Raw genomic sequence first — 57671 nt, 5'->3', positions numbered from 1 at the left:
TTTTTCACCACCCAGTGGGAAATCATCGCAAAGACAGGCACTGAGATCATACCCACGCCAGAGATGGCCGAAGGTAGGGTTTGCGCCATCACGAAGATCAAGCCAAAGAAGGTCGCGATATTGATAAGGCCTAGGGTGAAAATGATCTGCCACTCCCCTTTTTTAGGTAGGGTCGGCTTGATCAATAGCAATAACAAACCGGCAGGCAGTGCACGCAAAGCACCTAATAATAATGGTGGCCACTCCGGTAGCGTAAATTGCGTCACTGCATAGGTCGTTCCCCAAAAAAACGCGGGGATCATTGCTAATAATATGTTCATTTTGAAAAATATCTTTACGTTAAGATAAGTATGGCGTGAACTCTATACTGAGAACTAGTGGTTGTAAAGTATCTTTATGTTAAACTAGTTTGAAATGACTAAGACGAATAACGGAGCGTGATTGCAAATGGATGCTATCGACCGCGTAGTGGAGCAATGGGCAAAGGAAAAGCCTGAGTTAGAAACCGAGCCTATGGCAATGATGGGGCGGATCATGCGTATTGCCAAGTATATGGAGACGCAAGTTGCCGAGCTGCATAAAAAATACGACATGAAGCTTGGTGAGTTTGATGTGCTGGCGACGTTACGACGTTCTGGAAAGCCTTACCGACTGACGCCCTCGGAGCTGATTGGTTCGATGATGTTGACATCGGGTGCGATGACCAATCGTCTTGATAAGCTAGAAGCCAAAGGGCTGATCAAGCGTGAACATAGCAAAGAAGATAGGCGCAGTGTCAGTGTTCAGCTAACCAAAGAGGGTCTGGTTTTGATTGACCAAATGATGACAGAGCATGTTGAAATGCAGAAAAAATTGGTCAAATCGCTGTCCGTAAGTCAAAAGAAGAATACTAACCAGCTGCTAAAAACCTGGTTGAGTGCCTACGAGTAGCGTAGCGCTGAGCGGCTGTTTTAGACGATAGAATGAAAAACCGAAGCTCACAGGCTTCGGTTTTATCGTTTTAGAGTGACCAGTTATTGACGACGATTGGTATTACGCTTCTTGCAATAGCTCATAGCAGGGTAGCGTTAAGAAGGCGGCAAACTCTTGCGCGGTCGAAAGCTCATAGAAGAGATCGGCTGTCTCCTCAAATCGCCCAGCGGCATAGCGCACGTCACCGACTTCATTTTTTATCGTCTCTAGCTCTTGGTAGAGCCAAGACTGGAACAGTGATTTGGTAAAGGTTTGGCCGCTATCGAGCGTGACGCCATGGTGAATCCATTGCCAAATATTGGCTCTTGAGATCTCAGCGGTTGCGGCATCTTCCATAAGGCCGTAGATAGGTACGCAGCCGTGACCTTGAATCCATGCTTCAATGTAGTAAAGCGCAATGCGTATATTCTTACGAACCCCTGCCTCATCGCGGCTGCCTGTACAAGGTTTGAGCAGCGCGTCTGCGTTGATCACATGCTCTGGACTTTGGAAATCGATTTGGTTGACCTTGCCATCAAGGTGCTTATCGAATATCGACATCGCTAAATCAACCAGTGCAGGGTGCGCCACCCAAGTTCCGTCGTGGCCGTTTTGCGACTCTCTCTGTTTGTCTTCGATGACCTTGGCAGTCACACGCGCCATCTCTTGTGGATCTTTGGCCGGAATAAAGGCTGACATGCCGCCCATTGCCAGTGCGCCACGAGCGTGACAAGTACGCACCAGCAGCTGGCTATAGGCGTTGAGAAATTCTTGATCCATGCCGATGCCATGACGGTCGGGTAGGATGCGGTCTTTATGCATCTTCAACGTTTTGATGTAGCTGAAGATGTAATCCCAACGGCCACAGTTCATCGCAACGATATGATCGCGCATCGCATACAAGATCTCTTCCATCTCGAATACTGCGGGTAGCGTTTCAATCAATACGGTCGCGCGAATCGTGCCCTTTGCTACGTTGAAATAGTGTTCGGTGAAGCTGAAAATATCGTCCCACCATTGTGCTTCTTCCATGCTTTCAAGTTTTGGAATGTAGTAATAAACCCCTAAACCTTGTTGCGCTCGCGATTGATAGTTATGGAAAAAGTACAAAGCGAAATCCATCAAGCAACCGCCAATAGGCTGATTGTTGAATTGAATAGACTGCTCTGGCAAATGAATGCCACGTGGGCGTGCGATCAGTAGCGCGGGATCGTTATTTAACTGGTAGCGCTTCTGCTTCTTCTCGTCGAAGTAACTAATGGTGCCAAGGTTAGCGTCTCGTAGGTTGATTTGTCCTTCGACCATACTGGCCCAAGTCGGAGAAGAGGCATCCTCAAAGCAGCACATGAAGACTTTTGCGCCTGAGTTTAGCGCGTTGATCACCATCTTGCGTTCGATGGGGCCGGTGATCTCTACACGGCGATCGAGCAGCTCTGGTGGCGGCGTGGCCACTTTCCATTCTTTATTCTGACGAATGGAAAGGGTGTCCTTTCTGAAATTGGGTAACTCGCCCTCGTCGTATTGAACTTGTTTGATGTCGCGATCATTGAGCAGGGCATCACGGCGATCGCCAAACTTATTCACCAGCGCTGCTAAGAATGTTAATGCCTCTTTAGATAAGATCTCTTTGTACTTGGCGTTGTCTATATTGCCGACCACTTGCATACACTGTGCTGCTTCTCTCTCTTTCACGTCATTCATTATTATCATCTCCTTTGAACAATAAGATATAATTTTGTATACAGAATTGTATTTCTAATTTTATTTATATGGCAAAAATTGCAAACAATCAAAGACTATTTAACATTTGCACATCATTTGTTTTTACTTATTTAATTTTACATTAAGATATTTTGTGTAAAGAAATGATTTGTAAGTTTTTAAGGGTGTTGATTGATGTTGATAGTGGTGAGTGATATGGGTAACAGTGAACGGTATCATGGGAATGTGCGCTTTTGGCTTGATAAATACCGCGGATGCGGCATCGTTCTTAAAGGTCTACTAATTGTATACAATTCTAACTAAAGGTTAGAGTGGTAATGAGGACAACGATCAATGCGTTGACCTTAAGTTATGGCATTATATTCTGGACTAATGAATCTCGTTTATTACTATGACGTAAGTCGTAAGTCGTAAGTCGTAAAGGATAGAATATGTCTAGGATCAGACAAAAGAATCAAGATTTAATCATTGAGGTCGCGTGTCAGCAATTCGCCACTCATGGCTATGCCGCAACCAAAATGGCGGACATCGCAAAAGCGGCCCACATCCCCAACGTATTCTATTATTTTAGCTCTAAAGACAAGCTTTATAATGCGGTGCTTGAGACTGTCACTCAGCCTTTATTGGAAGCCTCTCGCCCTATCGAAAAGCTCTGTGATCCGGTTGAAGCTTTGTCTCAATATATTCAAACCAAGCTGATCATTTCTCGCGACCACCCCCATGCTTCGAAAGTTTTTGCCAATGAAGTGATGTCCGGTGCGAAAGTGTTGCCACAAGACATTGGTGACGAGCTGTATAAGCAATCCCAGATGATCCTTGATAAGTTCTCTACTTGGTCGGCGCAAGGCTTAATGGATGATGTACCCGCGCATCATTTGATGTTTACTATCTGGGCGGCAACCCAAACCTACGCCGATTTTGGCTGGCAGATTTGCAGCGTGATGCAGAAAGAGCAGCTTGATGATAAGGATTATGCTGATGCTGCTGAATTTATCACGCAATTGGTGATTAAAGGCTGTGGCGTGAAAAGCAAACTTTGAAGACGGATGAGCAGCGCAGGTAGCCAGCTCAGTTCGGTTATTTAGACAGGTGGATGGTATTCATCAATCTACAAACCACAAATTAAGATGCCTTATCTAGTGCTCTTTCGAGTAAAAGCAGATAAGGCATTATTTTTTGTGGTCAAAGTTTTCTCATCCCCATCGCAGTTAATAACTCTGTCTACGACTCTACGACGGGTATGGGACTGGTTATCCGATGACCAAGAAGAACAGAGTGGTTGCAATAATACCAATCACAGCATAAGGGAATTGTGTGGTGGCGTGCTGCATTGAAGTACAACCCGAGCCTTGAGCGGACAATACCGTTGAATCACTGAAGAAGCATGAGTGGCTGCCGGCTGCAGATGCAGAAAGTAGCGCGGCGATAGTGAGGTGAAGAGGTACCCCTAGTTGTTCAGCGAGTGGCAATACGATTGGCATAGCCACCGCGAAAGTACCCCAAGACGATGCCGTGGCGAACACCAATGCACCAGTGATGATAAAGATAATAGCAGGGAAGTAAGAGGCCGATAGATAAGGGCTGACTGTCTCGATAACATACAGTGTTACCCCTAGCGAGTCGTTCACTGACTTAAGCATGAAACCGCCAATAACGGTCGCCAATGGCAGTAGCATTACCTTGATCCCGTCGTATACCGCGTCGAACATATCGTTCATTGAGATCAGGCGCTGCGCACCATAAAAGCAGATAGTGAAGATAACCGCGACAAACACACCCGCTAACAGGTCAATGCCGAAATACCAGCTTGCACCAACTAATACTACCATCGGCAATAAGAAGTTGATCAGTCCCATTGTTGGGCTGGTGTTTGATGCCATATCTTCGCCGAAGTCGATGTCTGTTGCGCCTTCAGGGCGTACTTGACCGTTCTTCGCGCGCTCTTCCGCTTTTTTCATCGCTCCCAGATCTGGAATTTTCTCTAACGCAACCAGCAACACGATAATCAATGTCACCCAACCATAAGCCATGTATGGGATCGCTTCGATATAGGCTTTGATGCCTTCGCCTGCTTCAGCAACACCATTCGCTTCAAGCAGTGAGCTAAAGAAGATTGCCCATGTTGAGATTGGCACCAAAATACAGATGGGTGCAGCGGTGGAGTCAACCAGATAAGAGAGTTTTTCGCGCGAGATGTTGTACCCATCCGTGATCTTTTTCATCGATGAAGAGATAGCAATAGCGTTCAGGTAGTCATCAATAAAGATCATGATGCCGAGCAAAAAGGTCATCAGCATCGATTGCTTACGGCTCTTAACCTTGGTCACCAACATATTCGAGAAGCTTAAGATGCTGCCGCCCTTTTCGAGAATCGCAATTAATCCCCCCATTAGGCCACACACGAGGATGATCCAAGCAATGGTTTCATCCATCATCACATCCATCGAGATGCCAACAATCTGCTCAACGGCTTCGGTTGGGTTGAGCATCAGCACGCCGGCAATCGCGCCACTAAAGAGTGCTTCGACGGTGCGGTGAGTCGCTAAAGCGAACACTAAAACAAGCGCCGTCGGCAGCAGGCTCATCCACCCGTAGGACTCACCTTGTTGATGGTTTAATCCCAGTACAGTGAAAAAAACGAAGGTCGCCACCACTAACAGATAGACTATTAGGTGTTGACTGTTGATTTTCAGCGGCGCGTCCAGCGCCTTAGTTTGCGTCGTCATACTTATATTTCCTTTATTTAAGCTGAATGCAACATCCAGTCGATTTCTAGTGGGGTGATCTCACGTTCGAATTCCGCGAGTTCACTCCGTTTGCAAGCTAAATATATATCGACAAACTCCTTCGAAATGTACGGGGCTAGTTCACTACGTTCTAGCTGGTCGAGCGCTTCTGACATACGCAATGGTAGGTCAATTGCATCATCACTGAGAGAGTTTGGACATTGGTCTTTGGTATAGTTTTCACTCGCCAATACTGCGGAAAGTACTACGGCAGCGAGAATATAAGGGTTAACGTCGGCTCCGGCTATACGATGTTCAATTCGACGGTTTTTGCTGTCACTGATAGGAACGCGTAAAGCGACACCACGGTGGTTTTCGCCCCAGTCTGCTTTCGTTGGTACGTAAGCACCCGGAACAAAGCGGCGATAGGAGTTAACGTTAGGACAAATCAAGGCCATGGAGTCAGATGTTTGAGCAAGCATCGCTGCTATGGTTTGATAAAAGAGGTGACTTGGTTGGCCGTCAGGTTGGCTAAAGTGATTATTGTCGTTGGAATCCACCAAGCTAAGGTGGATGTGCATACCGTTACCAGCTTGTTCACTAAATGGCTTAGCCATGAAGGTAGCATCGAAATCATGTTGATTAGCAACTTGACGAATTAGGCGTTTGACGATGATGATTTCATCACACACTCGTAGTACATCTTTAGAGTGGTTGAAGTTAATTTCAAATTGTCCTGGGGCGGATTCTGATAGTGCCCCCGAAGTATTTAACCCTTGCTCTTGAGCGACTTTGTTAAGATCGGTCAAAAAGTCTGCGTAATCATCCAAACCGTCCAAGTCATAGACTTCGGTATCTTTTTCTCGTGATTTTTTGTTTGGATTGATGGCAGTTTGTAGCGCTCCCATCTTACCCCGCTTCCTGTCGATTAAGTAAAACTCTAGCTCTAAGGCAACACATGGATGTTGATCTTTAGCGTGTAACTTTTCGAGAATTTCACTGACGATATTACGAATAAAGAGCGGGTTTGGTGTGTAGGCTGACTCATCCATCATACTCAACATTATTTGGCCCACTTGCTCTTTAGCGGTAGGCATTAATGTGTCCGCAATTGGGAAACACATGTTGTCTGGTTCTCCCAATTCTTCACCTAGCCCTGCTGTTTCAACCACATTACCTTTGGTATCTAAAGTAATTGTCGAGAGGGGAAGAGCTATTCCTTTATGCAGCTTGTGTAGTGCACTTACTGGGATGCGCTTGCCTCTTGGTGTGGCATTGATGTCGGTAAAAATCAGATCAACAAACTCGATGTTGGGCCATTTTTGTCGAAAATTTTTAACTTCCTGTAGATACGATTCCATTGTGTTCTCCAACTAGCCTCTATTTGGTAAATTGAAAGTAACAAAAAAGAAACAAGTCAATTGTACTAATTAGACTAAAGTCTATATTTAAAGGTCATTTCCTTTTAATACATGGGCTTGTGTTGATTGTTTTGAAATTTACCATTTTATTGAAAGATGTTTTTGTTAACTATTTTGTAACAGTTGATTGTGTTTTGCTCAATATAATGTCCAAGATTAGTCTTTTTTTTGACCGAAAAAGTGGGTTTGGTCACGCTTTGGTCATAATATCGAACATCGGCGTTGATAATTTTGTACGTGATTTGTAGTGTGGGTGTTAAATAAATCGAACGCGGAAGTAACATGTCTAGAACAAGCAAACCCATTATTGGAATTGTTAGTTGCGCTAAAGAATTGGGTGGCTATCAAATACAGGCAGTGAATAATTTTTACCTCACGGCTGTGAAAGACTTTGGTGGATTGCCACTGATATTGGCTCCGGATATGGCAAGTGAAGATGTTGAGCGTCTTCTTAACATCTGCGACGGTTTTTTATTTCCTGGGAGCCACTCAAATGTGGCACCACATCATTACAACGGCACTCATGAAGAGTCTAAGAAAGATGAAGCTCGAGATGAGCTTTCCTTTACTTTGATCCGTCAAGCGATAGACAAAGACATTCCGTGTTTTGGTGTTTGCCGTGGATTTCAAGAGATGAATGTTGCTCTAGGTGGTTCACTGAACCCAGCAGTTCATGATTCAGGTTTCAACGACCATCGAGAGAGTGAGGCCGAAGATTTTGAAGAAAAGTACGCACCATCACACGCGGTATTGGTGCAAAAACAAAGTTTGTTTGAGAAATGGCTGACTGAAAATCATTGGGAAAACACTATCTTTTTTGAGGTTAATACGCTTCATAACCAAGGGGTTGACCAATTAGCTCCCCAACTGACCGTAGAAGCTAAAGCACCGGATGGTTTAGTGGAAGCGTTTAGTCTTCCAGGGCAAAAATTCTTTGTTGGCGTGCAGTGGCACCCAGAATGGAAAGCAAAAACGAATCATTTCTCTCAAATTTTGTTTAAAGAATTTATGATGGCGGCCTCTCTATAAATTAGGAGCCACCTACATGGACAACCAAGAGATTGGTAAAAATATTGTTCGATTAAGAAAAGAACATGGATTGTCACAACGAGAATTAGCTGAACGAGCAGGTATTACACATAGCGCGATCTCTTCGATTGAGAATGCGAAGGTAAGCCCTTCGGTGAGTTCGTTGCAAAAAATAGTGAATGTTTTTTCTTTATCTCTTTCGGAGTTTTTCACACTTGAACAACCCAAAAGCGACGAAGTGAAGGTTGTCGTTGCGCCTGAAGAGTTGGTTGAAATGGGCAGTGAGTCGGTTTCAATGAAACTGGTAACCAACGGCAGCAAAGAACAGGTAATTGGATTTTTGATTGAAGAGTATGCCCCCCACGGCACAACGGGTGCGGCGGAAATTAAACATGAAGGCGAAGAGATCGGCACTATTTTAGAGGGCGAAATCACTCTGGAATACAAAGAGCAATCTTTTGTCCTTAAACAAGGTGAATCGTACATTATTGATACGACGCAGCCGCACAAGTTTACAAATCACACAGACAAGGCTTGTCGAATGATAAGCGCGCATACGCCAACCACATTCTAAGTGGGCCTTGCCTTGTTGTGATAACAAGGAGAGCGTATGAAAACCCAAGAACAATGGATTGAACTGAAAAACAATCTAAACATCGAAAATCGTGCCTTTATTAATGGCGAATATAGCGCAGCTATCAGTGGAAAAACTCTAGATGTTGTTAATCCGGCTACCGACGAGACACTGACCCAGATAGCTCGTTGCCAAGAAGAAGATGTTGAGCTTGCGGTAACATGTGCTCGTCAAGCTTTCCTTTCTGGTGAATGGAGCAACAGTGCTCCGTCATATCGCAAAGCGGTACTCAGCCAATTTGCAACGCTGATTGACCAACATCGTGAAGAACTTGCGTTGCTGGAAACCCTAGATACGGGTAAACCAATCAGCCACAGCGTTTCAACCGATATTCCTGGTGCTGCAAGCGCACTGCGTTGGTATGCAGAAGCCATCGATAAAGTGTATGGGGAAGTCGCGCCAACTGAACAAGATGTACATGCCTTTGTTTCTCATCAAGCTATCGGTGTTGTTGCAGCGGTAGTTCCATGGAACTTTCCATTGTGGTTAGCTTGCTGGAAACTTGGCCCTGCATTAGCTGCAGGTAATAGCGTTATTCTGAAACCCTCTGAAAAATCTTCTCTCACTGCTATTTATATTGGTCAACTTGCCAATCAAGCCGGCTTACCACGTGGCGTTTTTCAAGTCGTTACAGGTTTTGGCCATGAAGCCGGTGATGCTTTAGCGAAACACCATGACGTAGACTGTATTGCATTTACGGGGTCTACTCGTATTGCTGGTCAATTAATGGTTCGTTCTGGTGAAACCAATCTTAAGCGTGTGTTTGCCGAGGCTGGTGGTAAGAATGCCAATATCGTATTTGAAGACTGCGAAGACCTAGATCGTGCAGCCGCAGAAACCGCTGGTGGTTGCTTCTATAACCAAGGCGAAGTCTGTGTCGCTGCAACTCGTTTATTGGTGCACGAAAGCATCAAAGATCGCTTTGTTGATAAAGTCATTTCTGCGGCTCAATCCTTTAGGCCGAAAGACCCAATGGACACCTCATCTTCGATGGGAGCGCTCATCGATCAAGGTCACAAATCAAAAGTGCTTGAATATATAGAGCTTGGCCAAGCGGAAGGTGCAGTTCTTCGTTGTGGTGGTGATGTTGAAGGCAAAGGCGCATTTGTTGAGCCGACCATTCTTGATAACGTTGACAATAAAATACGTGTCGCTCAGGAAGAGATATTTGGTCCTGTACTTTGTGTTATTTCATTTAAAGATGAAGCGGAAGCAGTCGCAATCGCCAATGACTCAAAATACGGTTTAGGTGCGGCGCTTTGGAGCGATAACATTAACCGCGTACACCGCGTAGCTAAACAGCTTCAAGCAGGTTCTGTTTGGGTGAACAACTACAACGAAGGTGATATGACCGTCCCTTTTGGTGGGTTCAAAATGAGTGGTAATGGCCGTGATAAGTCACTGCACGCCATCGAAAAATTCACCGAAACCAAAACGACTTGGATTCGCCTTCACCCTTAGCCTGCTGATGATTAATAAAGGAATATCACTATGAATAAGCATACGGATTCGTTTTACGCTCACTCTATCCCGAACATGCCAGAGTTCCCACAACTGCAAGACAACATTGAGTGTGATGTGTGTGTGGTCGGGGCTGGGTTTTCAGGTTTATCTTCAGCTCTTCATTTAGCAGAGAAAGGTTTTAATGTAGTGGTACTAGAGAGTGCCAAAGTCGGTTTTGGAGCAACTGGTCGTAATGGTGGACAGATCGTCAATAGTTACAGTCGAGATGTTGATGTGATAGAAAGCCGTTACGACCAATCCCAAGCTAAAGCCTTGTGTGACATGATTTTCGAAGGCGGAGATGTCATTCGTGGCCTAATCGAAAAATACGATATTGAGTGTGACCACAAACGCGGTGGCCTATTTACCGCGCTAAACAAAAAGCAGTTAAAAGGCTTAGAGCATCATAAGAAAAACTGGGAGCGATATGGCAATGACCAGCTCACCATGTTGGATGCTAGCCAAGTAGAAGAGGCGGTTGGTACTCAAGCTTACACCGGTGGCTTGCTTGATATGCGTGGTGGGCACATTCATCCGCTTAAACTCGCATTGGGGGAAGCCGCAGCATTTGTTTCTCTTGGTGGTCAAATTTTTGAACAATCAGCGGTAACGTCCATTGAAAAAGGCGCGAATCCTGTTGCAAGAACAGCGAGCGGTAGTGTGAAGAGTAAATATTTGGTGTTAGCTGGCAACGCCTACTTAGGTGGGTTGGCTCCAAATATCAGTAACAAAGCGATCCCATGTGGAACTCAAGTCGTGGCGACAGAGCCGCTTACCGATGAGCAACTAAAACAGGTTTTACCAAGTGACTACTGCGTTGAAGACTGTAATTACTTACTGGACTATTTCCGATTGAGTGCCGACAAACGCTTGTTGTTTGGGGGTGGGGTGGTTTATGGCGCTCGTGACCCTCAAGACATTGAATCTCTGATTCGTCCTAAGCTAGAAGGTATTTTCCCACAGCTTAAAGGTATCAAGATTGATTACACATGGACTGGTAACTTCTTACTTACCTATTCACGTATGCCGCAGTTCGGCGCATTCGACGACAATATTTATTATTTGCAAGGCTACAGTGGCCATGGAGTTACCTGTACTCACTTGGCTGGCAAGCTATTGGCAGAAGCCTTAACAGGGCATGCCGAACGATTTGATGCCTTCGCACAACTCAAGCACTACGCCTTCCCTGGTGGACGTCACTTCCAAATACCATTCACAGCAGTTGGCGCAGCGTATTACAACCTAAGAGATAAGCTGGCTATCTAACCGGACGATAAGGAACACCCAATGAGTAGAGTAGTAAAATTCGCGGCCCTGCAACTGACCAAAAGCTGGGATCTGGAAGATAACCTAAATAAAGCTAAGCAAGCGATTCGTGAAGCTGCGAGTAACGGTGCCAATGTGGTTTTGCCGCAGGAATTGTTCGCTGCCCCTTACTTTTGTAAGAAGCAAGAAGCTAAGTATTTTGAGTTGGCCGAGGAAGTAGACAACTGTCTGTTGATAACAGAGATGAGTGCATTGGCAAAAGAACTCGGGGTCGTGATTCCAGTTAGTTATTTTGAAAAAGCGGGCAATACCTTCTTTAACTCATTAGTGATGATTGATGCCGATGGCACTGTGCTAGATAACTACCGCAAATCACACATCCCGGATGGTCCGGGTTATAGCGAAAAATACTATTTTAGTCCTGGAGATACTGGTTTCAAAGTCTGGCAAACCCAGTTTGGTAAGTTCGGCGCTGGTATTTGCTGGGATCAATGGTTTCCTGAGCTTGCTCGTAGCTTAGCGTTACACGGTGCAGAAGCCATTTTTTACCCAACCGCTATTGGCAGCGAACCACAAGATCCAACTTTAGATTCTCGTGATCACTGGCAACGCACTATGCAAGGCCATTCCGCCGCAAACTTGGTTCCTGTGATTGCGTCTAATCGCGTAGGCACAGAGTGTGATGATGGCATTGAAACCACATTCTACGGTTCCTCTTTTATTACCGATCATACTGGTGGCAAGTTGGCAGAAGCGCCACGTGATGAGGAAGCTATCATTTACGCGGAGATTGATTTAGCCGCAACGGCTCAAGCGCGTCACTCGTGGGGGTTGTTCCGTGACCGCCGCCCAGATCTATATGGCTCTGTGGGCAAACTAGCAGTTTAAAGGGGCAGACTATGCAGTTATCGACAACACCACTGCAAGATGGGTTCTACTTTCCAGCTGAGTTTCATCCTATTGAAGAAGTTTGGTTGGCTTGGCCAGAAAGACGAGACAATTGGCGTGATAACGCCCTTCCTGCCCAGCAAACATTCGCTAGCATTGCGAATGCGATAGCAGAGGTGACTAAGGTTTGTGTCGCCGTGAGTGCGAAGCAATTTGATAAGGCGAGAGCATTGCTTCATTCAGACATTCGGCTTGTTGAAATCCCATTCAATGATGCGTGGATGCGTGATATTGGGCCCACAGTGTTGGTGAATCAAGACGGCGAGCGTCGTGGAATCAACTGGCAGTTTAACGCTTGGGGTGGTGACTATAATGGCCTCTATGAAAACTGGCAGCAGGACGACCTAGTGGCTAGCTCAGTATGTGACATTATCGGGATTGATCACTACAACGCCCCATTCGTTTTAGAGGGGGGCTCAATACATACCGATGGCGAAGGTACGCTCTATACAACAGAAGAGTGTTTGCTTAGTCCGGGACGCAACCCTGAGTTGAATCAACAACAGATAGAAACACATCTCAAAGAATATCTGGGTATTGAAAAGGTCATTTGGCTGCCTAAAGGACTATTCGATGATGAAACTGACGGACATGTTGATAATTTGATGCATGTGATTGCCCCGGGGAAAGTGGTATTGAGTTGGACTGATGATCCTTCAGACCCACAATTCGCATTATCTCGTCAGGCGGAACAAGTGTTAAAAGATCAATCTGATGCTAAAGGTCGAGAGATTGAAATCATCCGTTTACCGTTGCCAGGGCCTTTGCACTATAGCGAAGCAGAAGCCAGCGGAATTGATAAAAGTGACGGAATGACACGTGATGCAGGGGAAAGGTTAAGTGCTTCTTATGCCAACTTTCTTATCGCGAATGGCTATGTGTTTTTGCCATTGCTCGATGATAGAACTGACGAGCAGGCAATAAAAATATTGCAGCAAGCGATGCCTGAACATCAAGTCGTTGGTATACCAACGCGTGAGGTTTTGCTTGGTGGAGGTAACATCCACTGCATTACTCAGCAGATCCCTGCTTAAGAAAATCATTATAAAAACAATGAGATATTGGTTTCTGCTTGGTAGGGTAACTATCAGTAGACGCCAAGGTAAAGCTGTCAAAAGGAATCACCATGCAACAAATTACAAATCAATCATTGCTGTCGTTTATGGTGCTAAATCAAGACCAAGGTATTGCTGTAAGTAACCCCGCGACGGGTGAAATACTTGGTTATGCACCAGTGTCATCTGAACATGACATTTTAGATGGTGTCTCGCGTGCAAGCGTAGCGCAAAAAGAGTGGGCTTTGCTGCCAGCCAAAACCCGTTCTGGTTTGCTACAAAAATGGTATCAGTTGTTACTTGAAAACAAGGAAGATCTAGGTCGCCTGATGACGTTAGAGCAAGGCAAACCATGGGCAGAAGCACAAGGTGAAGTGTTGTACGGCGCAAGCTTTATCGAGTGGTTTGCTGAAGAAGCGAAGCGTACCTATGGTGAGACAATCCCAGCGCCAAGTAGCGACAAACGCCTTGTTACGATTAAACAACCTATTGGAGTAGCTTGTGCGATTACTCCGTGGAATTTTCCAATTGCAATGATAACTCGTAAGGCAGGTCCAGCACTTGCAGCCGGCTGTAGTTTTATTGTGAAGCCGTCTGAATCCACACCGTTATCTGCTTTTGCTGTAGCTGAGCTAGCATATCAAGCGGGCATTCCTCGTGATGTACTGCAAGTGGTATTGGGAGCGAATTCTCGTCAAGTTGGCGGTATTTTTACCTCACATCCTCTGATTCGTAAGCTCTCTTTCACGGGCTCTACGCAAGTTGGAAGAGTGCTGATGCAGCAAAGTGCAAACGACATCAAGCGAACGTCAATGGAGCTTGGTGGAAATGCACCATTTATCGTATTTGATGATGCAGATATTGATGCGGCTGTGCTTGGTGCAATGGCATCTAAGTTTCGTAATGCCGGTCAAACCTGCGTCTGCGCTAACCGTTTTTATGTACATAACAAGGTGTACGATAAGTTTGTTGAAAAATTCGATGCAGCAGTGCAGCAGCTTAAAGTAGGCAATGGTCTAGAAGAGGGTGTAAATGTTGGTCCGGTAATAAGCGAATCAGCAAAACAAGGTATTCAGTCCCTCATTGACGGTGCAATCGAACAGGGCGCGAAACCAGTTACTGAGCCGAAAACTCTTGATGGTCTATTCATGCAACCTGTCGTTCTCAAAAACGTTACGCATGATATGGATATTGTCTCGCAAGAGATCTTTGGCCCAGTCGCTCCGGTGATCAGATTTGATGATGACCAACAGCTTATCGAAATGGCTAATGACACTATCTATGGCTTAGCGTCTTACTTCTATAGCCAAAATATTCACCGTGTATGGAAGATAGCAGAAGCGTTGGAATACGGCATGGTAGGAATTAACGAAGGTATGATCTCTACCGAGGTAGCTCCTTTCGGTGGAGTTAAGCAGTCCGGTATCGGACGTGAAGGGGCAAAACAAGGTATCGATGAATACATGGATATTAAATATCTCTGCTTTGGCGGCAATTAATCAAAGGACATGACAATGACAAATCAACAACTACACCAAAGAAGAAGCCAAGTCATCGCTCAAGGTATGGGCGCACTGTATCCACTGTATGTTGAGAAAGCAGAGAACGCCCATGTATGGGATGTCGATGGCAACAAGTACATTGATTTTGCAGCAGGCATTGCGGTAACCAATACGGGACATGCCAATCAGCGTATCAATGAGGCGGTTAAGGCTCAGATCGATAACTTCTCCCATACCTGTGCCATGGTGACGCCGTACGCCTCTTTTGTTGAACTGGCAGAAAAGCTCACGCAGCTGGCTCCCGGTGACAGCGATAAAAAAGCGATTTTCCTGACAACAGGAGCTGAAGCGGTTGAGAATGCTGTGAAAGTAGCGAGAGTTCATACTGGCCGCAGTGGTGTGATTGCTTTTAAAGGTGGCTTCCACGGCCGCACTAATATGACCATGGGGCTAACGGGTAAAGTGGCTCCTTATAAGGCAGGCTTTGGCCCGTTCCCCAATGAAATATTCCACGCACCATACCCAAATGCGTTTCACGGTGTTAGCACAGAGCAAAGCCTACAAGCGTTAGATGACTTGTTCGCCTGCGACATAGAACCATCTCGCGTGGCCGCAATTATCTTCGAACCAGTGCAGGGAGAAGGCGGCTTCTATCAAGCGCCAGCTGATTTTGCGCAAGGCTTGCGTGCGTTGTGTGATAAGCACGGCATTATGTTGATAGCGGATGAGATCCAAACGGGCTTTGCGCGCACGGGTAAAATGTTTGCAACTGAATATCTGGGTATTGAACCCGACATGATCACAATGGCAAAAGGTATTGCGGGTGGTTTCCCTATCTCTGCGGTAGTGGGAAAAGCCGGTGTTATGGATTCGGCATTGCCAGGTGGCTTAGGTGGTACTTACGCTGGCTCTCCGTTGGGTTGTGTGGCTGGTTTAGAAGTCCTAAAAATTATCGAAGAAGAGCAATTGTGTGCTAAAGCAATGGGCATTGGTGAGGTTGTGAATGCTCGTATGAGCAAGCTACAGGAATCGGTTCCAGCTATTGGTGAAATACGTACCACTGGAGCGATGATGGCAATTGAATTTACGGATCCAGAATCAGGCAAACCATTGCAGGACTTAACCAAAGCGGTGATAGCGAAAGCACAAGAGAATGGTCTTATTCTGCTTTCGTGTGGTGTAAAAGCCAACGTGATCCGCTTGTTGCCACCGTTGACCATTGAGTCTGAAGTATTAAGTGAAGGTCTGGATAAGCTAGAGGCCATCATCCTCGATATCATTTAAAACTCATCAAGGACTGTAAATTGGTAAAGAAAAAGTTTAAAGGTCTAGCGTTTACGCTAGGCCTTTAAACTAATTGGGAGTGGGGGGCGAAACATGATGCCCCTATTTAGTAATAGAGGAGCTTCACTTTGATGAATGTCAGAAGCTAATGCTTGAAACGTGTAATCTGCTCAGAAAGCTGTCGGCCGACATCATGTCGGCCTTCTTTGTTTTTCCAGTTAAGATAGAGTGTATCTAGGGCGTGTTGATCTTTCGTGGTTAAATTTCGTTCGAGATAAAAGCGTTTTAATCGCGGCGAGGGGGAAGTAGCCTAGTCACTCTAAGCAAATCTCCCTCAACAAAGAGTAAAACGCTTTTAGCCGAACCCTTCGGGCAGCGTTTGCTGGTCATTTCTACTACGTTATCGGCTTCTCATGTAGGCTAGCTACACATCGACGCCACTGCCTTGTATAAATACCCAGCAACTCGCTGCAAAAATCAGCTCGAAAGATCAACACGCCCTAATTATTCATCGCTAATTTACCAAGTTTCATTGCAGCAGCGTGGTGGCGGTGCATCAGTTGTTCCATGTCTACGCCAATCACGGCACCATCGTTAACTCGCCATTTTCCGGCTACCATCACTTTATCCGCTTGTTGAGCACCACAAAGTAGTAATGCTGCCAGTGGATCGTGGCTACCAGAGAAACGAATGTCGTCGAGTTTGAACATCGCGATGTCGGCTTGTTTGCCGACCTCTAGCGTACCAATGTCGGTTCTGCCCATTGCGCGTGCAGAGCCTGATGTCGCCCAGCGCAGTGCATCGAAGTGTGAAACATTGGCAGAGCCATATTGCAGACGTTGTAGATACATCGCCATACGCACTTCGGCAATCATGTTCGAACCGTCGTTTGAGGCCGAACCATCGACACCCAGCCCGACTTTTACGCCAGCGGCTTCAAGATCGTTGTTCTTACAAATACCGGAAGCCAACATCATGTTGGAGGTTGGGCAGTGGCTGATGCCTATCCTGGCTTTACCCAAACGCTTGATCTCTTCTGGATTAAAGTGAATACCATGAGCAAGCCAAGTGCGTTCGTTGAGCCAGCCTACATCTTCTAGGTAGTCGACAGGGCGTAGGCCAAACTTCTCGATACAGAAGTCCTCTTCATCGAGCGTTTCGCATAGGTGAGTGTGCATCATTACGTTTTCACGCTCACTGATCTTGGCGGTCTCTTTCATCAGGTCTGTAGTGACCGAGAACGGCGAACAAGGCGCGAGTGCAATTTGAATCATCGCCCCTTCATCACGCTGGTGGTAATCACGAATCAAGCGTTCACTGTCATCAATGATGGTTTGTTCGGTTTGAATGGTGTGTCTTGGAGGTAGCCCCCCTTCATCTTCCCCTAAGCTCATTGAGCCACGCGTAAATATCGCTCTCACGCCTAGCTTCTCTGCCGCTTCGACTTGTAAATCAATAGCGTGCTCAAGCCCGTTTGGCAACAAATAATGATGGTCTGACGCTGTGGTACAGCCGGACATCATCAGCTCAACCAGCGCCAACTCTGTAGCGAGGCTCATCATCTCAGAATCGAGGTTAGCCCAAACCGGGTAGAGGCTTTGTAGCCAATGGAAGAGCTCTTTATTGAGTGCGCCGGGGTAGGCACGCGTTAGGGTTTGATAGAAGTGGTGGTGCGCATTGATAAGCCCAGGAGTCACAACATGACGGGAGGCGTCGACGCTGTAATCTACGGGTAAGGTCGGCTCTTTGTGTTTGCCAACCAGCTCAATGATTGTATTACCTTTAATGACAATGCCGCCTCCTGCATCAGCGAGTGATCCAGTGTAGATTGCGAGAGGATTCTTAATCCAGATGGTTTCCATTCATAGTAGTCCTTAGCCATCTCAGCCTTTTCAGGGAAGAGGGTCTTTATTTGGTATTTGTTGTTGAAAGATACATTCGAATCAAGGGTGTTAAAACGTTCAATGTTCTCACCATTCCCTAATTCAGTGGAAATTGGTTTACGTTAGCGAGGGGGCCCGTTTTCTTTCTTTGTTCTCAAAGCTTGCTCTCGGGACTAACTGCCCCGATAGGTCGAGAAGCTGTAAGGCGAGACGAGTAGGGGAACGTGATAGTGTGCGTCTGAGTCGTCTAAACCAAAACGAATCACCACATCATCGAGGAAGGGTATCCCATCAAGCTCTACGCCTTTGCTTTGGTAGTAATCCGCGACGTAGAACACCAATTGATATTTTCCCGGTTGGAAATCACTGCCAGCCAAAATCGGTGCATCGGTTCGACCGTCTGAGTTGGTGGTCACGGTTGTCAGCTTTTCAACCGAGTCATCGGTGACCTTAAAGAGCTCGACTTTGATCTCTGCGCCGGGTAAGCCGTGTGTGGTGTCTAATACGTGTGTTGTTAATCTTCCCATAGTCCTTTAATCGCGCTGTTGGCGCTCCTTTGTTGCGTGGTTTATCTGTGCCATTCAACCCTATATAGCTGCAACGGGTCAGTTTGTTAATACTAACTATGTACGAACTGTATACAATTAGTAAAGTCAATTGTTGGGTAAATGTTGAATTTATAGTGGCTTTATCTTGCCTTTAATGAGCTGATTATTGTTATTTATCGTCTGGTTAAATAATTAAGGTATTGTTTTTATGGGGTAAATTTGTATTAAATCAACTTAATCAACAAAATCTTTACATTAAGATAAATAATTGTATACAATAAAAGCACAAGGGCGAGGTTGCTATATTTTGGGTAAACCCATTGGCTGACTCATTTGATGAACCAGTGAAAAGCAGCTAAGCCAACCACTTATGTTAGGAGTACTTGGATGGATAAGGATTATTCAAGAAATTTGATCGGTTATGGCGCTAACCCGCCCAACCCTCAATGGCCAGGTAATGCGCGCGTCGCGGTGTCTTTTGTCTTGAACTATGAAGAGGGTGGTGAGCGTTGTGTGCTGCATGGCGACGAAGAGTCAGAAGCTTTTTTGTCAGAGATCCCCTCCGCGCAGCCGATCAAAGGCGAGCGTCACATCAGCATGGAATCCATCTATGAGTATGGTAGCCGAGCGGGTGTATGGCGTGTACTTCGCTTGTTCGATGAATATGACATTCCACTGACCGTCTTTGCTGTCGCAATGGCTATTGAGCGTCACCCAGACGTGGCTAAAGCCATGGTCGAGGCAGGGCATGAGATCTGTAGCCACGGCTATCGCTGGATTGACTATCAATACATGGATGAGTTACAAGAGCGCGATCATATGACCAAAGCGATCGAGATCATCCAACAGGTGACGGGTCAACGTCCGCAAGGTTGGTACACAGGTCGCACAGGGCCGAACACGCGCCGTTTAGTAGCAGAAGAGGGCGGCTTTCTTTACGATTCAGATGCCTATGACGATGACCTGCCTTATTGGCACACTGAAACCGGTCATCCACAGCTAGTGATCCCTTACACACTTGATGTGAACGATATGCGTTTTTCAACGGCGCAAGGCTTCAACTCTGGTGAGCAATTCTTCCAGTATTTAAAAGACACTTTTGACACCCTTTATATGGAAGGTGAAACTGCACCGAAAATGATGTCGGTTGGACTGCATTGTCGTCTTATTGGTCGTCCCGGTCGGATTGCTGCATTGAGACGCTTCTTAGATTACGTCAAACAGCACGACAGTGTGTGGTTATGTCGTCGAATCGATATCGCCAACCATTGGCATCAGCACCATCCTTATCAAGCAAATAACGCTCATCATCACCATTATGAACAGCAACAGTGAAGCAAGGAGGCTTAACGTGACTGAATTTCGATCTTGCCAACCAACCACCATGGACCGTGACACTTTTGTCGCGCACTTTGCTGATGTTTACGAACACAGCCCATGGGTTGCTGAAGCGGTGTATGACCAAGGTTTGAATGCTGAAGATGATCATATCGAGAATCTTCATCTAAAAATGGCATCAACCTTGTTAAATGCCGACCAAGGCAAACAGTTGGCTTTGATCAACGCTCACCCGGATTTAGCTGGTCGAGCAGCAGTAAACGGCGAGCTCACAGAGTCGTCGACCAAAGAACAAGCGGGGGCGGGTATTGACCAATGCAGCGCCGAAGAATTTGAAAAATTCACTTCTTACAACAACAGCTACAAAAGTCGCTTCAATTTCCCTTTTATCATGGCGGTGAAGGGAGCCAATCGTTACCAAATTCTTGAGTCGTTCGAGATGCGATTAGGAAATGATAGTGAAACTGAGTTTGCTACGGCGATTCAAGAGATCAACAAGATCGCGATGTTTCGTCTCTGGGATATGTAAGTTAACGGAGTTAACAGCTATCTCAGCCCAGTCTTAGTGCGCTAAGAGCACGCTTTATAAGCGAATAAGCCACTAAGTTCTCATTTTATTATTACTTGATTAATTGGATAGGATTACACGGACATGACCCATAAATTTGAACAGTACATAAACCTTGCAGACGAAAAACTTGGCGCAGAAGCTATCTTCGCAACCGACGATTTTTTCGCCGATAAAAGCCGTCTACTCAGCCACGCCGCACCAGAGTGGAAAGACGACGTATACGACGATAACGGCAAGTGGATGGACGGTTGGGAAAGTCGACGCAAACGCAGCGAAGGTTATGACTACTGTGTCGTTCGCCTTGGCCTAGCTGGCACCATTGCTGGCGTTGATATTGATACCTCATTCTTCACCGGTAACTTCCCACCTTCGGCATCCATTGACGCGTGTTATTCACCACAAGGTGAGCCAACTGATTCAACAGAGTGGCAAGAAATTCTGCCTTCAATGGCTCTGCAAGGTGACTATCATCATCTTGAAGATATTGAAAGCGACCAAGTCTTTACGCACCTACGTTTGAACATCTACCCAGATGGTGGTGTCGCACGCTTGCGTGTTTATGGCCGACCAAGCGTGGATTGGGACGCAATAGATTCTCAGCAACAAGTCGACCTAGCGGCCGTTGAACACGGTGGCCGAGCACTCGCATGTAGCGATGAGCACTACGGTAACAAAGCCAACATCTTAGGCCCAGGTCGCGGTGAAAACATGGGTGATGGTTGGGAAACAGCACGTCGTCGTACACCGGGTAATGACTGGGTTATTGTGGCACTAGGCCATCCAGGTAACATTGAACGCATCGTCGTTGATACGGCTCACTTCAAAGGTAACTACCCAGACAGCTGCTCAATTCAAGCGGCTTACGTGAAGGGTGGTACCGACGACCAAGTGGAAACACAAAGCCTATTTTGGCGTGAACTGTTACCTGCACAAAAGCTGCAAGCCAACGAAATTCACGAATTCATTTCTGAGGTTAACGACCTTGGTGCGATTACCCACGTACGTGCAAACATCTTCCCAGATGGTGGTATCAGCCGTTTGCGTCTGTTTGGTACCAAAGCGAAATAGCTGAGGAAATGAGTATGAGTAATGGAATGCGCCGTTTAGCCATCGAACCGTTAACCAAGCAGGCTTTTGCTGAGTTTGGCGATGTTATCGAGTCCGATAATAGTGATTTTTTCATGATCAACAGTGGATCAACACGTCGCTACCACAAGCTAGCGACAACGGATGTGCAAGACCAAGACGGAGAAGCGATCATCAGCATCTTCCAGGCCACACCGCTGTGCTACCCACTGACCATCAAAATGTTAGAGCGTCATCTACTTGGCTCTCAGGCATTCATTCCATTACTTGGTCAACCCTATTTAATTGTTGTTGCACCAAAAGGTGATAACCCAACGTTAGCCAATAGCCGAGCTTTCTTGAGCAACGGCCGTCAAGGAGTGAACTATCACAAAGGGGTGTGGCATCACCCAGTTCTCGCGCTTACTGATCAAGACCAGTTCTTGATCGTCGATAGAGGCGGTGAAGGGCACAACTGTGATGAAGTGTATTTCGATAGCGATCTCGTGGCATTGCATTTGGACGATCTACCGACTGACAACAATAAGGAACAACAACGCTTAGCGGATGGTTAACTACAGATACAGCTAAAGCATTGTGATACAGGAGTTTATTATGGATCCGCATATTACAGAGTGGTTGAATTTAGCAATTCGCTGGATTCACATGATTGTAGGTGTTTCGTGGATAGGCGCATCATTTTACTTTGTTTGGTTAGAGAATAACCTCAATCGAGTCAATCCTAAAACCGGCCTTTCAGGCGACTTATGGGCAATTCACGGCGGTGGTATTTATCACCTAGAGAAGTACAAACTCGCGCCACCAGAAATGCCAGAGCATCTGCACTGGTTCAAATGGGAAGCTTACTTCACGTGGATCACCGGTGTGTGTCTGCTGGGCGTGGTTTACTACCTTAACGCTGAGATTTACCTGATTGCACCGGGCTCTGGCCTTGATTCAAGCACAGCCATCGCGATTGGTATTGGTTCATTCATCGCTGGTTGGTTTATCTATGATTTGCTGTGTGATTCGCCACTGGGTAAAACCCCCGTGCTGCTTGGTGTGGTGCTGTTTGTGCTGCTCGTTGCTGCGACCTATGGCCTAACCCAAGTGTTCAGTGGTCGCGGTGCTTACATCCACGTCGGTGCGATCATTGGTACCATCATGGTCGGTAACGTGTTTCGTGTGATCATGCCAGCGCAGCGTAACTTGGTGAAAGCGATTGAAGAGAAGCGCGAACCGGATCCGGCATTGCCAGCGAAGGGCTTACTGCGTTCTCGTCACAACAACTACATGACACTGCCGGTGCTGTTCATCATGATCAGTAATCATTTCCCAAGCACTTATGGCTCGGAGTACAACTGGTTGATCCTTGCTGGGCTTTCGATTTTCAGCATTTTGGTGCGTCACTACTTCAACACCCGTCACGGCAGTCAGAAGTTTGCATGGGCAGTTCCTGTGGCGGCATTGGGGATGATCACGCTCGCGTTTGTCACGTCACCGTACGCGAAAAAGCAGATGCCCCCCGTTGTACAAGCGCCAGTGGTTCAAGAAGTGCAAATCAGCGTGACTGAATTGGTGACAGAAGAGCGTGCTGCAAACGATGCCGCTTCAATGACGACTACCACCCCAGCACACGCAATGCAATCGGCAGGCGTTAGCTTTGAAGCAATTAACCAAGTCATTCAAGAGCGTTGTTCAGTGTGTCACTCTGCGACGCCTAGCCACGCTGCTTTTGCTGTCGCGCCAGGCGGAGTGATACTGGATACTCCAGAAGAGATCAAAGCCAACGTACCAAGGATTGTGGCGCAAACCGTCACAACCAAGGTGATGCCGCTCGGTAACTTAACTCAAATGACCGACGAAGAGCGTGCCCTCATCGGCACTTGGGTAGAGCAAGGCGCTACGCTTCAATAGTGTAACGATGCAATAGTATAAAGCTTTCACTTAAACTCATCTCACCTTATTTCCCCGGCTCATATCGCCGGGGTTTTTGATCTTGAAATAGGGGGGGGGGCATATTGTTATCTTCAAAATCAACGAAAATTTGCAGTCTCTGAATGAAACAAACTGAAGTTTAATTGTGTGTTGGAGCGACAGCTAACACTTTGGCGTTAGCTGTTGACTCGGTGACCAGCGGCAAAGGCTATAAATCGATAGCGGAATAGCTTGCGTGTGGCGCTTCAACCAAGCTAGCCCAGTATTTGTCGCCGTATGACCAATGCCACCATTCAAATGGGTAATTGATGAACCCGGCTTGCTCCATGCACTTGAATAGAATTTTTCTGTTTTCAACGACGTCGTCTGCAAGTGAATCACAAAATGAATAGCACCTTCCTGCTGAGCTAGCCGCATCTTCATCGTATTGACAGCCCAGATCAATTTCATTTCCTAGGCGATCAACCAAAGAGACGTCGACGGCTCCTCCTGTCGGGTGCCCAGCAACACTCGGTGGAGCGATATACTCGGCGGTGGTCTCATGAATCTGGTGAGAGTTCAGGCTCACATTTTTTTCAGAGCAGAACAGTTTAATCAATCGGCGGTTATAGATAAAGCGTTGAAAAGACTTTGGTCTGTATGTCTCTTTTACAGAGAGGTAGACCCCTTCCGGTAAGCTAAGTGACGCCTCACGGAGTCGTTTAACGACGCTTTCTCTTGCGATAAATTGGTTTGCATAACCGAGTTCAACATCATAATCGAGAATGATTTTTGTGCCGTTAGGGTCAATAGGCACCATGAGTTCTTGGCTCTCAATTACAGGCATGTTTTGTACTTGTTTATCTAATAAACTTATTTTTTTCAATGGTTAAGGCCTATCAAAAGTAATGCTTTAGCAACACATTCATATCGGTGGAAAACCATTATTGTTTTGAATATTCAAGATTGTGTCTTATCAATGTCAAATTTTAGATTTGGCTGAGTTCTCAGAGGCGATCTGCCACCACTCGCTAGATAAAGAGCGAGTGATATCGATAACCAACTAGCTAGACAAAGACAGTGCGAACGACAATAAGATAGGCAGCGTGATAATGCTTAAGAAGTTGCCGAACAACACCATAGACGCGACTTTCGGTGGCTCGACATTGAACCTTTCTGCAAACAGATAGTTCATCACGGCAGAGGGCAGCATGGTGAACAGCACCATCATTTGTAAATGCAGCATTGGCAGAGGAATAAAGAAGTCGATGATAGAAAAGGCGATAGCCCCAGTCAGCAGCGATTGCGCCGTACACCACAAGCCGACTTTTAACCCGCTCAACTTCAAGTTGACCATTTGTGATCCCAGTGACAAAAGCATGATCGGGACAGCAGCTTGCCCAAGCAGTAATGTGGCTTCGTAGATTGGATTCCACACCGCAATACCGGACAAATTCAGTGTCATTGCTAATAAAGCTGCCAAGAATATTGGCATCTTGAAGATCTGTTTGATTGGGTTACCGTCGCTTAATAACGCCAATCCCACACTGATATGAGCACACGCCGATACCACAAACAGCAGTACTGCTGGGGCCAAGACACTTTCGCCAAAGGTATACGTGAACAGGGGAATCGCAAGGTTGCCGCTATTGCGAAACATGTGTGGCGGAGCCCAAGCTTTGAAGTTGAGCTTAAAGATCTTACAGATGCAAAAACGGGAAACAGAATGCTGACGACCTGTTCGAACATAGAATTCCTTTCTAAGTATGTGTTGTTTTAAACGGACAATACAAGCGCAATGAGTTGCAAGCAAGCTCGTGGGTTTGCAAACCGCTTTCATCTCGAACAAAATTTAACCACGAAAGGTCAACACACTCTAGTCATGAGCTGAAACTAAATTAAATGTATTAGTGTGAAAATAGGTGAAAGAACATCGCCTAGAACTCAGGCGATGTTTAACTTTACAAAAAATAAGTTGTTAAGACGTATGCTTTCCAAGCGACTATGAAAAACGCTTAGTTAGAATAAATCCTGAAGCCGAGTATAAAGTGATTGAAATACTTTACGTTTAGCTCGGTAATAGGTGGCTTTTTCAATATTAGGTTCATGTCTTTGTACTAACCTAGGTACAGGACATACATCGTCTAAACTTGTATTTGGTTCAACACCTAAGATAGCTAGACGAGCCGCTCCCAATGCAGGGCCAACATCTCCACCTTCACGATAAACAAGTGGCATCTCTACAATATCAGCAAGCATTTGGCGCCAAAACTGGCTTCTAGCACCGCCGCCAATTAATGAGACTTCATCTGGTATGTTTTTGGTAACATGAAGGGCATCAAAACCATCGGCAAAGGCAAAGCCTACACCCTCGAGAACGGCTTGAGCTAATTCAAGTCTGGTGGTGGTATGACTCATGCCAAAAAAGACACCTTTGGCGTTTGGGTTGTTATGTGGTGTACGCTCTCCTGACAAATAAGGTAGAAATACAACACTTGAAGAGGTGTCTGCGTTGTTCTCTACCTCAGCCAACATAGTGCCAACATCATCAAAATCGGTAAGATCTGCAACCCATTGTAAGCAAGATGCGGCGCTTAAGATTACTGACATCGTATGACAAGTGCTTGGCAGAGCATGACAAAAACTGTGTAGAGCGGATTCAGGGTTTGATACAAAGTTTTCGCTTACTGCAAAGTAAACCCCTGATGTACCAAGGGATAACATTGCTTGGCCAGGGTTTATGATACCTACCCCAATAGCTCCTGCTGCATTGTCACCACCACCTGCAATCACTGGTACTTGTGCCATTCCCCACTGTTCAGCGATTTCTTTTGATAAGGTGCCTGTTATTTCGTTACCTTCAAATAATGTTGGCATGTGGCGACGAGCCAAACCAGTTGCGGCAAGTAGATCATCATTCCAATCACGTTTCTCGACATCCAGCCAAAGTGTACCTGCCGAGTCAGACATATCAGAGGCAAAATCTCCTGTCATTTTGAATCGCAAATAATCTTTGGGTAATAGCACTTTGTCTATTGCTGCAAATAGTTCAGGTTCATGGTTAGCGACCCATTTCAACTTCGGTGCTGTAAAGCCTGGCATCATAATATTGCCAGTTATCGAGCGGCTATTTGGTACCTCAGCTTCTAGTTGACGGCATTCTTCTTCACAGCGGCCATCATTCCATAAAATTGCGGGGCGAATGATGTCACCATCCGCATCAAGCAATGTAGCGCCATGCATTTGACCAGATAGACCGATAGCTTTGACTTGAGCTAGGTCGATTTGGCTCGAAAGACCAGAAATTGATTCGCATGTCGCTTTCCACCAATCCATAGGGTTTTGCTCTGACCAAAGCATATGAGGTCGTGACACCGTTAATTTTACCGTTTGAGAGGCAATAATGTCTCCAGCACGAGACATTGCGATAGACTTAACACCTGATGTACCTAAGTCGATACCAATATACATAATTTGTCCTCTTAAAAGCTCAGGCTTGTCCGCCTTGCTGAAAAATTGCTAACTGACAGGGAGTATTGATGTGTTGGTAGCTTCATACAATTATGTTATTTGGTAGTCAATTTCAGGGATTTCACGAACGTGTGCGAGATCACACCGAAAAGTTAGATCGACTGATAAACTCCGGCCCAAGTTCTGATAAGAGTCCCTGTTTATATGAACAAAAAATTTCGTATCAATTTATTATTTAACGCGAACAAAACTTATGATCGTCAAGTGATTGAAGGGATCGGGGAGTATTTGCAAGCCTCTCAATGTGATTGGGACATTTTCCTTGAAGATGACTTTACAACACACCTTGAAAATATCCACGCTTGGCAAGGTGATGGTATTATAGCCGACTTCGATAATCCTGAAATTTTAGAGTTGCTCGCCGATAGTACTATTCCAGTCGTTGGCGTTGGCGGTTCTTACCAAGATATGAATGATTATCCTGATGTGCCTTATGTAGCAACAGACAACGAAGCTTTGGTTGAACTAGCCTTCAAACATCTAAAAGATAAAGGGCTACAGAATTTTGCATTTTATGGGTTTGCTGATGTTGACAATAAAAGGTGGGCGACTGAGAGAGAACGAGCCTTTAGTAAAATAATAAAAAAAGAAGGATACTTTTGCTCTATATATCGAGGTAGCGATACTAGTCCCCATAATTGGCAATATGATATGAATCGACTAGCAGATTGGATCCAAATGCTTCCAACTCCAACTGGTATTATTGCAGCAACAGATTCTCGAGCGCGTCATCTTCTACAAGTTTGTGATCATCTTAATCTTATGGTGCCTGATAAAGTATCGATAATTGGTATTGATAACGAAGAACTGGCTAGATACTTAACTCGAGTTTCTCTTAGCTCTGTTGCCCAGGGTTGCAAAGAAATGGGATATCGAGCAGCTAAAATGTTACATAAACATATTAAAGTTAACTCAAATGAAAATGCGGCACCAAATAAAAAAAGGGTTTATGAACGGGTATTAGTCCCACCATCAAAAGTGTATCAGCGTCAGAGCTCAGATTATCAGGCATTGAAAGATACTTATGTCATTCAAGCTATGCATTTTATTCGTCAAAATGCATGCAAAGGAATTAAAGTTGAGCAAGTTTTAAGTTACGTTGGAATATCTAGGTCAAATATGGAGTCACGATTTAAAGAAGAACGTGGGCACTCAATCCATCAGGAAATTCATAACTCTAAATTAGAAAGGGCATGTGCTTTGCTTAAAACAACATCACTAACTATTTCTGATATAGCAGAGATTTGTGGTTATCCTTCTTTACAATATATGTATACAGTGTTTAAAAAGAATTTAAACAAAACACCAAAAGAGTTTCGGTGTGAACAAAAAGAATAAAAAATAACTAAATTAATTTTGGTTTCAGTTTGTTATTAATTCTATGTTTTTAAAAAATGGTTAAAATTAAGATGAATAATGTTATTAGAGAGAGTGATGTAGTTGTTGAAGGTAATGATTTAGCAATGAATAGTGGTATTGATTCAATTAAATCGATATCGTTACCACTCGTTACACATATGTATACCGCTGATCCATCAGCTCATGTATTTAATGATACGTTATATGTTTATCCATCTCACGATATTGAAACATCAAATGGGCAAACAGATGATGGTGAGCACTTTGCTATGAGTGATTATCATGTATTTTCTTTGGATCGCCCATTTGGAGAGGTTACCGATCACGGTAATGCTTTGGATGTTAAAGATGTTAAGTGGGCAGAAAAGCAGATGTGGGCTCCTGATGCAGCAGCTAAAGATGGCAAGTATTATTTGTACTTCCCAGCAAAAGCATATGATGGCATCTTCCGTATAGGTGTCGCGGTGAGTGATAAACCAGAGGGTCCATTCAAGCCAGAAGATAATTATATTCAAGGATCTTACAGCATTGACCCTGCGGTTTTCCAAGATGAAGACGATTATTACCTTTATGTTGGAGGTATTATGGGGGGGCAGCTTCAATGTTGGCGTGATGGTCAATTTGGTGAAGAAGTTTACCCTGATACTGATCAGCCTGCTTTGAAGCCTCTGATGGCAAAACTCGATAAATCCATGACAGGCCTTGAGCATGAGTTGATTGAAATTGATATTATTGATGAAAATGGTGAGTTATTAAAAGCTGGGGATGAAGAACGTCGTTACTTTGAAGGACCGTGGCTACATAAACATAATGGCTTATACTATTTTTCATATTCGACAGGGACAACACATAAAATTGCCTACGCAACCAGTGAATCTCCGTACGGTCCATTTACTTATCGAGGTGTCATTCTCAACCCTGTTATTGGTTGGACAACACACCATTCAGTAGTTCAATATCAAGGTAAGTGGTTCTTATTCTATCATGATAGTTCATTGTCTGGTGGTCAAACCCATCTGCGCTGCATCAAGATGATTGAGCTGGTGCATAATGCAGATGGCACTATTGAGACGATTCATCCTTATGGAGCGTTGTGATCTAAACCGATGTTGGATTGCATCATCACACTGTTTTTGACCACTTTTATTTCTAAGTTGTTATTGACATGGCAATTCCTCTGCTTACCAAAACAGCCAGTCAGAAAACTGACTGGCTGATCTGAATTATCGGCTCTCTCACTACCAAGGTTATGGGGTACTTAGAGCTTTTTGGCTCTTTGCTTGTTACATTCTTTCTGTGAACGTACGGCTGATCACATCTTGTTGCTGCTCACGAGTCAGTGAGTTAAAGCGTACTGCGTAACCCGATACTCGGATTGTCAACTGTGGGTATAGCTCTGGATTTTCAACTGCATCCAATAGCATCTCACGGTTAAGCACATTGACGTTGAGGTGTTGACCACCTTCAATGGTGCCTTTGCCCTCTTGCTCTTCATGATGGAAGTAACCATCCATCAGTGCAGCAAGGTTGGCTTTTTGGCTCAACTCTTCTTTGCCGAGTGCAGTTGGTACAATCGAGAAGGTGTATGAGATGCCATCTTTGGCATAAGCAAACGGCAGTTTCGCAACCGATGCCAGTGACGCCACTGCACCTTTCTCATCACGACCGTGCATTGGGTTAGCTCCTGGGCCAAATGGCATGCCAGCGCGACGACCATCAGGTGTATTACCCGTTTTTTTGCCGTACACGACGTTTGAAGTGATGGTTAAGATTGACTGGGTTGGCTCCGCCTCACGGTAGGTGTGTTTCTGCTGAATTTTCTTCATGAAACGCTCTACCAAGTCACAAGCGATCTCATCAACACGAGCATCGTTATTACCAAATTTTGGATAGTCACCGTCGATTTCAAAGTCGATGGCAATGCCTTCTTCGTTGCGCACTGGTTTCACTGTCGCGTATTTGATTGCCGCGAGTGAGTCTGCCACTACAGAAAGTCCTGCGATACCACATGCCATAGTGCGGTGAACGTCTCTGTCCATCAATGCCATGAGTGACGCTTCGTAGCTGTAGCGATCATGTGAGTAGTGGATCACGTTCAGCGCTGTCACGTATTGGGTTGCAAGCCACTCAAGCATCTCATCAAAGCGCGGCATTAAGCTATTAAAGTCAAGCACTTCACCATCTAAGCGACCAAAGTTAGGTGCCACTTGTGCCTGCGATTTCTCATCTACACCGCCGTTGATGGTGTAAAGCAACGCTTTGGCTAGGTTGGCACGTGCACCGAAGAACTGCATGTGTTTACCGACCACTTGTGGGCTCACACAACAAGCAATCGCGTAGTCATCGTTCTCAAAGTCAGGGCGCATCAGATCGTCGTTTTCGTATTGTACAGAAGATGTATCGATAGACACTTTTGCCGCATACTCTTTAAACGCTTGTGGCAGTTGCTCAGACCAAAGAATGGTCATGTTTGGCTCTGGCGCAGGCCCCATGGTGTGTAGGGTATGCAAGTAACGGAACGTGGTTTTCGATACTAAGGTACGACCATCCACACCCATACCCGCCATGGCCTCAGTTGCCCAGATTGGGTCACCAGAGAACAGTGAATCGTATTCTGGGGTACGTAGGAAGCGTACCATACGTAGCTTCATGATGAAGTGGTCAATCAGCTCTTGCGCTTGTTTCTCATCAATTAAGCCAAGCTCAAGGTCACGCTCAATGTACACATCAAGGAAAGTCGAAGTACGACCTAGTGACATCGCTGCGCCATTTTGTGATTTCACTGCGGCAAGGTAACCAAAGTAAGTAAATTGGATAGCCTCTTGCGCAGTGCGCGCTGGCAATGACATATCAATGCCGTATTTCAGACCCATTTTACGGATGTCTTCTAGAGCACGGATCTGGTCAGTCAACTCTTCACGCAAGCGGAAGGTTTTATCAAGATCTACGCCTTGCTCAAGCATCGGCTGAGTCGATTTAAGCTGCTCTTGCTTGTCGGCTTTTAGGAAGTCAATGCCGTAAAGGGCAATGCGGCGGTAGTCACCGATAATACGACCACGACCGTATGCATCTGGCAAGCCAGTGATGATGCCAGAGCGGCGACACGCTTTGATTTCGTCAGTGTAAAGATCGAACGTTGCTTGGTTGTGAGTTTTACGGTACTCAGAGAAAGTTTTTTCAATTTCTGGGTTAAGCTCGCGGCCGTAAACCTCGCATGAGGTTTTCACCATACGAATACCACCGTTAGCGATGATGCCACGTTTAAGTGGTTTTTCAGTTTGTAGGCCAACGATTTTTTCTAGGCCTTGGTCGATGTAACCCGCATCGTGAGAAGTAATGGTTGAAACCACATCGGTATCAAAATCAACCGGTGCATGCGTGCGGCTCTCTTGTTTAATGCCCTCAAGCACTTGCTGCCAAAGCTGAGAAGTTGACTCGCTCACGTCTGCAAGGAATGATTCATCGCCTTCATAGGGGGTATAGTTCTTCTGGATGAAATCACGCGTATTAACCGCAGTCTGCCACTCACCTGCTTGGAAGCCTTGCCATGCTTGTTGCATTTCAGATGTTAGATTGGCCATGTACCCACCTCATTATTATTGATAGTTTGCTGTTTTGTAAGCCAGTTTGTTCAACTGCTCTTTGATGCTGGCTATCATAACCATCACAAATAATGAGTAAAGTGCATTGTTTTTATATAATACATGCAATTTATGCATAAATAAATTATATACAATAAATACAACAAGTTAATGTAATTAATCGATATTGGATTATTGAAAAAATTTTCTTGGCGGTGTTGAAGACAAGGATATTGAATAAACCAGTGTCGCATCAACATACGACACTGGTTGTAAGGATGGGTTAAGTTGGTTACTTATCAATCACTAAACGAGTCAACTCTTCTCCAAGGTAGGCAATATTCGCACCGGGAGCTGGGTAGAGCTGATACTTACGTTGTGTACCATCATTACTCGCTAGGGCAATGTTCCAGCGGATAGGCTCAGAGATGGCCACTTGTGGATCTAATTCGATCGCAAAGAAAAGTCTTTCACCATCTTCACTCCAACTGGCACGATAACCATGTGAGTAAGCCGTCTTTTCAAAATCACTGCCAACGACCGTTCGTAACTGGGTCATGGTCTCGCCTTGCTGGAAGAAGATCTCGACATTGTCGTTCAAGTAGCTTTGCTCATTGTTTGTCACCGTCAATGGATCTTGACGTGATACCACACCATATAGCCAGCCTTGGTGATAGCCCGCCGTCCAGCTACCTGAGATATCATCTTCATTTGCAACAGTCATATCACGCTGATTGAGCTGATTGTATGCCAGAGAGTAGTGGTAGCTCTGCTGCCAAATCGGATCGTCAGCACCTTGCGGTTGTTGCTTGAGCTTTTCTGCGCTGAACATCGGTGGTGTCGCGACAGGCACTTCCGCCACCACGGCATTTTGCCCATTCATGAACAGCTCAGCAAATTGCTCACCTTGCCAGCCAATATTGCTGCCTGTGACCGGATACAACTGCGCATGCCTTCCCTCAGTGTCGCCATCATTGTCAGACAAGGCGATGTTGAAACCGAGTGTTTCACCGACTAAATCGGCTACGCCGTCAAACTCAATCACAAAATCCAGTTGCGTGTTGTCTGCATTCCACTTGGCGTGCAACTTGCCTGGGAAATCACTCGTTTCAAAATCTTGCCCGACAACCGTTCTGAGTTGCCAAAACTGCTCCCCTTGACGAACAAAGATCTCAACATTGTCATTTTCATAGGTGAGCTCGTGATCCGTAACGGAAATATTATCACTGCGGAGCACGCGTCCAATAAGCGCATTTTGATGATATCCGACTGCCCACTTAGCGTTAATCACCGCTTTCTCGGGTAGGCGCTGATCTCGATTTTGCAGTTGATTGTAGGCGAATGGATAAAAGACCACCTCGCCGGAATCAAAATGTTTTTCAGATAGCGGTTTGGCGTTAAAAGGTTGAATGTATCGACTCGACTGACTGAGATCAGTTACAGGCTGATACTTAAGCTCGCCTTGTGATGCTAACTCTAATACCTCGTGAACGGCATGATATGCGGGCTTAGGTTGATAACGCTCATCGAACATCAACGCTTGTCCATAGCCATTAAACCAGCTTGGGATCCAGGAATATTGATCGCTGATCCCCCACGTGGTGTACATATCTACCTCAGGGTAAGATGCCGCCAACTTCATCAATATCTCATAACGCTGAGCTTGGTCGATGAGCGCGCTTTCTCCTTCTCCATCGCGAACGCGGACATCAATTTCGGTAAAGTGCACTTCTAGACCCAGTTCAGATAGTCGTTCGATGTTACGTGCAATTGCACCATCTATTACCGGTTGTTCAGACACTAAATGAAGCTGTGTCCCAACACCATGAACTGGCACTCCCTTCTCTAGCAGCTTTTGCATGTGTCGATATACGGCGTTTGACTTGGCAGTCATCCCTTCGGTTGAGTAATCGTTGTAATGCAAGCGAGCATCGGGATCGGCCTCATGCGCAAAGCGGAATGCCATCTCGATGTAATCCTCACCCATCACTCGATACCACAAGGTATCGCGGAAACCACCATTGTCATCGAACGCTTCATTAACCACATCCCAATAGGCGACCCTACCTTTGTAATGACCCACTACGGTTTTAATGTGCTATTCCATCACTTGAGTAAGTTCTTCTTGAGTCCACTCTTTTTCCTCTAGCCATTGCGGGTTTTGGATATGCCAAATTAATGCATGTCCTTTTACCGTTATATCGTGCTGCTCGGCAAACTCCACTAGGCGATCGGGTTTGGAAAAATCAAACACTCCTTGCTCGGGCTGCACATATTGAAACTTCATCTCATTTTCTGGGGTAATTTGCGAAAATTCACGCGCTAGTGTGGTTCGAAATTGAGGGTTATCGAGGTGACGAGTCTCAAGCGCCGCGCCAACTTTCAAGTTCAGCGGTGCGGCGAGTTGTCTCAGTGGGACATGCGAGAGGTGCTGCCCTTCAGACTGCTGGGTAAATTGGCTATTCACATCGCTAGTGCCGCACCCTGCAAGGGCACTGGCGACAAGCACGGTGATCATTGATTTTTTCATAGTTATAGTTTCTCTGTTGTAGGGATATCCCCAAATAGCTCTCACTGAAATAAATTTCTCATGGATGTTTGGGGAGATTATTGGAATTAGAAATAAGACTTAGTCCAGCGCATTGACTTCTCGATAGCTGAAATAGTCAAAATCGGCATGGCTATTTAAACCACGGATATCACAGGTGAACAGCGCGGCAAAACTGCCGGTAAAACGGAAGATATCGGGTCCGCCTTCATCCGATAGCGGTGTACTGTTAAGCGCAGGACCTATCGTGTGCCACGCTTGTCCGCCTAAGGAGTAGCTAAATTGATACCACTGGCATCGCAGCTCTAAACGCAGATAAACCTCATTTTGACTGCCGAGCCTCACTGGCTGACCATACTCACGATATTCATCGTTAATATTGCCGACAACTTGGAGTAGGCGCTCACCCATATCATCAGTGGTCATTTTCAAAAAATAATGTCCTGTGCGAGAGTAATAGGCACACAGCCCAGCCATCTCAAACGGAGTTGACGGCTCAAACTCCATCCGCGTTTCGACATCGGCATAATGACTTTGGAAGCGGCGCGCAACTAGGCTGTTTTGATAACGTGAGCTCAGGTAATGACGCCCTTTAAGGCGCAAATACCCCGGTCTTTCGGACAAAGAGAGCCAAGACTCACTGACTGGCTCACGCAGGGTTTGAAAATTGACATTGAGATGCAGCGTTTCAAAATCGTCTTTGATTGGCTCTTGTGGCCATGGGCAGGCAGGTAGGTTGGGAGCTTCAACCTCAACCACTGGGGTTTTGCCACTACTCACATACGGCCAGTCTTGCTGCCAATGCACTTTTTGGATCGCGGTTTCACGCCCAAGAATAGAAAAACCATTGTCGTATTTAGGCATGAACTGGTAGCCCTCAGGGTTAGGAATGCGTCGCCCACAAAGGTGAGTTAAATACCACTCCTCCCCCTGGGTTTTGACTAAAAATCCGTGCCCAGCCCTTGACAGCTCAGCCTGCTCTTGGAATCGGCTGGTCAAGATCGGGTTATCTGGGTGCACCTCATACGGCCCCAAAATATTTTTTGAGCGACACACCGTCACCGCATGGTCGCGAGCGGTGCCCCCTTCCGCGGTGATCAAATAGTAATAGCCGTCCTTTTTCATCATCTGCGGCCCTTCGGTGCAGCCAAGCTCAGTTCCTTTGAAGATGGTTTGTGGCTCACTCACCAACTTACCTTGCTTGGGATCAAACTCTTGCATCACAATACCGGCAAAGAAGTTGGTATTGGCTCTGCCATCCCAGATCATGTTGAGCATGTATTTTTTGCCATCATCATCGTGAAACATCGATGGATCAAAACCGTAGTTACCAATCGCGACGGGCTCACTCCATGGGCCTAAGATATCTTCCGCTGTCACAACAAAACTTGGCGTTGCCATCCAGTTACCACCGCGGCAAGCGTGGACATTGGAAAAGCAAATCCAAAACTTGCCATCGTGGTAGCTCATTGCAGGGGCATAGACCCCTTCGGAGTTGTCCATGCCAGTCATATCTAATTGCGATTGACGAGTCAGGACATGGCCAATCAAACGCCAATGAATTAAGTCTTTCGAGTGATGGATTTGAATGCCCGGAAACCACTCAAAAGTCGAGGTGGCAATGTAATAATCGTCTCCAACGCGAACAATGGAAGGATCAGGATTGAAGCCCGGGATGATGGGATTAGTAATAGAAATTGTCATAGTTATAAATTCATTATTCTAATGTGGGATAAATGGCTTACTGGCAGCGATGTGAAACCCTGATTAATAGCGAGATTAAAATATGAAACAAAAAAGCCACAATCTGCTGCGGCTTTTGAACTTGATGTAGGCAATTAGCCTTTCACTGCGCCAGAAGTCAAACCGTCAATTAAGCGTCTTGAAGCGAGGATAAACAGGATCAATAGTGGCAAAACTGCAATCGCCGCACCAATCGACACCGCGCCCCACGGCACTTGTCCAGTACCTTGTAGCGCACGCAGTGCCAAAGGTACGGTGAACATCTTCATGTCATTCATCACCACCAATGGGCCCATAAAGTTGTTCCAAGAGCTGATAAAGGTGATCAGACCTAAGGTACCAAAGGCAGGTTTGATCAAAGGAACAATCACGCGGTAATAGATCTTAAACTCACCACAGCCGTCCATACGTGCCGCTTCCACCAGCTCTTTAGGAATAGAGCTTGAGATAAACTGACGCATCATGAAGATCCCCATAGCGCCACACGCCGCAGGCACAATCAATGCCTTAGTGTCGTTCATCCAGCCAATCGTCGACATGATCATCGCGGTTGGGATCATGCCAAGGAATGGTGGGATCAACATGGTGCCCATGATGAATACGAACAGCAGGTTCTTAAAGCGGAACTCAAACATCGCGAATGCATAGCCCGCCAATGAACAAAACAGCAGGTTCAATACGGTGACTACCACGGCAACGTATAAGCTCAGCCCCAAGTTGTGCCAGAAATACGGTAAGAAATCTAACAGGGCGTTAAAGTTATCTACTAGATAATCGCCAAGCAGCACCGGTGGTGGCACAGACAAGATGCCAGTATTCGAGTGCGACGAGAAGATAAACATAAAGTAGAACGGGGCCAGCATGATCACCGCGCCAAGCGCAATGATGATGTAAGCGATCAATTTGTCTTTTTTAATGTTACTCATCATTGGTTATCCCCACCCAAGATCTTATTGTTTAACCACGTTAGACCTGCAATACACATGAACAATATCCATGAAATTGCCGATGCAGTACCAAAGTCACTCTCAACGAAGGCGGTAATGTACATGTGCATCGCAGCTGTTTTACCCGCTTGCTCAAGGCCACCTGTACCACCGGTAATAATGAACGGCTCTTCAAACAGTTGCAGGTTACCGATGATGGTCAACGTGACAGCAAAGAACGCCATTGGTTTGAGCATCGGCAGGGTAATGTGCCAGAACTGCTGGTATCGGTTGGCACCATCAATGGTCGCCGCTTCATAAATGTCTTTTGGAATGGTTTGCAGCGCTGATAGGTACAGCACGGTGTTCCAACCAACAAAGCGCCAGAAGACCACAAACGAGATCATATCTTTGGTGTACTCAGGGCGGTTCCAGTCGACGTTTTCCGTTGGGAAAAGCCAAGCGAGAATTTTGATGTCACCAATGCTGATGTTACCGAGGTAAGTGAGCATTTGGTTTACCATGCCAAAGTCGCGAGAAAATAGCGTGGTAAATACCAGTGAGATCGCCACGGTTGAGGTGATATAAGGCACAAAGTAGACCCCAATCACGGTGTTTCTCATCTTGTTAAAGCTGGTATGGATGAAAAACGCCAGTGGTAGCGCAACAGCATGTTGAGGAATGCCCGATTTCAGCGCGATCTCAACCGTGTTCCACAATGAGGTCTGGAACCATTCATCTTCTAGCGCAAAGAGGTAGTTTTCTAGCCCCACCCACTCCATTGATGCCAAGCCAGCCGCTGGCTCCCAGTAATGGAAAGAGAGGTAAAGTGAAAAGATCAGCGGAAACAGACCAAACACGCCAAAAATAATAAAGAATGGACTGACAAATAAATACGGGGCGATCTTATTCCCGTTGCGTAGCCAGAGCTTATTGGCTGGCTTTTCCTGTGCAGGCACAGCGATGGATGAACTCATAATCAACTTCCAATATCGAATGACATCGGAGGGTTGCCCCTCCAACGGGCTAGATTAACGACGACGGGCGCGACGCTTGATCTGCTTCTCGGCTGCAGCGAGAACCTGATCAATATCAGCATCTCGCTCTAGTACCTTCTCTAGTGCATCATCAATCACCTGACGCGCCACTTCATCGTAACGGTCAACACTGATCGCAGGGATCTTGGTCGCCACATCACGCCAGATTAGACGCGCTTGTTGACCACCTAAGTAAGGGATCGGCTCTTCGAAGAAGCTGTCGGTGTAAGTTGATGTAAGGGCAGGGAAGGCATTGATCTCTTTAAAGCCCAACAGTTGGATTTCAGGGTTGGTGGCCATAAACTCAATGAATTTCCATGCGGCTTCTTTGTTTTCAGCACGTTTTGGGATCGCGTAGAAAGAGCCGCCATAACTCACTTGAGCCTCATTTGGCAGTTCAGCAGTGCGCCATACGCCCACCGAATCCGGTGCGATCCAATCACTTAGGTGACCACCAAGCCAAGCGCCCATCATGTGTGATGCAATTGTGCCGCGGCGCAGACCTTCACTCCATTCGTTCGACCAAGGGCCAACTTCTGCATCAATACCTGCATCACGGGCTTTCTTCGCTAAGCGGAACGCTTCTTTAAAGCGTGGGCTGTTGACGATGACATTGTGTTCGCTGTCAAAGTAGATCCCTTCACCATCTTTAAGGTTTGAGCGGATCACAATGTTGCTGATATCAACGGCATTGGAAATCAGGTAGTTACCCGTCGCCTCTTTAACTTTTACCCCAGATTCGATGAATGAATCCCAGCTAGTGAGCAAATCTGCTTGTGTTACACCTGCCTCTTCGAGAATGTCATGACGGTAGAAGATCGCGCCTGGGCCAATATCGGCAGGAATGCCCGACTGTACCCCTTTTGAGTTTTTGCCTTGCGCGACAGAAAATGGCGTGAGTTGCTCGGTGAAAGCACCCGCGTTATACGGCGCAGCATCTAAGTCTTCTAGACCGCCTGATTCAACAAAGCGACCAATGTAGTTTGACTCAACCACCATGGTGTCAGGCACATTTGCACCAGTGGCAAGCGCGGTGGTCATCGCATTGTGGTGATCGCCGTAAGCAAGGGTGACGAGTTTGACTTTGATATGTGGGTATTTTTGTTCAAATAACGGAATACCCACTTCAACTACTTGGTTAATATTGGGGAAAGCGGCAACCGTAATTTCCGTGGTTGCAGCGAAGCTAGCATGTGAAAAAGCCGCTGCACACATCAGTGGCAAGGTTTTAAGCATCATTTTCGGCATGGTTTAATCCTTTATAGTAGGGTTGCTTTATTATTTTTATCGAAGCAATGAATTTTTCTTTTATCGAAGTAACAATCAATTTTTCCTGATGGGATCTGATCTTGATAAGGTATTTCAAGCGTGACTTTTTTATCACCTAAATACGCGGTTAAATGCACCACAGAGCCCAGTACTTCATGGGAGTAAATATCGAGTGGTAAACTCATGCGGTATTCATTCGGAATATCGTCACCTTCAACGGCAATATCTTGCGGACGCAGGCCCATCGAAGTCACATCGGCATGAATTTCACCCGGTTTAAATGACTGTGATATTTGGGTGTTATCGAGATCAAAAATGTTCATTTCTGGCGCGCCGATAAAACGGGCGACAAATTCAGAGCTAGGCTGCTCGAAGATCTCTTTTGGAGTGCCGACTTGTTCAATCACCCCTTGATTGAGGATCACCACGCGATCGGCTAGTGTCATCGCTTCGACCTGGTCATGGGTGACATAAATAATCGTGGTTTTGACCTTGTCATGAAGCGCCTTTATCTCGCGGCGCATCTGACCGCGCAGTTTGGCATCAAGGTTTGATAGTGGCTCATCAAATAAGAACACTTCTGGGGTTCTGACCATCGCTCGCCCCATCGCGACGCGCTGGCGCTGACCACCGGACAGATCTTTTGGCTTGCGCTCTAACAGTGGGGTTAGCTCCAGTGCTTCAGCCACTTCAGCGACCATTTCGCGGCGCTGCTCTTTGGCCACTTTCATGTTTTCAAGGCTAAAGCCTATGTTTTCTTCCACCGTCATGTGGGGATAAAGCGCATAGCTTTGAAATACCATCGCGATATTTCTTTCAATTGGGTGAAGATTATTCACGAGGGCATCACCGATATAGATTTCTCCACCCGTGATATCTTCTAATCCTGCTAACATTCTTAATGTGGTCGATTTTCCACATCCAGAAGGACCAAGTAGAACGATAAATTCACCATGCTTCACTTCCAGATCTATTTTTTTAACGACCTCGGTTTCACCATAATTCTTTTTGAGATTTTTAAACGTTACTGAAGCCATATATTACATCCAGTTGTATTTTAATAACGATATGCGCAGAGTTATTTGATATACCCTTCTAACTTAACGTTATTTAGGTATATAAAGCCTGCTTGATATAGCCGTACTAATTTGGGTATAGAGTTATCTTTCATCCCGACATCCCCCCCAGGTTGAAGGGATGAAAGATAATATTAAATAATTACCACCATGCCTCGAACATGGCACCAAAACTCAAAGTATCGAACTTCGTGGTATCAGCACTTTGGTTATCGACCTCACCTGCAGTGGCGTAGAAGCGCAGCATAGGACGGCTACCTGACATGCCACCCATAGAAATATTTTGTGATAGTGTCACCTTCCAGCCCGATTTCTCATCGCCATTATCGAAGTCTTCGATCGCATAACCCGCTTCTAGCCAAGTTGAGTGGACATCGTTCCAGCTGTACATTGGGCGAACAATTGCTGAATACTCGCTCTTATCATCCAGCTCATCACCTGTGATTCGCTTATAAGAGGCTAGGTATTCCAGCTCAACTGGATCGCTAATACGGTAGCTTCCATCATAACTGGCGTACAAAGCTTGCTTATCGCCGGCTAAATCGAATACCGAATCGTCACCGCCCTCGGTGTAACGCACGATGAGCTTGCTTGACCAATCAAAGTTCATTACCGCACCCACTTGCCATGCGCTTTCATCTTGCACATCAAGATCGGCTTCATCTGAGGCAAAACCATAGTTGGCATAGAAATCGAGGCTGCCGATCCCAGCATTGATGCTGTGCAGTTTCGAGGTAAAGGCGTATCGTCCATTGTCGTTACCAAGTAAGCCACCTTCACCACTATCCACTTGACCAACAAAGCTCAGGTCGAACATCGCTGGACCAAGGTTTAAGTTACGGAAACCACCGCCTTGACCATCGTGCAGCATCCAAAAGTAGTCATTCAAATTTTGTTGTGGACGCTGGTGGAAGTCGCGACCACCCCAGAAATACATTTGTGGCTGGCTTGGGATCACGTTAGTCACACCCGCATAGGCTTTGACTAGGTTCAGACCACCCGGAGATTCCCATTGATCCATTGACCAGTGATCAATCATCACCACCAGATCCCAAATCGCACCTTGCTCAGTTTGGAAAGCGCGAGCTAGCTGGAATTCACCGCCATTGGCTTCGTTACCCAAGCGACCGACAGCAGCACCGGTTGAGCCCACTTGAACAAAACGCTCATCACCCGCCGCATAGTGCGCGCCGTAGCGCGCATAACCTGAGAAAACGATCCCCTCTGGGACTTGCATCTCTGGAGTCAGCGTTTGTGGCTGTTCGCCATCAACAAACACGCTCTGCTGCGTTTCTGCTTGGGTGGTTTCATCTGTGTCTTGGGCAATCGCATAAGAGCAGGCAAGAGTTGACCCTATCACCACTGAAAGAGGTAACATCTTTATATTTTTCATTATGTATTCCTAGTTGTAGGGATTTATTATTGGTTTAATTATTTATTGGGAATTAAAATATAAACATTGAATTTACAGGCTTATTTTCTCTCCACTTTGGTCAAATAAATGAATTCGATTTAGATCAATAAATAGTGTGTCAATTGTATTGGTATCAATACTATCTAATGGGGTGACTTCTGCTGTGATTGCTTGTTCAGCCACTTGCGCATGAATGAGTGTATTACTGCCTAATAATTCGCTGTTGTTAATTGAAACAGGAATGCTTACACCACTTTGCAGTGGTTGTAGGTAAATATCTGAAGGACGCACACCCAGTGTGACTATTTCACCATTTAATTCTTGCGGATATTGCTCGGTTAATGTGATGACACTATCACCAATCACAATTTGCCATTGCTCATCACTTAACTCTAAACGTCCTTTGAGCATATTCATGGTTGGGCTACCGATAAAACTCGCCACAAACTGATTCGCCGGATGGTGATAGACCTCTTTTGGCGTGCCGACTTGCTCTATGTTTCCATCGCGTAGTACCACGACTTTGTCCGCCAGAGTCATTGCTTCGACCTGATCGTGGGTTACGTAAACTGTGGTTTTTTTGTGTTTGCGATGCAGGTCTTTGATCTCAGTACGCATCACATTGCGCAATTTGGCATCCAAGTTGGATAGTGGCTCATCAAATAAGAACACTTCTGGGGTGCGAACCATGGCACGTCCCATCGCGACACGTTGACGCTGGCCACCAGAGAGCGCTTTAGGCTTTCTATCGAGCAGTGGAGTCAGTTGTAGCATGTCTGCGATACGGCGAACTTCCTGCTCAATTTGTGCTTTTTTCTTGCCTTCCATCTTCAGAGAAAAGCCGATGTTATCTCTGACTGTCATGTGCGGATACAGAGCATAACTTTGAAATACCATCGCGATATTTCGCTCTTTGGGAGAGAGCTCGTTGACGCATTGATCATCAATAAACAACTCGCCATCGGTAATGCTTTCTAAACCACTGAGCATACGCAAGGTGGTCGATTTACCGCAGCCTGATGGGCCAAGAAAGACAACGAATTCGCCATCGGCAATATCGAGATTGAAGTCTTTTACGATATGCACATCACCAGAGTAGATTTTATTGACACCTTTAAATTGAACCGTTGCCATCCTTTTCCCACTTATCAATGAATTTCTAAGTTCATTGTTTATGTTTTTTCGTTTTAACGAAATTACGTTTTTTTCCAGTAAGATTAACAGATCTCACAAACGCGCATTTGATCACGATATCCATAAGTTATGTAGGGGTAACCATATTTAATAAAATTATTTTTGTGAGCAAGGTCATCCAAATTACTTAATATTAATTAAGTGTTATTTTTGATGTTCTACCAAGTCAATAATGAAACGTTACATTTTATCGTTATAAATTTGGATAAAAGTCACAAACAAACAACTAAATTTATTGTTAGCAACCTAATAACGCTTTGAATATGAGATAGATAGATACGCTCTTAATGTAAGAGTGTGATTTATCTAACATTAAAAAAGGAAATTTAATGAAAAAGGTTAATTCAAACTTAATTATATTCAAAGCTACAGCTGTCGCTTTGTTGGTCGGTTCGTCATTCGCTAGTGCAAGTGTTTATTTAGAAGAACAGGTAAAGATATCCGATATAGGGCTATTTTTTGATGGAGAGAAAGTAGCGAATGATGCTGAAAACACAGGTCCTGGACAGTATGATTATTTTTTTGGGCAGCAGATCTCAGCTCATGGCGATGCTATTAAGGTTTATAAAGACTATGTATTTGTCACTTGGTACCGAGGAGGCAAGTACAATCGTCACGTGATGCTCAGTAGATATAATCGTGCAACAGGCAAAGTCAAAAGTATTGAGTTTCCTCATACACATACTGGGTTTCAAAATCAGTGGTGGATAGGTGAGTCTCACAACACAATAGCCGTAGCTATTAGCCCGGTTGATGAGTCTATCCATTTGTTATATGACATGCATGCATACTCGAATTCCAAGCCATCCGATGGCAGTTTAAGCCAAGACTATTTTCGATACAGCTTTTCAATGAATAATGCTGCAAGTGTGCCAGATAGTGAATTTAACTTAAGTTTATTTGAACAAAATGATGATGGTGGGTATAAACACCTAACGTTAACTGGCGAAGTTGATCATGATACGTTTTCAGGTTTGACTTACCCTAAATTCTTTCAGAACACATTGGGCGAACTATTAGTTTACATGCGTAAAGGCGGTAACAATAATGGAGGCTATCAATTTGCTAAGTATAAAGCGGATGAGAATCGATGGTCAGGTTTTCAGCCGTTCAATGTTATTAATGCTAAACGCTATGGTGAAGCATATAACTGGGGTGTATATGGCAGCATGAAATTCGTTGATGGTAAGCTCAGGGTTGGCTTTCAGCGACGTTCTGGTAATAACAATGATAAATATGTTTATCAAAATGGTTTTTACTACGCCTACTCGGATGATCCAAGCGGAGCAACGCAATGGAAAGATCACAGAGGAAACGCTTTTTCTATCCCTTTAACAGAATCGGATAAAATTAAAATTTCTGAACCAGGTGATCTGGTCAGTCAAACAGCGCCTAATTCAGTTTACATCGTTCATGGTTTTGATTGGACCGTGTCTGACGCTGGCGACGTTCATTTTATAGGTGCAGTAAAAACTACAGACAATAGTGAAAGGGTAAAGGTACATACTTATAAAAAATCGGGCGATGAAGACTTTATGACTACTACCGACTTTGCCGGTGCTGACAAAATCTATACTTCTGGGAATAGAATTTACATCATAGGTTTAAATTCACAAGGCCGACCATTTGTAGAAATGGCGAAAAGTGGCACCAATGACTTTACTCGTGTTTATGAGGCAAAAGATGGTCCGAACTTTAGGCATGGCGTCGTGCATGTAGAAAATGACAAAGTATACTACTACCTTCAGGAACGAGGTGAGTCTGATAAATTACCCTTGTATGTACAAATTATTGACTTAGAGTTAGACCCTACGGCACCTGAAGGTTTTGAGTTTGCAAGTGTCGAAAACCAACCCATCAGAATTGATAGCCCTGTTGATATTGCTTTTGGCTCCAATGGACAGTTTGTGTACCTATATGGACAAGAATCAGAGATCAATTGCAACGTTGAGCAACTCGGTGACCCTAACCCAGGACAAACTAACTATTGCTATACCCGTCCCGCACAATCACTTGATCCTGTCGTGACTTTTGACCAAACATCAGTTGAAGTAAACGAGGGTTACGATGCTCTGTACGTATTAGTCAATGCCAGTACGAACAAACCGGATAGTACGATATCTACTGTTAAACTATACTTAAATGGAAAGTTTTTAAGGCAAGAAAAGTACGCACCCTATGAATGGGGTGACAACGGACGGACTGAACTACTCGGGCTTGAAGCGGGTACACATATGATTACTGCAATAGCGGTTGATAGTGATGGTATTGAAACGGAAACCGTGATAAACGTGACAGTTTCCGCAATAGAACCTCAAGTGATCTATGTCGACGATGAGCAGGAACCTAATGTCGCGTCCAATATGTTGGATGGTGATAATTCTGATGCTTCTCGATGGAGTGCTCAGGACTTTAGCAAAGCGGTCATCTTTGATCTTGGGCGTACCGAAACCATCACTGGCACAAGTATGTGGACTTATCAAAACCGCGCATATCAGTATCAAGTCTCTGTTTCTGATCAACCATCAGGGCCATTTACTCTGCTTTCCGATATGGGTGATAATACCAGTAGTGCACAACCTCTAACGACTCATGATCAAGCACAGGGTCGTTACGTTAAGCTAAATGTTATCGGTGCATCTAATTACAATCATAATTGGGTGAGTATCAACGAGTTCAAAATTAACACTCAGTAAGAGTATTTTCGTTAAATATATGAAATAACATAGCGAAAGGGCTTTAAGATCACTCTTAAAGCCCTTTCTATTATTAGAAATACTGTCAAAGTATTTTAGGACGAGACACAGTTATTTTGTTTTGGATTAACCAAGAAAAACACTTGGGATTTCGTTTGGGTAACGCTCATATGCAGGTTGGTTGTAATCAATATCAGAAACACCAATCAAATCTAATACTTGGTACAATGTTTTACCCACATGACCAAAGGCAATACCTGCATGGTGTGGATAACGCTTTTGAATCAACACATGGCGGTAAAAACGCTGCATTTCAGGAATGGCAAACACCGCGATAGAACCAAATGATTCAGGGTCTATATCTAGAATATCCCCTTGTGCAACGTATGAACGTAATTTAGTGTCTGCCGTTGATTGAAGGCGGAACAGTGTGACTTCACCCGCTTTAATTTGGCCTTCAAGAGTACCACGAGTAATATTTGGCTCAAGTCCCGGTTCCATCAAGCTGTGCATGATTTTTTGGAAGCGAAGTTGAGAGTTTTTCATGCAACTTGGTGCGGTGTTACCACAGTGGAAGCCCATAAAGAGATCCTTCTCTGTGTAGCTGCCCATTTGGTCTGCAGCATTTTCAACCATGTCTTTTGGCACGGTATTGTTAATATCTAACAAAGTGGCTGGATGGTTGGTCGCACAAGTGATCATGTACTCAGATAGTGCACCGTAAATATCAACTTCACAAGCCACTGGAATGCCGCGCTCTGCTAGGCGAGCATTGACGTAACAAGGTACAAAACCAAAGAATTTCTCAAATGATGGCCAACATTTGTTAGCGAAAATACCGAAGTGTGATGCACCTAGGTTTTGCTCATGGAATGTCAGTAGTGCGACTTCATATTGCGCCAGTTTTGGTAATAGATCTGGGTACGGGTTGTTATCACCCAGCTCACGTTCCATCTCCGCAACGATACCAGGAATATCTGGGTGTCCTTCAGCTTGTTGGAATAAGTCCAGCAAATCTAATTCACTGTTCTCCATAACTTCAACGCCTAAATCAAATAGAGCTTTGATTGGTGCATTACAGGCAACAAAATCGTGAGGGCGAGGGCCAAAACTAAAGATTTTCAGACCTTTGAGGCCTAGAATTGTGCGCGCCACCGGAACAAAGTCACCGATCATTGTCGCGACTTCCTCAGGTGTACCTACAGGGTATTCAGGGATATGTGGGCGGATATTACGAAGATTTGCACTGTAAGACGCGTTAAGCATACCGCAGTAGGCATCGCCACGATCATTGCTCAAGCATGCGGTTGATTCTTCTGCAGCAGAGACAAACATCACAGGGCCGTCAAAACGTTGTGCCATTTGAGTTAATGGGCCTTCAGGTCCGAAATTACCTAGATAGATCACAAGAGAGTTGATCGATTTATCTTCTGCTTCTTTGAGTGCTTTGATCATGTCATTTTCATTTTCGATGATCGTTTCTAGCTCTACAATATTAATCTCTTTGTTTTGACATTGTGCGACAACGTTGTTTCGGCGTTGCTTTGATAGTGAAATCGGAAAGCAGTCACGGCTAACAGCAACAATGCCCATATTTACTTGAGGAATGTTAATCATAATAATCTCTATCTATTTGGTTGTTAGTACTTGATATACAACGTTGTGACGGTACGGCTTGTTTGGCCCATAAATACAATCTTCTTTGTTATCCATATTGATTTGGTTTGGATAACATTGAGTCTCTAGACATAAGCCTGCATGCTTATGATAAATTCGGGAATTTCGGCCATGCTCTTCGTTTAAAAAATTACCGGTGTAAAATTGCATGCCAATTTGGTCACTTGCTACATGCAAGTGAAGGCCAGATGTGTTTTCTGAAACAATTGCGTTAGTTTGAAATTCGGTTGGCTCGAAACACCAACAGTGGTCATAGCCACCAGCCGCTTTTAGTTGCTGATTGTTTAAGTCCATATTCTGTTTAATTTGAACAGATTGACGAAGGTCGAATGGAGTATCTTCAACCGGCGCTTCAAATAATGGAATTGCGCAACTATCTACAGTTAGGTAACGGTCAGAGTTGATTTGAATACTGTGGTTCAACACATTTTCACTTTCATCTAAGTTAAAGTAAGTATGTTGAGTCATATTAATTGGGGTTTTTCCGTGTGGCATTGCTTCATAGCAGATACGGAGTTCATTTTCTTCAGATAAGTGGTACGTGACCTCGAAATCGATCGTATGTGGATAGCTTGCTTCATCAGCATTTATCGTTGTCGCGAGTTTTAATGTGGTGTCGTTAATGATTTCGACAGTCCAGCGTTTTGCGCCTAAATTGGCAGAAGCACCATGTAAATGATTGGTGTTTTCATTTTGTTCTAGTGCAAAATCAATATCGTCAATTGAATAATGGCCATTAGCAATACGGTTTGCCCAAGGCCCGACAACGCAACCTAAATAGCATGCCCCATCAATGTAATCATTCGGAGTGTCGTACCCCAAAACAATATTTCTAGTTTTTTCATGCTTGTCTTGTACATAGAAATTGACAATTAAACCGCCGAGATCAGAAATATCAACTTGGGTGCCTTGTTGATTAACTAAAGAGAACAATTGGTATTCACCCCAACTCATCACTTTGAAATTTGCCATAATTTAATTATCCGAATTATTTGAATAACTAAATTTTGCGCTTTACACAGTATTTTTTCTATTATGTTTTTTTAGTCTCTAATTAATAAAAAAAGTTAATGTGATCCAAGACGTATATCTCTTGTTGAACTTGAATTTTTGCCCGTTAAATTTATTTAAGTTACCTTGCTGATTAACATGAATTAAACTTGGTAATTACTGTTGCGTAACAAGAGAAATCCCCAAGTGGTACGACCAACTTGGGGATTAAACAACCTACATTGCTAATATTTATGAAAAAGAGTCACGTTATGCTTTACCTGCATTGGTTGGCACGCCACATCTTAACCAGAGTGAGCTTCACAAACCATATTCCATTCTCTTGGCAATACTTTTTTACCAGGTTGAACGTTTATGACATGTCGTGACTCGATTTCTTGTGAAGAACGGCCAAGCATGAGGTCAAATTTTCCGCCTTCAACCACACGTCTATTTGATGAGTCGGTGAAGCTCAACATGTGAATAGGGAGCGTAAAGGTAACGGTTTTGGTCTCTCCAGCGGCTAAGAATACTTTATGGAAACCTTTCAACTCTTTTACAGGTCGCACTACAGAACAAACTTGGTCACGAGCATAGAGTTGGACGATTTCTGTACCATCACGTTCACCTGTGTTAGTGATGTCGATAGACAGAGTTACTGATTCATCAAAGCCATAGTCTGTTTTGTTTAATGTTGCATTGCTGTAGTCGAAGCTTGTGTAACTTAAGCCAAAACCAAAATTGAATCGAGAGCCAAAATGGAAGGCTATCGGTGTGCCAGCACTTTTCAGCTTATGGTTATAGAAATACGGAACCGCTCCAACATTTTTTGGAATAGATAAGGTTAACTTACCGCTAGGATTGGTAACCCCTGTCAATACATCAGCAATAGCATCTGCCCCACGTTGACCAGGAGCCCAACCATATACGATCGCAGCAGCTTCATCTTCTGCTCGGCCTAAGCAATAAGGGCGACCACCTGTAACAACGACAACAACTGGCTTACCGCTGTCTAGCGCTGCATTAAGTAATTGTTGCTGCACACCAGGTAGGTCAAGTGTATCTGCGTCAGAGCCTTCACCAATCGTACCAGTTTGGAATAAGCCTGCTAAATCTCCCACACATACTACCGCGACATCTGCGTCGCTAATGATAGAAGTTGCTGATGCAATCTTCGAGGTATCCATACTTACCGGTGATGTTTTATCTTGCGTGACTGCCATATCAACATCTCCAGGGAAAACGGGCGCTCCACCGTGACGTTCTGTAAGGATATCGCAACCTTTTTGGTAGCCAATCAGAGTCACGCGTTGTTCCATTGCCTCTTTGATAGATTTAGCAACACGTTCTGATGAATCGTTACCGCTCAAAATGAGATGCACAGGGAAACTATAGCCACCAAGCAGTGCTAATGGATCATCAGCCGTAGCACCTAGGAGTGCAACTTTACTATCCTTCGATAAAGGTAATTGACCATTGTTTTTCAGTAGTACAATTGACTCACTGGCTGCTTGATAGGCGAGCTCATCACTCGTTTCATTATGTAGAGGCCCAGTAGGTACAGGTGTGTATGGGTTTTCGAATAGGCCAAGGTCAAATTTCATGGCTAAGACGCGGCCAACGATCTCATCAATTTTTTCTAATGTGATGAGTTTTTGCTCAATCGCTTCACTAATGTAGGTTGTACAAGCATCATCAGGTAATTCAACATCTAGTCCTGCGTTGAAAGCTTGTGCTGCAGCATCAACGCGATCTTTAGCGGTAGCATGGTGCTCACTTAGAAGTTCAACACCGCCGTAGTCAGCAACAATAAGACCATCGAAGCCCCACTGGTTTCGCAATACCTCTGTCATTAGAAACTCTGAGCTATGACATGGTTCACCATCAATATCATGGTATGCCGGCATTATGGAACCCGCATTACCTAACTTCACTGCCATTTCAAAAGGCAGTAAAAAAGTGTCATTCAACTCTTTAAAGCCTAAGTTTACTGGTGCGTGATTGCGCGCTCCTTCACTGGCTGAGTGGCCTACATAGTGTTTTAATGTTGCGATCAAATCACGGTCTTTACCTTGAAGACCTTTTACATAACTGGTGGCCATGACACCAACCAGATAAGGATCTTCTGCTAGGGTTTCTTCAGTACGCCCCCAGCGAACATCACGAGATACATCTAATACAGGGGCAAGACCTTGCTTGGCACCTACGGCTCTTGCTTGGCGACCAATATCTTCGGCCACTTTTTCCATTAATTCAGGGTTCCACGTGTGCCCGTAGTTTAAAGAGGACGGATAAAGGGTTGCACCTTGTGCCATTAAGCCAACTAAACACTCTTCGTGCGGAATGGCTGGAATTCCGAGTCGAGTATTTTCTATTAGATGTTTTTGCAATTGATTTAATGCCTGAACCCCTTGTTTTGCACCAACAGTATGAGTACCAAGTGGGCGGGTTATTTGCCCAAGACCATGCATTAATTTCTCTTGAACTGTGCGAGAAATGCTATTGCTTGACATTTCGAGTTCGCGCTCTTGATGATCGCCATTTTCATCTAAGATTAACCATTGTGCACCTAATTGAGCTACTTTCTCTTCTAGTGTCATTTTTGAAAGTAAATCTTTTACGCGTTCGTCAGTGGTATGTTCAGTGTTTTTGTAGATACACATAAATATTTCCTAATGATCTTACACCAAGATATTTGATAATTTAACTTGATGAAAATTTTTATGATATAAAATTAATTAGTAAGATAACTTAAGTTAGCCCCATAAGTTATATATGGGGCTATGTAATACCGTCAGGAGCAACAATATTACGAGGGGATATATTAAATAGCATGAAATTAACATAGCTATTTAATCACCAGTGTAAATTATTAACATAATTCTACATTATGCTTTTTATCTTTTATTTCTGTTGGCTCTTTAGCATCTAACTCTAGAAGAGCCTTTATTTGTAATAGCTTTTCCATATCAAGCTTATAGAAAGTCATAAGAACAGCTAATGAAGCAAACATTACACCAGGCACAACGGTATAAAGTAAATTGATTGTATTTACGGCTTCTAGTGTTTGTGTTTCAGCTCCTCCAACGTAACCTGCTAGTGCTAACAACCAACCGACAGCAGCACCACCTAAAGCAATACCTAATTTGATTGCAAATAAATTTGTAGAGAAAACCATGCCGCTTAATGAGCGATTACTGCGTGTTTTTTCATAGTCAACTACGTCAGACATCATGCTCCATAAAATAGGTGTCGTGGCAGTTTGAACAAGGGCTAAAACCATCGTTAAAGAGAACAGGATTGCGATGTTTGTTGGGTCGACAAGATAAATAAGCATCGACAAAAAACCTGATACTAAAATCAAGACACGATAAACTTTAGTTTTGTCATATCCACGAAAGAGAGGAGCTGAAACCATTGCGCCAATAATGGCAGCAATCATACCTGAAACCATGAAAATGGTGGCTAGATCTGGGCGCTCCATTACGACATTGACGTAATACATCGTTGTTGCGCCTTTTAATACGGCAGCTGTCAGTAAAATGATATTAAGGATAAATAGAATGCGCCATTGATGGTTTGCCAGCAATAATTTTAGGTCGGCCCAGACAGATTGCTTTTCTTCAATCTCAGGAACGTGACGCTCTTTTGTATTCGAAAAACTAACAAAGAAAAGGAGGATGGCAATCATTCCCATGGTAGCCATTGCACCAAGGTAGCCTTTTTGGAGGTCCCCTCCACCAATGATATCTACCAGTGGAAGAGCAACTAGAGCCACAATCAGTCCGCCAGCCGTACTTAGAGCAAATCGGTAAGACTGTAGTGATGTTCTCTCATTTGAATCATTTGATAATGCGTTTGCCATAGCACAATATGGAACGTTTATCGCTGTATACATAAGCGTTAAGAAGATATATGAGGCGTAGGCATAGACAATTTTCCCAGTCTCTCCAAAATCTGGTGTATAGAACGCAAGCATACATGCAAGACCAAATGGTACAGCCACCCAAAGCATGTAAGGGCGGTAGCGCCCATGTTTCGTCTTGGTGCGATCGACTAGCGAACCCATGAGAGGATCAGTGACAGCATCAATAAAGCGTACTAGTAAAAACATTGTGCCCATATGAGCTGGGGAAAGACCATATACATCAGTATAAAAGTAGGCTAGAAAAAGCATGACGGTTTGCCATACAAAATTACAACCAGTATCCCCTAAACCGTAAGCGACCTTTTCTCTTACAGATAGTTTAGTTATGTTCATTATTATTCTCCGGGTACATTTCTTATTTGTTTTATATATTTGACCATCAGATTTAATTCTGCACTTACCCAAATTTGCTATCACTTTACGTTATTTAACTTATGTGATTCAAGTTCAACAACGAAATTGTCATCTTTTTGATTTTTTATAAAACAATGACTTATGTGTTTTTTTGTCTTGGTTGACATAGTGAGCTTTCCGATTTGTGGTGTAGCACACATAAAACAGATTGCTAAATTAAGAAGTAAAAAACCGTAATTGATAATGAAAGGTCTTCAATGGAATATTAAGTTATGAAAGTGAACTTTTTTTAACGGAATGTATACAATGAGCGAATTTTTCAAAGATATTAAAAAAATCAAATTTGAAGGTAAGGAAACAACCAACCCTCTGGCTTTCCGTCACTATGATGCAGATAAAATGCTCCTTGGTAAAAGCATGAAAGAACATTTGCGTTTTGCAGCATGCTACTGGCATAACTTCTGCTGGACAGGTTCAGATGTGTTTGGTGGGAGTACTTTTGAGCGACCTTGGCTTCAAACAAATGACCCAATGGAGTTGGCTTTGATGAAAGCCGACCATGCATTTGAATTCTTCTCAAAGTTAGATGTGCCTTACTACTGTTTTCATGATACGGATGTTGCTCCCGAAGGGAATTCCATTAAAGAGTACGTGAATAACTTCCAAAGAATGGTTGATATATTAGAACAGAAACAAGATGAAACAGGCCTCAAGTTGTTGTGGGGGACTGCAAATGCATTTTCAAATCCTCGCTACATGTCAGGCGCAGGTACAAATCCTGACCCAAAAGTGTTTGCTTATGCTGCTACACAAATATTTAATGCGATGGGCGCAACACAACGCTTAGGTGGAGATAACTATGTGCTTTGGGGGGGGCGTGAAGGCTATGAGACCCTATTAAATACGGATCTTCGTCAAGAGCGTGAACAATTAGGTCGCCTCATGCAGATGGTTGTTGAACATAAGCACAAAATAGGTTTCAAAGGCACAATTCTGATTGAGCCTAAACCTCAAGAACCGACTAAGCATCAATACGACTATGATACAGCAACCGTTTATGGCTTCTTGAAACAGTTTGGCTTGGAAAATGAAATCAAAGTTAACATTGAAGCAAATCACGCAACGCTTGCGGGTCATAGCTTCCACCATGAAGTAGCAACGGCTACATCGCTTGGTTTATTCGGTTCTATCGATGCAAACCGTGGTGATGCACAGCTTGGTTGGGATACGGATCAATTCCCGAACAGTGTTGAAGAAAATACGCTTGTTATGTATGAGATTTTAAAAGCAGGTGGCTTTACAACTGGTGGCTTCAATTTTGATGCGCGTTTACGTCGCCCTTCTATCGACGCAGCTGACTTATTTCACGGTCATATAGGCGGTATGGATACCATGGCTCTTTCTTTAGAGCGTGCAGCCGATATGATCGAAAATGATATATTATCGAAAAAAATTGCTCAGCGCTATGCAGGTTGGAATGATGACCTCGGCAAGAAAATAATCTCTGGTGATCATTCCCTTGAATCTCTGGCGTTATATGCTTTGGAAGCGGACCTTTCACCAATCAAAGAGTCTGGTAGACAAGAGCGTCTTGAAAACATTGTTAATAGCTTCATTTACAAGTAAATAAACTAAAGCACCATTACGTCTCTTTGTGTACTTAATGGTGCTTTTTCTTGTGATATGGAAGAATTTTTATTGACTTCTATTAAATACATCAACTTGCAACCTAAGCCGAAAGCTGAATATGAATCAAATAACAATTAGCCTTGCTCAAAGCAATCTTGCTCCTATTAGTCGACAAGCTGCAGTTGAGGGCATCGTACTTTTAAAGAACACTGATAACGTGTTGCCATTTAATGTGGATGACACGGTTTCTCTATTTGGGCGCTGTCAAATCGATACATATCGCAGTGGTACCGGTTCCGGTGGTGCTGTAAATGTTCCTTATGCAGTGAATATATTAGAAGGATTCCGTGCTTGTGCTTCTATCAATGTTAATGAAGACTTGGCTAAGGTTTATCAGCATTGGGTTGCAAATAACCCGTTTGACAATGGTGGTGGTGGGTGGGCTGCAGAACCTTGGTTTCAAAATGAGATGCCATTGACTGATGAAGTTGTTGCGAACGCATCGAGTCTATCAACTAAAGCAATGGTAATTATTGGTCGTACTGCCGGAGAAGATCAAGATAATGCAGATGAAGCTGGTAGTTATCGGTTAACGGATCGAGAAATCGATATGCTTGAGAAGGTTACTCGTTACTTTTCTGATGTAATTGTCGTATTGAATGTGACTAATATCATCGATATGTCTTGGTTAGAAACACTTGACAATAAGCTTTCGGTGAAAGCTCTAGTTTATAGCTGGGCAGCAGGAATGGAAGGTGGTCATGGGCTAGCCGATATTGTCTCTGGTCGCCAGTCGCCAAGTGGTCGTTTGACCGATACTATAGCGTATCAGTTAGCTGATTATCCTTCTTTTAATAATTTCGGGCGTAAAGATCGCAATATTTACGCTGAAGATATTTATGTCGGTTATCGTTATTTTGAGACCTTTAATCCTGAGGCTGTACAATTTGAATTTGGTGCTGGGCTTTCATATACCACCTTTAAACATGAGATGACTTCCTTCTCAATCGAAGGTGGAGGAGCCGATGCTTCTTTGCATTTCAATATTAAAGTTACAAATAGCGGTCAAGACTTTGCGAGTAAAGAAGTGGTACAACTTTATGTTGAATCCCCTCAAGGTCAATTAGGTAAACCGGTGAGAGTACTTGTCGGCTTTTGCAAAACCTCATTACTTCAACCCTCTTGCAGTGAACAAGTCTGCATTACTGTACCTGTTGCGACGTTGGCGTCATATGATGATAGTGGAGTGACGGGCTACCATCATAGTTATGTACTGGAGTCAGGACGCTACAATTTTTACCTGGGAGGAAGCGTTCGATTTGCGAAACCAATCTCAGCGCATTATGAGGTGGATAAGCAAATTGTTATTGAGTCACTTCGCGAGGCATGTGCACCTATTCATGCCTTTGAACGTCTCAAACCCGGAAAAAAAATGCCATCCGGAGTGTATCAAGCTATATATGAACCCGTTCCCACTCGTGCCGCTTCTATGTCTGAGCGTATTCTAGATAATCTACCTCCCACATTGCCTTTAACCGGTGATCAAGGAATTAAGCTTATTGATGTGAAGCTAGGAAAATCCGAGATGAGTGACTTCATCGCTCAAATGACACCGAACCAACTTGCGGTGATTGTACGTGGCGAAGGAATGTGCAGCCCGAAAGTCACTCCGGGAACAGCATCCGCTTTTGGTGGCCTATCAGATAATCTATTTGAACTTGGAATTCCTATTGCTTGTGCCGCTGATGGCCCTTCAGGGATACGTATGGACAGTGGTCATAAAGCGACTCAAGTACCTATTGGAACACTGCTAGGTTGTACATGGAATCTAGAATTAAATGAACAACTATTTCACCTTATTGGTAAAGAGCTATACGCAAATGAAATAGACACGTTACTTGGTCCTGGTATCAATATTCATAGGCATCCATTAAATGGTCGTAACTTTGAATATTTCTCAGAAGATCCATTCATAACAGGCCTTATGGCTGCGGCTCAAACTCGTGGTTTAAATTCTGCCGGAGTCACTGGTACTATTAAACATTATGCGTGTAATGACCAAGAAACAGCTCGTATTGATGTTGACAGTATTGTGTCTGAACGTGCACTGCGTGAAATCCACATCAAGCCTTTTGAAATTGCAGTTAAAGAAGGCCAAGCTTCTAGCATTATGACGTCTTATAACCCTGTGAATGGTCATTGGGCAGCATCTAATTATGATCTAAATACTACGATTCTACGTGATGAGTGGGGATTTACAGGTATTGTAATGACGGATTGGTGGGCAAAAATGAATGATCCTATTAGCGCAGGAGAAGAAAGTAAAACATTCACTTCGTACATGTTACGCGCACAGAACGACCTTTATATGGTCGTAGAACATGAAGGGGCTGAAGTGAATGCAATGAATGACGATACTTTAGATGCTTTGGAAAAAGGTACATTGACGTTAGGTGAACTCCAGCGTAGTGCGATGAATATCTGCCGCTTTATTTTGACAACTCCAGCAATGGACCGTCCATTAAAAGCTTATGAAGCGATTAAGAGTTTTGATTCAATGAAGAGTGTTGTTCAAGGGGAGGCTTACAGTATAAACGAAGATATCCTATTAAATACTATGGCTAACCAATCATTATCTATTCAAGTTGATGAAGCGGCAGTTTATCAATTTAATAGTATGATGAAATATGATCATGACTCTCTTGCTCAATCGGCATGTAGTTTATTTTTAAATGGTCAATTTAGTATGACGTTACCAATTAATGGAACGAATGATGAATTAGTGCTGGTTGAGGGGGGGAAGGTTCAGCTAGAGCCTGGATGTTATACACTTGATTTGAACTTTGTTAAGCCTGGCTCAGTAATAGAAAAAATTATAGTGAGTAAAGTGCCGCGAATCGAAATCTAATCCGGAAATTGCCTGCCCCTGAGTGATTATTAGTCGAGTTATTTTTAATTTGAAGAGTTTTGTATCGACAGATCCACTCTTTAACTCTGGCTCAACTAATACCTTTATCACGCCTTTTTGTAAAATCAGGTTGTTGGGGTAGGTGATAATGTTGCCTGAACTGTGTCGGAGAATAACGTGGAACATGGTGATATCGATGATCACGCCACTGATGTCTTCGTCTTTCTCTGCGATTCTTACTCTGTCCCCGATACGGTACGGGAATGAAAAAAATATCAATACACTTGCGGTGAGGTTACTTAAGATAGACCATTGCGCGAATAAAGCGACACCCAGCACCGCAAATATAGAGGACAAGAATAGCGAAATATCGGCTTTGTTGCGTAAATCGAGTGAACTAAATCAGAATCGTACGATCAGATCAGAGACATTCTCTTATTGACTCCGA

Annotated in this window: 40 protein-coding genes and 3 pseudogenes (1 of these 43 running past the window's edge); 20 read left to right on the top strand and 23 right to left on the bottom strand. The window is 44.4% G+C overall.

Going from position 1 to position 57671, the window contains the following annotated elements; translation table 11 throughout:
- A protein-coding gene (locus Q1A70_RS01685) for a DMT family transporter (protein WP_299686329.1) crosses the window boundary here: on the bottom strand, positions 1-320 show its 5' portion. 574 nt of this gene lie to the left of the window's left edge; 320 of the gene's 894 nt are visible here — the first part of the coding sequence; its start codon is at positions 318-320; the stop codon falls past the left edge of the window.
- Positions 321-447: 127 nt separating this feature from the next.
- Here Q1A70_RS01685 and Q1A70_RS01680 point away from each other — a divergent pair, with 127 nt between their 5' ends.
- Positions 448-930: a MarR family transcriptional regulator gene (locus Q1A70_RS01680; RefSeq protein WP_299686331.1), complete on the top strand. Its 483-nt coding sequence runs from the start codon at positions 448-450 to the stop codon at positions 928-930.
- A 102-nt stretch (positions 931-1032) separates the two neighbouring features.
- On the opposite strand, the gene aceB is transcribed toward Q1A70_RS01680, so the two are convergent.
- The gene (gene aceB / locus Q1A70_RS01675) at positions 1033-2655 is read right to left on the bottom strand and encodes a malate synthase A (protein WP_299686394.1); all 1623 of its coding nucleotides are present in this window, start codon (positions 2653-2655) and stop codon (positions 1033-1035) included.
- Positions 2656-3104: 449 nt separating this feature from the next.
- Here aceB and Q1A70_RS01670 point away from each other — a divergent pair, with 449 nt between their 5' ends.
- Complete coding sequence (locus Q1A70_RS01670) at positions 3105-3713, top strand: TetR/AcrR family transcriptional regulator (protein WP_299686333.1); 609 nt, start codon at positions 3105-3107, stop codon at positions 3711-3713.
- A gap of 210 nt (positions 3714-3923) precedes the next feature.
- Here the strand turns inward: Q1A70_RS01670 and Q1A70_RS01665 are convergent, their stop codons facing one another.
- Both Q1A70_RS01665 and Q1A70_RS01660 read right to left on the bottom strand, forming a co-directional pair.
- Positions 3924-5399, bottom strand: coding sequence for a Na+/H+ antiporter NhaC family protein (locus Q1A70_RS01665; RefSeq protein WP_299686335.1), 1476 nt, complete (start codon positions 5397-5399; stop codon positions 3924-3926).
- Between the two features lie 17 nt (positions 5400-5416).
- Complete coding sequence (locus Q1A70_RS01660) at positions 5417-6760, bottom strand: glutamine synthetase family protein (protein ID WP_299686337.1); 1344 nt, start codon at positions 6758-6760, stop codon at positions 5417-5419.
- Between the two features lie 342 nt (positions 6761-7102).
- Between Q1A70_RS01660 and Q1A70_RS01655 the strand changes: the two genes are divergently transcribed.
- The 8 genes from Q1A70_RS01655 (at position 7103) to gabT (ending at position 16041) form a co-directional block, all read left to right on the top strand.
- A complete protein-coding gene (locus Q1A70_RS01655) occupies positions 7103-7849 on the top strand; it encodes a gamma-glutamyl-gamma-aminobutyrate hydrolase family protein (RefSeq protein WP_299686339.1) in 747 nt (248 codons plus the stop codon).
- A gap of 16 nt (positions 7850-7865) precedes the next feature.
- A complete protein-coding gene (gene puuR, locus Q1A70_RS01650; protein ID WP_017065011.1) occupies positions 7866-8423 on the top strand; it encodes an HTH-type transcriptional regulator PuuR in 558 nt (185 codons plus the stop codon).
- 36 nt (positions 8424-8459) lie between these two features.
- Positions 8460-9944 (top strand): aldehyde dehydrogenase, encoded by a 1485-nt coding sequence (locus Q1A70_RS01645; protein ID WP_299686345.1) that lies wholly within the window; start codon positions 8460-8462, stop codon positions 9942-9944.
- A gap of 30 nt (positions 9945-9974) precedes the next feature.
- Positions 9975-11252, top strand: coding sequence for an FAD-binding oxidoreductase (locus Q1A70_RS01640; RefSeq protein ID WP_299686347.1), 1278 nt, complete (start codon positions 9975-9977; stop codon positions 11250-11252).
- Between the two features lie 21 nt (positions 11253-11273).
- Entirely contained in the window at positions 11274-12140 is an 867-nt protein-coding gene (gene aguB, locus Q1A70_RS01635) for an N-carbamoylputrescine amidase (protein WP_017067340.1), read from the top strand.
- Positions 12141-12151: 11 nt separating this feature from the next.
- Positions 12152-13234, top strand: coding sequence for an agmatine deiminase (gene aguA, locus Q1A70_RS01630; RefSeq protein ID WP_299686351.1), 1083 nt, complete (start codon positions 12152-12154; stop codon positions 13232-13234).
- A gap of 92 nt (positions 13235-13326) precedes the next feature.
- Positions 13327-14754, top strand: coding sequence for an NAD-dependent succinate-semialdehyde dehydrogenase (locus Q1A70_RS01625; protein ID WP_299686353.1), 1428 nt, complete (start codon positions 13327-13329; stop codon positions 14752-14754).
- A gap of 15 nt (positions 14755-14769) precedes the next feature.
- Entirely contained in the window at positions 14770-16041 is a 1272-nt protein-coding gene (gene gabT, locus Q1A70_RS01620; protein ID WP_299686355.1) for a 4-aminobutyrate--2-oxoglutarate transaminase, read from the top strand.
- Positions 16042-16541: 500 nt separating this feature from the next.
- On the opposite strand, the gene Q1A70_RS01615 is transcribed toward gabT, so the two are convergent.
- Positions 16542-17903 (bottom strand): 8-oxoguanine deaminase, encoded by a 1362-nt coding sequence (locus Q1A70_RS01615; protein ID WP_299686357.1) that lies wholly within the window; start codon positions 17901-17903, stop codon positions 16542-16544.
- Positions 17904-18097: 194 nt separating this feature from the next.
- On the bottom strand, positions 18098-18451 hold the full coding sequence (gene uraH / locus Q1A70_RS01610; RefSeq protein ID WP_299686358.1) for a hydroxyisourate hydrolase: 354 nt from the start codon (positions 18449-18451) through the stop codon (positions 18098-18100).
- Positions 18452-18859: 408 nt separating this feature from the next.
- Here uraH and puuE point away from each other — a divergent pair, with 408 nt between their 5' ends.
- From puuE to Q1A70_RS01585, 5 genes are all read left to right on the top strand, one after another.
- On the top strand, positions 18860-19807 hold the full coding sequence (puuE, locus tag Q1A70_RS01605; protein WP_299686359.1) for an allantoinase PuuE: 948 nt from the start codon (positions 18860-18862) through the stop codon (positions 19805-19807).
- Between the two features lie 16 nt (positions 19808-19823).
- Positions 19824-20339 (top strand): 2-oxo-4-hydroxy-4-carboxy-5-ureidoimidazoline decarboxylase, encoded by a 516-nt coding sequence (gene uraD / locus Q1A70_RS01600; RefSeq protein ID WP_061033009.1) that lies wholly within the window; start codon positions 19824-19826, stop codon positions 20337-20339.
- A gap of 123 nt (positions 20340-20462) precedes the next feature.
- Positions 20463-21449, top strand: a complete 987-nt coding sequence (gene alc, locus Q1A70_RS01595; protein ID WP_299686360.1) for an allantoicase — start codon at positions 20463-20465, stop codon at positions 21447-21449.
- 14 nt (positions 21450-21463) lie between these two features.
- On the top strand, positions 21464-22021 hold the full coding sequence (locus tag Q1A70_RS01590) for an ureidoglycolate lyase (protein ID WP_299686361.1): 558 nt from the start codon (positions 21464-21466) through the stop codon (positions 22019-22021).
- Positions 22022-22061: 40 nt separating this feature from the next.
- Positions 22062-23363 carry a urate hydroxylase PuuD gene (locus Q1A70_RS01585; RefSeq protein WP_299686362.1) on the top strand — a complete coding sequence of 434 codons (1302 nt, stop codon included), beginning with the start codon at positions 22062-22064 and terminating at the stop codon, positions 23361-23363.
- 229 nt (positions 23364-23592) lie between these two features.
- On the opposite strand, the gene Q1A70_RS01580 is transcribed toward Q1A70_RS01585, so the two are convergent.
- The 3 genes and pseudogenes from Q1A70_RS01580 to xylB all read right to left on the bottom strand — a co-directional run bounded on the left by Q1A70_RS01580 (position 23593) and on the right by xylB (position 26834).
- The gene (locus tag Q1A70_RS01580; RefSeq protein ID WP_299686363.1) at positions 23593-24249 is read right to left on the bottom strand and encodes a M15 family metallopeptidase; all 657 of its coding nucleotides are present in this window, start codon (positions 24247-24249) and stop codon (positions 23593-23595) included.
- A 177-nt stretch (positions 24250-24426) separates the two neighbouring features.
- A pseudogene (locus tag Q1A70_RS01575) lies at positions 24427-25071 on the bottom strand (AEC family transporter); the annotation flags it as partial.
- A gap of 311 nt (positions 25072-25382) precedes the next feature.
- A complete protein-coding gene (gene xylB, locus Q1A70_RS01570; RefSeq protein WP_299686364.1) occupies positions 25383-26834 on the bottom strand; it encodes a xylulokinase in 1452 nt (483 codons plus the stop codon).
- A gap of 204 nt (positions 26835-27038) precedes the next feature.
- On the opposite strand from xylB, the gene Q1A70_RS01565 reads away from it, so the two are divergent.
- Positions 27039-28232 (top strand): DNA-binding transcriptional regulator, encoded by a 1194-nt coding sequence (locus Q1A70_RS01565; protein WP_299686365.1) that lies wholly within the window; start codon positions 27039-27041, stop codon positions 28230-28232.
- A gap of 71 nt (positions 28233-28303) precedes the next feature.
- On the top strand, positions 28304-29350 hold the full coding sequence (locus Q1A70_RS01560) for a glycoside hydrolase family 43 protein (protein ID WP_299686366.1): 1047 nt from the start codon (positions 28304-28306) through the stop codon (positions 29348-29350).
- A 186-nt stretch (positions 29351-29536) separates the two neighbouring features.
- Here the strand turns inward: Q1A70_RS01560 and pflB are convergent, their stop codons facing one another.
- The 9 genes and pseudogenes from pflB to ugpC (Q1A70_RS01515) form a co-directional block, all read right to left on the bottom strand.
- On the bottom strand, positions 29537-31834 hold the full coding sequence (gene pflB / locus Q1A70_RS01555) for a formate C-acetyltransferase (RefSeq protein ID WP_299686367.1): 2298 nt from the start codon (positions 31832-31834) through the stop codon (positions 29537-29539).
- Positions 31835-32126: 292 nt separating this feature from the next.
- A pseudogene (locus Q1A70_RS01550) lies at positions 32127-34352 on the bottom strand (endo-1,4-beta-xylanase).
- Positions 34353-34463: 111 nt separating this feature from the next.
- Positions 34464-36086, bottom strand: coding sequence for a glycoside hydrolase family 43 protein (locus Q1A70_RS01545; protein WP_299686368.1), 1623 nt, complete (start codon positions 36084-36086; stop codon positions 34464-34466).
- A gap of 134 nt (positions 36087-36220) precedes the next feature.
- Complete coding sequence (locus Q1A70_RS01540; RefSeq protein WP_299686369.1) at positions 36221-37054, bottom strand: carbohydrate ABC transporter permease; 834 nt, start codon at positions 37052-37054, stop codon at positions 36221-36223.
- Positions 37051-38028 carry a sugar ABC transporter permease gene (locus Q1A70_RS01535; RefSeq protein WP_299686370.1) on the bottom strand — a complete coding sequence of 326 codons (978 nt, stop codon included), beginning with the start codon at positions 38026-38028 and terminating at the stop codon, positions 37051-37053. The genes Q1A70_RS01540 and Q1A70_RS01535 overlap by 4 nt, the downstream gene beginning before the upstream one ends.
- A 54-nt stretch (positions 38029-38082) precedes the next feature.
- Positions 38083-39336, bottom strand: a complete 1254-nt coding sequence (locus tag Q1A70_RS01530; RefSeq protein ID WP_299686372.1) for an extracellular solute-binding protein — start codon at positions 39334-39336, stop codon at positions 38083-38085.
- An 11-nt stretch (positions 39337-39347) separates the two neighbouring features.
- Complete coding sequence (ugpC, locus tag Q1A70_RS01525; RefSeq protein WP_299686374.1) at positions 39348-40394, bottom strand: sn-glycerol-3-phosphate ABC transporter ATP-binding protein UgpC; 1047 nt, start codon at positions 40392-40394, stop codon at positions 39348-39350.
- Positions 40395-40575: 181 nt separating this feature from the next.
- Complete coding sequence (locus Q1A70_RS01520; RefSeq protein WP_299686376.1) at positions 40576-41826, bottom strand: carbohydrate porin; 1251 nt, start codon at positions 41824-41826, stop codon at positions 40576-40578.
- A 72-nt stretch (positions 41827-41898) separates the two neighbouring features.
- On the bottom strand, positions 41899-42981 hold the full coding sequence (gene ugpC, locus Q1A70_RS01515) for a sn-glycerol-3-phosphate ABC transporter ATP-binding protein UgpC (RefSeq protein WP_299686378.1): 1083 nt from the start codon (positions 42979-42981) through the stop codon (positions 41899-41901).
- Between the two features lie 389 nt (positions 42982-43370).
- Between ugpC (Q1A70_RS01515) and Q1A70_RS01510 the strand changes: the two genes are divergently transcribed.
- Entirely contained in the window at positions 43371-45737 is a 2367-nt protein-coding gene (locus Q1A70_RS01510) for a BNR-4 repeat-containing protein (RefSeq protein WP_299686380.1), read from the top strand.
- 126 nt (positions 45738-45863) lie between these two features.
- Here Q1A70_RS01510 and Q1A70_RS01505 read toward each other — a convergent pair whose 3' ends face one another.
- The 4 genes from Q1A70_RS01505 to Q1A70_RS01490 all read right to left on the bottom strand — a co-directional run bounded on the left by Q1A70_RS01505 (position 45864) and on the right by Q1A70_RS01490 (position 52665).
- A complete protein-coding gene (locus Q1A70_RS01505; RefSeq protein WP_299686382.1) occupies positions 45864-47354 on the bottom strand; it encodes a fucose isomerase in 1491 nt (496 codons plus the stop codon).
- Between the two features lie 12 nt (positions 47355-47366).
- Positions 47367-48386: an aldose epimerase family protein gene (locus tag Q1A70_RS01500; RefSeq protein WP_299686384.1), complete on the bottom strand. Its 1020-nt coding sequence runs from the start codon at positions 48384-48386 to the stop codon at positions 47367-47369.
- 323 nt (positions 48387-48709) lie between these two features.
- Positions 48710-51067 (bottom strand): glycoside hydrolase family 3 N-terminal domain-containing protein, encoded by a 2358-nt coding sequence (locus tag Q1A70_RS01495; protein WP_299686386.1) that lies wholly within the window; start codon positions 51065-51067, stop codon positions 48710-48712.
- 209 nt (positions 51068-51276) lie between these two features.
- Positions 51277-52665 (bottom strand): glycoside-pentoside-hexuronide (GPH):cation symporter, encoded by a 1389-nt coding sequence (locus Q1A70_RS01490; RefSeq protein WP_299686388.1) that lies wholly within the window; start codon positions 52663-52665, stop codon positions 51277-51279.
- A gap of 327 nt (positions 52666-52992) precedes the next feature.
- Between Q1A70_RS01490 and xylA the strand changes: the two genes are divergently transcribed.
- On the top strand, positions 52993-54312 hold the full coding sequence (gene xylA / locus Q1A70_RS01485) for a xylose isomerase (protein WP_299686390.1): 1320 nt from the start codon (positions 52993-52995) through the stop codon (positions 54310-54312).
- A 121-nt stretch (positions 54313-54433) separates the two neighbouring features.
- Positions 54434-57223, top strand: coding sequence for a glycoside hydrolase family 3 protein (locus Q1A70_RS01480; protein ID WP_299686392.1), 2790 nt, complete (start codon positions 54434-54436; stop codon positions 57221-57223).
- A gap of 54 nt (positions 57224-57277) precedes the next feature.
- Here Q1A70_RS01480 and Q1A70_RS01475 read toward each other — a convergent pair.
- Positions 57278-57595: pseudogene (locus Q1A70_RS01475) on the bottom strand (mechanosensitive ion channel domain-containing protein); the annotation flags it as partial.
- Positions 57596-57671 lie beyond the last annotated feature (76 nt).

This window comes from uncultured Vibrio sp. (assembly GCF_947488985.1).
Classification (GTDB): domain Bacteria; phylum Pseudomonadota; class Gammaproteobacteria; order Enterobacterales; family Vibrionaceae; genus Vibrio.
Note: the sequence above shows the minus strand (reverse complement) of the source record. Positions and strands in the feature narration are given on the sequence as shown.

Excerpts from the sequence above, each read along its gene's own strand:
- Q1A70_RS01655 (WP_299686339.1), top strand. The coding sequence starts at position 7,103 with ATGTCTAGAACAAGCAAACCCATTATTGGAATTGTTAGTTGCGCTAAA.
- aguA (WP_299686351.1), top strand. The coding sequence starts at position 12,152 with ATGCAGTTATCGACAACACCACTGCAAGATGGGTTCTACTTTCCAGCT.
- Q1A70_RS01590 (WP_299686361.1), top strand. The coding sequence starts at position 21,464 with ATGAGTAATGGAATGCGCCGTTTAGCCATCGAACCGTTAACCAAGCAG.
- Q1A70_RS01560 (WP_299686366.1), top strand. The coding sequence starts at position 28,304 with ATGAATAATGTTATTAGAGAGAGTGATGTAGTTGTTGAAGGTAATGAT.
- puuR (WP_017065011.1), top strand. The coding sequence starts at position 7,866 with ATGGACAACCAAGAGATTGGTAAAAATATTGTTCGATTAAGAAAAGAA.
- Q1A70_RS01535 (WP_299686370.1), bottom strand. The coding sequence starts at position 38,028 with ATGAGTTCATCCATCGCTGTGCCTGCACAGGAAAAGCCAGCCAATAAG.
- uraH (WP_299686358.1), bottom strand. The coding sequence starts at position 18,451 with ATGGGAAGATTAACAACACACGTATTAGACACCACACACGGCTTACCC.
- Q1A70_RS01530 (WP_299686372.1), bottom strand. The coding sequence starts at position 39,336 with ATGCCGAAAATGATGCTTAAAACCTTGCCACTGATGTGTGCAGCGGCT.
- Q1A70_RS01505 (WP_299686382.1), bottom strand. The coding sequence starts at position 47,354 with ATGATTAACATTCCTCAAGTAAATATGGGCATTGTTGCTGTTAGCCGT.
- Q1A70_RS01500 (WP_299686384.1), bottom strand. The coding sequence starts at position 48,386 with ATGGCAAATTTCAAAGTGATGAGTTGGGGTGAATACCAATTGTTCTCT.
- Q1A70_RS01625 (WP_299686353.1), top strand. The coding sequence starts at position 13,327 with ATGCAACAAATTACAAATCAATCATTGCTGTCGTTTATGGTGCTAAAT.
- aguB (WP_017067340.1), top strand. The coding sequence starts at position 11,274 with ATGAGTAGAGTAGTAAAATTCGCGGCCCTGCAACTGACCAAAAGCTGG.
- Q1A70_RS01495 (WP_299686386.1), bottom strand. The coding sequence starts at position 51,067 with ATGTGTATCTACAAAAACACTGAACATACCACTGACGAACGCGTAAAA.
- ugpC (WP_299686378.1), bottom strand. The coding sequence starts at position 42,981 with ATGGCAACGGTTCAATTTAAAGGTGTCAATAAAATCTACTCTGGTGAT.
- Q1A70_RS01480 (WP_299686392.1), top strand. The coding sequence starts at position 54,434 with ATGAATCAAATAACAATTAGCCTTGCTCAAAGCAATCTTGCTCCTATT.
- Q1A70_RS01520 (WP_299686376.1), bottom strand. The coding sequence starts at position 41,826 with ATGAAAAATATAAAGATGTTACCTCTTTCAGTGGTGATAGGGTCAACT.
- gabT (WP_299686355.1), top strand. The coding sequence starts at position 14,770 with ATGACAAATCAACAACTACACCAAAGAAGAAGCCAAGTCATCGCTCAA.
- Q1A70_RS01540 (WP_299686369.1), bottom strand. The coding sequence starts at position 37,054 with ATGATGAGTAACATTAAAAAAGACAAATTGATCGCTTACATCATCATT.
- alc (WP_299686360.1), top strand. The coding sequence starts at position 20,463 with ATGACCCATAAATTTGAACAGTACATAAACCTTGCAGACGAAAAACTT.
- Q1A70_RS01660 (WP_299686337.1), bottom strand. The coding sequence starts at position 6,760 with ATGGAATCGTATCTACAGGAAGTTAAAAATTTTCGACAAAAATGGCCC.
- ugpC (WP_299686374.1), bottom strand. The coding sequence starts at position 40,394 with ATGGCTTCAGTAACGTTTAAAAATCTCAAAAAGAATTATGGTGAAACC.
- Q1A70_RS01490 (WP_299686388.1), bottom strand. The coding sequence starts at position 52,665 with ATGAACATAACTAAACTATCTGTAAGAGAAAAGGTCGCTTACGGTTTA.
- xylA (WP_299686390.1), top strand. The coding sequence starts at position 52,993 with ATGAGCGAATTTTTCAAAGATATTAAAAAAATCAAATTTGAAGGTAAG.
- Q1A70_RS01545 (WP_299686368.1), bottom strand. The coding sequence starts at position 36,086 with ATGACAATTTCTATTACTAATCCCATCATCCCGGGCTTCAATCCTGAT.
- xylB (WP_299686364.1), bottom strand. The coding sequence starts at position 26,834 with ATGTATATTGGTATCGACTTAGGTACATCAGGTGTTAAGTCTATCGCA.
- Q1A70_RS01565 (WP_299686365.1), top strand. The coding sequence starts at position 27,039 with ATGAACAAAAAATTTCGTATCAATTTATTATTTAACGCGAACAAAACT.
- Q1A70_RS01670 (WP_299686333.1), top strand. The coding sequence starts at position 3,105 with ATGTCTAGGATCAGACAAAAGAATCAAGATTTAATCATTGAGGTCGCG.
- Q1A70_RS01585 (WP_299686362.1), top strand. The coding sequence starts at position 22,062 with ATGGATCCGCATATTACAGAGTGGTTGAATTTAGCAATTCGCTGGATT.
- Q1A70_RS01645 (WP_299686345.1), top strand. The coding sequence starts at position 8,460 with ATGAAAACCCAAGAACAATGGATTGAACTGAAAAACAATCTAAACATC.
- puuE (WP_299686359.1), top strand. The coding sequence starts at position 18,860 with ATGGATAAGGATTATTCAAGAAATTTGATCGGTTATGGCGCTAACCCG.
- Q1A70_RS01665 (WP_299686335.1), bottom strand. The coding sequence starts at position 5,399 with ATGACGACGCAAACTAAGGCGCTGGACGCGCCGCTGAAAATCAACAGT.
- Q1A70_RS01680 (WP_299686331.1), top strand. The coding sequence starts at position 448 with ATGGATGCTATCGACCGCGTAGTGGAGCAATGGGCAAAGGAAAAGCCT.
- pflB (WP_299686367.1), bottom strand. The coding sequence starts at position 31,834 with ATGGCCAATCTAACATCTGAAATGCAACAAGCATGGCAAGGCTTCCAA.
- Q1A70_RS01510 (WP_299686380.1), top strand. The coding sequence starts at position 43,371 with ATGAAAAAGGTTAATTCAAACTTAATTATATTCAAAGCTACAGCTGTC.
- Q1A70_RS01615 (WP_299686357.1), bottom strand. The coding sequence starts at position 17,903 with ATGGAAACCATCTGGATTAAGAATCCTCTCGCAATCTACACTGGATCA.
- Q1A70_RS01640 (WP_299686347.1), top strand. The coding sequence starts at position 9,975 with ATGAATAAGCATACGGATTCGTTTTACGCTCACTCTATCCCGAACATG.